Below are 57,671 nucleotides of genomic sequence, written 5' to 3' on the forward strand. Positions count from 1 at the left end.
CTTCACATATTGTAATACCAATTCACGGTCAATTTCTTCAATAGTGCTAAAACGCCATTGTCGCAGACCTTTTGTCTTGCCTTCTTGAGCATTTATTAATTTCTTTTGATCGTCTTGCAAAAAAACTCCGTTGTAGAACCAAATACCTACATACGATTTAAAGGCCCCCATCCCTACTACATTCTTATTATTTAAGGTATACACGGGCATCCCCCATTTTACTGTTTCTTCTAATTCTGTTGTTAAGAGGATAGATCTCAGCAATTCCAATTCTTTTTTCCAGGAATCTTTTTTTGAGATAAATTCCTCTACTGATTTATTTTTTTCCATGACTTGCGAGCTCTTTTGGATTATAGTTATTTAAAATTCCCCTAAAATGTCCTTAGCATACATCATCTAACCAATATAAATAAAATGTACGGGTTTTTAAACTGGGGGGTTTCAAATATACCGACAAAGTCAATTCAAAAGACAAAACTGAATACTAGAGAGCCACTTTCAAACTTTTAGAGGTTGAAGAATCCCATTGTACATCAACACTTAATGTTTTATCCTCACTATTCCATTCACCCGTTATTGAAGTACCATCCAAAGTTATAGATTTTGGATTCGAAGCTATATTATGAAGTATCACATGAATACTTCTTTCACTTGAAGTATATCCAGTTCCCTTTTCTGCTTTAAAATCAATACCTAGGTTATTTCCAGAATAGGAACTTTCGAATTTCAAAAGTTCATACTTCCCGTTCTCAAAAGCATTAGGAGTTACTCCGTCATCGTCATAAAGTTTGCCTTCTGCATTATTCACCAAATCATCATGATAATAATGCAAAATTAGATTTTTGGTGCTGTATTGCTCTGTAGTCTGAACAGGCTTAACCATAGGGATAAATGCACCCGCTTTTACAAAAACAGGAATATGGTCTTCTACTACTTCTGCTGTTTTATAGCTACCTCCTTCATACTTTTTACCTGTAAAAAAGTCATACCAGTTCGTTCCCTTGGGAAAAGGAACATCCATCGCTGCAATACCAGGTTTGATTACCGGGGAAACCAAAAAGTTATCTCCCCACATATAGGTGAAACTCAATTCACTAAATTCTTTGTTATCATCCTCAAAAAACAAAGGACGCATCAATGGGATTCCAGTCTGATTATTATCAAAAGCTATGGTATAGTTGTAAGGTAGCAAACTATAGCGTAGTTCTACACTCTTTTTTGCCAAAGCTTTGGTTTTCTTATCATGAAAAACAGGCTCGGGTGCAATATGCTCTTGCGCATGGGGTCTAAAAATAGGTTGAAACACACCATACTGTAACCAACGGGTATATAATTCTGGATCGAAGACTTCTCCTCCAGCAAACCCTCCTAGGTCGGAATGCATATACCCTAATCCTTGCATACCCATCGACAAAGCTATTTCGGTTTGCGGTTGCAATCCTCCCCAGCTTCGGTTTACATCTCCAGACCAAGGAATCATCCCAAAACGTTGAGATCCCGAATACCCAGCACGCATAAGAATAAACGGTCTTTGATCCGCAAAATCTTTTTGATATCCTTCCTGTATCAAACGTGCCCAATCGTGTCCATATATATTATGAACTTCATCGGCACTTCCTGCAGCATGTTGAAGATCTGAAGGATGTACTTCTGGTTCACCTAAATCTCCCCACCATCCGGCAATACCATATTCTTTAGTATACTCTTTATAGATATTCCAGAACCATTCTTTTCCTTTAGGATCATAGATATCTACAATTCCTGTATTTCCGAAGTAAAAATCATATCGATAAGGATTCCCTATAGAATCTTTCCCCAAAACTCCTTCTTTTACAGCTTCTTCCCACTTTTTTGAGGTGGATAATATAAAAGGCTCTGTGATCAAAACAGTTTTTACTCCTTTTGATCTAAAATCATTAATCATTTGTTTAGGATTTGGGAATGAATCTTTTAAAAATTCCAAATTCCCCATATGCCCTTTGATCTCTTTTCCAAACCAATAAATATCCAAAATGACTGCATCCAAAGGAATACTATCCTTTTTAAATCTATCCACTGTGGTAATCGTTTCTTTTTCGGAGTGATATCCAAAACGGCTAGCAAAATTACCAAACGCCCATCTTGGTGGTAGTGGTTGCTTACCTGTCAAATCTGTGTATGCATGCATCATATCTTTCCAATCTTCACCCGCGATTACCTGATATGTCTTTCTTCCACTTATAGTTTCGTATTGTAACGTATTGTCTTTTTTACTGTCAATATCCAAAAACCCTATAGGTGCATTATCAAAATGTACCGCATATACTTTTGAGGACTGTACTAAAGGCATATTAAAATTCATTAACTCTGAATAGTTTTCATATCCATAATGTGCCCTATTATATAACTGCAAACGCTTCCCTCTTCTATTCATTCCCACTGCACGAGACCCTGTTCCATAAATCACTTCATCTTTATCTAATGTAAAATCCAGAATTTCTGTAGAATCTGTTTGTATATATCCTTTCCCTTCTGCGATTAGTGGTTTTCCTTTATATGAATACGAAATTTTAAAAGGTTCTTTAGTAATTTCGACCACTAAACCAGCCGTAGCATACGTAATATTCTCGTTGGTTTCTTTAATGTTCGCTTTGATATTAGGAGCTAAGACTACAGCATGAGACTCCTTATTAATCGACTCTCCTTTGGGAATAAAAGAAGTCTCTACAATCTTGTTTGAATAAGGAGTAATGATGTATTTACCATTATCTTTATACACCTCTATATAGGTCCCTTTATCTTTAAAACCTTGATAAGGACCGTCATATGTCTTTTTACAAGAGGTTAGTACTGCGCCAAAAGATAGGGCCAATAGTAGAGAAAAATGCGAAAGCTTCATTATAGATATATTTCTTGAATCGAATAGAAATCAAATATAACCGAATCCAGCAACAATCAAACTTCTCTTAACTATAAGGGCCGAAATTTATTGAATCTTCAGTCTTTTTCTAATAACGCCTAAAAAATCACAAAAGATCACTACAACGTTTGCGTAAGAATTTTAGGTAAAATGTAAGTCTTACGAAATGGTAAAATTGCTAACCTTCTCCTAAACATTTCTTTAAATACTTAAAACATTTCGGTAATACGATCCATGTAATTTTAGGTTGTTTTTAACCAATATAACTAAAACGTATTACACATCATGAAACGTTATTACCAAATCATCGTTACCGCTAAACGTATGGTACTTGCGAGTACTATATGCCTGGGATGCACTCAATCATTAGTGGCCCAAGAGCAGCCCCCTATCTCCTCTCCAGAAAAGGAAGAGAAATCAACTTTTAATATCCCTCTAGATAATTTTTATAGTAAGAAAATTTACCCAAAAGGAACTGGTAGGTCCTTTTTCAACTTTGGAGACATTTTGGTAGCCAGGGCTGTACTACCAGCTGCTAGTTTTTCTGAAGGCCCCACCTCAGGACAGTACATCGGTTCAGGATTAATCAATCAACAACCAGTTCCTTTTTTGAATAAACAACCCATTCAAGGTTTCTCTTCTGTATTAAACAATTATGACGGTACTTTCACAGCGCTATCCGATAATGGATTTGGAAGTATCGAAAACTCTGCTGATTATAATCTTCGTCTATATCAAATCCAGCCTAACTTTAGGGCTTTTGTAGGAGGTGGAAAAGGTACCGTAGATATTGTAGACTTTATTGAACTGAAGGACCCCAATGGTCTTATTCCTTTTGCTATCGTCAACCATTTCTCTGATACCAGAGTACTTACTGGAGCAGATTTTGATATCGAATCCATTCAGAGAACCGCTAATGGTGATTATTGGATTGGCGACGAATTTGGTCCTTTCCTACTGCACTTCGATCGCAACGGGGTGTTATTAGATCCTCCTTTTGCGCTTCCTGATTTTGATAATCCGGGAAAAGAACTTCGCGCACCACAGACTCCTTTTAATGAAGAATTTAGTGCTCTTAGAGTGATGAATGCCATGCGATCACATGCGCTAGCATACGGAAGCAAAGCGCCGATAATGTCTCCTTGGTTTGTTATGCTTGATGATCAAAATACGAACACGGTAGTAGGAAGCAGAGCAAATCCTCCTTTAGGATTGCAACAGGCGTCTAGCGAATTGTTCAATGTTTCTTCTTTAAACAGAGCCGGTCATGATGTAGTGGTGTATACCGTGAATGATTTAGAGAACATGAATCTACTTTTGGAACTGGGTGTACAGGGAATCATCTCTGATCGACCCGATTTACTTTTGGAAGCTGTACAAAGCTTTGATAAAGACAATGACGGAAAAGCCGATTTCATGGATGAAGATGGACTCATCGACGTAACTCTATTCGACGCACAAGGTCATAGAGGTGCGAGAAACCTAAGGCCAGAAAACACAATCCCTTCAATGGAAGCGGCGCTAGACTATTTGATGCCAACTTTAGAAACAGATTGCGGGATTACGCTTGATGGTGTACCAGTGTTGGACCACGATCCACATATTGAAGCTGCGAAAACCAGAAAGGCAGATGGAACACCTTATGAATTTGAAGACGAAGTATTGGTAAAAGACCTTACCTTGAATGAAATCCAGACCACTTTTATCGCTGATAAAATTCTATCAGGAAGACCAGCGCAAACCAACGATCTTGCACTTTCTCCTGTATCGGTTGCCTTTGCGGATCAAAACGGTTTTATCGATCCTTATATCATGCCTTCTCTTCAACAAATGTTTGATTTTGTTGAGTTTTATATCGAATACTATAAGAACGGACCCGGAGCATCAGATCCCGAAGCAGAGCAACGTTGGAAGAACGCTTCTAAGGTTCGTTTTAACATAGAAACCAAAATTAATCCAAGAACCGATACTGATGATCGTGGAGATGTATTCGCAGAAAGAACTGTAGATCCTGAAACCTTCACCAAAGCGGTTGCCGACGTGATCGTAGCTAACAATCTTGAAGATCGTGCAGATATCCAGAGCTTTGATTTTAGAACCTTATTGATTTCACACAAATTGTATCCAGAAATACGTACAGTGTGTTTGCTAGGGGATTTCCCAAAAGTAGGTACCGCTGGAGACGGTACAAATTTACAAGATCAAAACGGACAAAATACCCCTTGGTTGGCAGGTCTATACTGGCCATACAGAAGCACACAACTTACTAATCCCATCCGTGTTAAAGGTAGCGGTGGTTTTGAAGGAATGGCTTTAACCACAGATGGTCAAAAGTTATTACCATTATTAGAAAAAACCCTAGTTGGATCAGAAAACAACAACTTATTAATCCATGAATTTGATTTAAGTAGTAAAACTTATACTGGTAAACAATTTCAGTATCCACTAGATGAAAGAGCTTCTGCAATTGGAGATTTTGTTATGTTTAGCAACAACAGAGGGCTTATTATCGAAAGAGACGGTTCTCAAGGTGATCTTAATGGATTCAAAGCCATTTATGAAGTACAAATTGACCAAGATGAAGAGTTGGCACAAAAAAGACTTAATGTAAATCTATTAGACATTAATGATATTCGTAGATTATCACTACCTGGTCTTGAAGGAGATGTTGGTATCGGAAGAGATTTCGCTTTCCCTTTTGTAACTATCGAAAGTGTAGTAGTATTTAATCCTTTCCTGATTGGAGTCCTTAATGATAATAATTACCCATTTAGTATAGGTCGTCATGTAGGGACAGGATTACCAGATGATAACGAGTTTATATTAGTATGGTTGGATCAGCCTCTGGGAAGACCTTGGCGCTCTTCTCGACCTGATAAGGTAACTCAAAATACTATAAAGGTGTATCCAAATACATTTGATAACTTGGTTACTTTTGCAAATGTAGCTAACGAAAACAGTACTGTGACTATCAAAGTATATGATATCTCCGGAAACTTGGTCAAAACTGTTGCTGATCATCAAAATAGTCAAGAAAACTCAGATTTTATCTGGAACGGAAGATCAGAAAATGGTGCCGAACTATCCAGAGGGTTTTATATAGCTATAATCGAGGTAGATGGTAATCTGTTCAAAAAGAAATTATTAAAGAGATAAATTAACCAATACTTAAAACCATATTAACCACAAAAAGCTGCCTAGAAAGGCAGCTTTTCTTATTCTATTTTGATCTATTTTATTGTAATTGTTGTGTCAACAACTCAGCAACCAATTCTGCGGATGCAGGATTTTGACCAGTAATCAACAAACCATCTTCCAAAGCATATGGACTCCAATCTGCTACTTTAGAATAAATCCCTCCGTTTTCTTTAAGCATATCTTCTACCAAAAATGGAACTACTTCGGTTAATTCTACCGCTGCCTCTTCAGTATTCGTAAAACCTGTTACTTTCTTTCCTTTCACCAAAGGCTCTCCTTCTGCATTCTTTGTGTTTTTAAATACTGCCGGAGCATGACAAACTGCAGCAACAGGTTTGTTATTTGCATAAAACGCTTCGATCAACTTGATCGAGTTTTGGTCTTCAGACAGATCCCATAAAGGACCATGACCACCAGGATAAAATATCGCGTCGAAATCGTTCTGGTTCATTTCACTTAACACCAAGGTGCTAGCCAACAGTTTTTTGGCATCCTCATCAGTACTAAAACGCTTTGTAGAAGCCGTTTGAAAATCCGGAAGTTCACTTTTAGGATCTATAGGAGGTTGTCCTCCTTTTGGAGAAGCAAGAGTAATGTCATACCCTTTATCTTTTAAAATATAATACGGGGTCGCAAATTCTTCTACCCAAAATCCAGTTTTTACACCAGTATCTCCAAGTTCTGAGTGGCTGGTAAGTACAAATAGAATTTTCTTTGGGGCTTCAGTAGTATTCTTCTCTTCTGTAGCTTCTTCAGTTTTATCTGTTGTTTTTTTGGTTCCATTTTCATTTCCACAAGAAGAAAATGCAACTATGGTAAGCACTAGGGCTAATTTTTTCATGATTTTTTATCTTTTGATTATCATTTGCAAAATTAAACCAGCACCAAACGAAAAAAATTGATCTATGGTAATTTTTCTCGATTTAAAATTTCTTAAGACTTGTTATTCTCGAAAGAAAAATAGGCTAATAGTCCTATTAGCTTCTTGGGTACAGAAAAGACTTTTGCACTTCAAAATCCACTACTCCATCTTCTCTAACATCGTAGATAATAAACAACTGTCCCCAATATACTCCATCTGTAAAATCAGCGATGATCCATTTGTGATTTAGTAATCGAACTTTGTTGATTGCCATTTTACCTTCCATCCCTACAAAAGGAACTATTGGATTATCCTTATCAGCTTTGTTCTGACCTATAATTTGATCGATTATGGTCAGTTCTAATTTTTTTGCATCATATCCTTGTTCTTCAAAGTAAGCAATCGCCTCTTCATCACTATCCAAACGGAAATACGTCAAATCCAGATTCGCATCTACCAAAGAGTCAATAACCGCCGTTTTCTCCGTCTTCTGTGTTTGTAACTCTTCTTCCAGATTTGCAATCTTTGCATCATAGGATTCTTTGGCTTTCTTAGCATTCATAAACTGAAAGAGAACAAACAAAGCGGTAAAAATGAACAAATACATAAATATTTTACTCTTCATATCAAATGGTAATTTTTAAATTATCGTAGGCTAAAAATATATTTTCTGGTAATTGTTGTTGCACTTCTTCATGAAATCCTAACAGATGACTAATGTGAGTCAGATATGCTTTTTCGGGTTGTATATCTTCAATAAATGCTATCGCTTCTTCTAGGTTAAAATGAGAAGGATGAGGCTCAATACGCAGTGCATTTACTACAAGCACCTTTACCCCTTTTAATTTTTCGCGTTCTTCTTGTTCTACGGTCTTTACATCAGTAAGATAAGCAAAGTCTTTGAATCTAAAACCGAATACCTGCAAACGATTATGCATCAAATTAATAGGAACCACCTGTAGACTATTCAGGTGAAAAGGTTCGTTTACCAATTCATTTTCAATAACGCTTGGAGCTCCAGGATATTTATTTTCTGAAGTAAAAATGTAATCAAACCGCTTTTTTAATGAGGACATCACTCTTTGATGTGCGTAAATAGGGATATCCCCTTGTCGAAAGAAAAAAGGTCGAATATCATCTAATCCCATAGTGTGATCAGCATGCTCGTGGGTAAAAAGAATACCATCAATATGCGAAACATTATTAGTCAACATTTGTTGTCTAAAATCCGGGCCACAGTCAATTACATAAGTATAAGAATCCCATGAAATCAAAACCGAAACACGAAGACGTTTATCCTTTGGGTCATTACTTAAACAGACGGGATGTGTGCTTCCTATTATTGGAATTCCCTGTGAAGTGCCAGTACCAAGAAAAGTGATCTCCATAGTGCCAATTATAAGAGCAAATGTAATTATATTTTTTGGTCAAAAACGGACCTAATTGGCTAATTATATTTCAACCCGACTCTAAAGTGCAGAAATTTTGGTTATAGTTTTTTTAATATTGAAGGGATTGTTACCTTTACATTAAACAAAAAAAGCCCTTTTTACTATGCCTATCACGATCATGGGAGACAAAGAGTTCGAATCTGTCCCCTCTATAAAGAGCAAAGCGTTACGTATCAATTTGAACCAGAATATCTACGGTACTTTTGCTGAAATTGGTGCAGGACAAGAAACTGTAAGGAATTTTTTTAGAGCTGGTGGAGCGTCTGGAACGATAGCCAAAGCTATGAGTGCTTATGACAAGGATTTTAGTGATGCTATCTACGGTATTGAAAATGACAAACGCTACGTAACCGAAGCCAGGCTAAAGAAAATGCTTAAGCACGAGGTAAAACTTATAGAACAAAGAATAACTAGAGAAAAACATCCGAATAAGTTATTTTTTAGTTACGCCAATACGGTTGCCACTATCGACTTTGCAAAAAAGTATAAGGGCCACGGATGGGTTGGTATTAGATATCAAACCAAACCGGACGAAGATTATAATGAGATCATTTTACACATTCGTTTTCATGAAAACGATGCTAGATTGCAACAGATTACCTTAGGTATTCTTGGTGTAAACCTGATTTATGGTGCCTACTATAAGTATGACAATCCAAAAAAATTATTACGATACCTATATGATCACTTAGATAAAGATCAAATAGAAATAGATACTATCAATTTTTCGGGACCACGATTTACCAAAGTAGATAATCGCTTGATGAGTTTGCAACTGGTTAAAAATGGAATGACAGAAGCCGTAATGTTTGGCCCTGATGGGAACAATGTACTACCAGCAGCTATTCTATACAAGAAAAATATTCTTGCCCTTCGAGGAAGTTTTAGACCTGTGACCAAAGTAAATATGGATATTTACAAGACGTCATTAAATATGTTTCTGAATGAAAACAAGGTGAATAAGGACAAGACAGTTGTTATTTTTGAAATAACACTCTCTAACTTAAGAGCAGAAGGAGAAATCGATGAAGAAGACTTTATGGCTAGAGCGAGGTTACTCTGTTCTTTGGGACAAACCGTAATGATTTCTAATTTCAAAGAGTATTATAAAGTAGTTGAATATTTCTCTAACTACACCAAAGAGCGTATGGCACTTGCTATGGGAGTCAACAACCTTGTGGACATTTTTGACGAGAAATATTATCGCCATCTTAGTGGAGGTATTTTGGAAGCCTTTGGTAAATTATTCTTTAAGGATCTAAAAGTGTACCTGTACCCATTGCATAATCAAAAGACTGATGATTTCACCACTAGTGATAATCTAAAAGTGCATCCGCGAATGAAAGAACTATACAAGTTCTTTAAGTATAACGGTAAGCTACAAGACATTACGGATTACGATCCGGATATTATGGATATTTTCTCTAGAGAAGTATTACAAAAAATACAAGATGGAGAAACCGGCTGGGAAGATCAATTACCAGATCTAATTCCTGAAATGATCAAAGCGAATAACTTCTTTGGTTATAAAAATATTGAAGAAACCATAGAGTAATGCTGAAGAAACAATAAAAGAAAAGCACCATTTCTATGGTGCTTTTTTATTTAAAGGATTTGCGCTGCATGATCCTTTGTTTTTACTTTCTGGATAACTTCTGATATGACTCCATTCTCATCGATAACAAAAGTAGTACGATGAATACCGTCATACTCTTTACCCATAAATTTCTTAGGTCCCCAGACTTCAAAGGCTTCGATAACTTGCTTATCCTCGTCTGCTAGAAGTGGATAAGGTAACTCGTACTTGTTTTTAAAGTTTTGCTGACGTTTAGCACTATCAGCGCTTACTCCCAAAATATCATAGCCTTGAGCCTGGAAAGTCTGGTAATTATCTTTTAAGTTACAAGCCTCTGCAGTACAACCTGGAGTACTTGCTTTAGGATAGAAAAAAACTACTAGTTTTTTCCCTTTATAATCTCCCAAAGAAATGGTGTTCCCATCCTGATCTAGGGCCGAAAAATTTGGGGCCTTATCCCCTGCTTTAAGTGTTGTCATAGTAGATGATATCTTATGATTTGTATTTTGTTTAAACTTTCTGAGTAAAAATATAACAAAAATGACTTTTTTCTATGTTTTTATCAAAACTTTAATTCCAAAGAACCGTATAACTCCTTTTATAATTTAATATTTTAGCTTCAAAATTATGAGATAATGACAAAACAGGAAAAGGTAGATTTTACCATCAAAACATTACAAGAGTTATATCCCAAAATACCTATTCCTTTAGATCATAAAGATCCTTATACTTTGTTGATCGCAGTTTTAATGAGCGCACAAAGTACCGATGTTCGAGTTAATCAAATCACACCTTTGCTTTTTGATCGAGCCGATAATCCATTTGCTATGGTGCGCCTTTCTGTGGATGAAATTCGTGAAATCATCAAACCCGTTGGGCTTAGTCCCATGAAATCAAAAGGAATCCACGGTTTATCCCAGATTTTGATTGACAAATACAACGGAGAGGTCCCTCAAAGTTTTGAAGCCCTGGAAGAACTTCCAGCCGTTGGGCACAAAACTGCTAGTGTGGTCATGTCACAAGCATTTGGAGTTCCAGCTTTTCCTGTAGATACTCATATTCACCGTTTGATGTATCGATGGGGCTTTACCAATGGTAAAAATGTGGTGCAAACCGAAAAGGACGCCAAACGTCTATTTCCAAAAGAATTGTGGAATGATCTTCATCTACAAATCATATGGTACGGTCGTGAATACTCTCCCGCAAGAGGTTGGGATCTGGAAAAAGATATTATCACCAAGACTATCGGTCGAAAAACCGTTTTACAAGAATACTATAAAAGTAAAAAGCCTGTCAAATGACAGGCTTTTCTTGTTTTAATTTAAAATCGTTTCAAATTTGAAGTTGTTATATTCTACAACTTTCAATGATTTCGAGTAATTCAGAAGAAAATCTATTGTTCTTCTTGATGGTACTAAATGTTTTTCCTCTTTGTGTGAAGACTTAAAGTAAAATTTCGCCATATTTTATAATCTTAAATTAGGGTTATTTAAAATTATAACGGCGTAACTTATACTTTATTATATGAAAGAGTTACTAATTTGTTAAAACTATGTTATTTTTCTCGATTACCTTTCTAAGGTTAATCAACGCGTATCTCATTCTTCCCAAGGCAGTATTGATACTCACACCAGTTTTATCAGATATTTCTTTAAAACTCATATCCCTGTACATACGCATGATCAATACTTCTTTTTGATCATCTGGTAATTCCTGGATCAAGTTACGTAAGTCTTCTTCTACTTGATCTTTAATGATTCTTCTTTCAGCATTTAAATCTCCATCACTAATCACAGAAAAAATGCTAAACTCACCATTATCTTCAAATTTTGGCATTCGATTTCCTTTTCTAAAGTGATCGATCACCAAATTGTGAGCAATACGCATTACCCAAGGAAGAAATTTTCCTTCCTCGTTATATTTTCCATTTTTTAAGGTACGTATTACTTTAATAAAAGTATCCTGAAAAATATCTTCAGAAACATCTCTATCAAATACCTTAGAATAGATAAAACTATAAATTCTTTGCTTATGACGTTCGATTAGAATCGAGAGAGCGCTTTCATCACCTTTGATGTAGTTGTTCACCAAAACTGCGTCTGTCAGGGTGTAATCCTTCATACCGTTTACTTTATTTTAGTACCAACAAGCTTGGGGCTCGGGCTATGTTAAACTTAAAAAGTAAAGGTTTGCTATAGGCAGTTTTGTTTTAAATTAGGTGTTATTACGAGGGCTAAGATAATAACTCTCAGCGAAAATCAAACTATTTTCTGTTAATTTTTTTAACTAAACTTTCATTATCAATTGGTTATTGTACTTCTTAAGTAATCATTATCTTTGCGCTCTTACCGCATATTTGCTATGATTCAAGACATTACAACCTTAGATCCTAAAGAGAATATTATCATTAAAGGGGCTAAGCTCCACAACCTAAAAGATTTAGATGCGATCATCCCTAGAAACAAGTTAGTGGTGATTACAGGACTATCGGGTTCTGGTAAATCTAGTCTCGCTTTTGACACCCTCTATGCTGAAGGACAAAGACGTTATGTCGAGAGTTTGTCTTCGTATGCAAGACAGTTCTTAGGGCGATTAAACAAACCCAAAGTAGAATATATAAAAGGTATAGCTCCTGCAATAGCCATAGAACAAAAAGTAAACTCAACCAATCCCAGATCAACGGTGGGAACCACCACTGAGATTTATGATTATCTTAAATTACTTTTTGCAAGAATCGGTAAGACCTACTCTCCTATTTCTGGAAATGAAGTTAAAAAGGACAATGTCACCGATGTCATAGAGTATGTAAAATCGTTTGAAGAAGGTGAAAAATTATTACTCCTTGCACCTATCGCAGTAGAAAATGGAAGGACATTAGAAGGTAAACTAAAAGTGCTGCAACAACAAGGGTATGCTCGTATCAAAGTAAATGACAAAGTACTTCGAATAGATGAAGCCTCTGTTAAGGATTCTGACACTATCTATTTGGTAGTAGACAGAATTGTAAAAAGAGATGAAGAGGATTTTTTTAATCGCTTGGCTGATGCGGTAGACTCTGCTTTTTTTGAAGGTAAAGGCTCCTGTTATATCGAAAGATTAGCGGATAACCAACAACGCCAGTTTAGTAATAAGTTCGAATTGGACGGAATGACTTTCTTGGAACCAAACGTGCATCTTTTTAGCTTCAATAATCCATATGGAGCTTGTCCAGATTGTGAAGGTTATGGAGATGTAATTGGTATCGATGAAGATCTGGTGATTCCTAATACAGCATTGAGTGTATATGAAGGTGCGGTTTTCCCATGGAAAGGTGATAGCATGAGTTGGTATAAAGATCGGTTGGTCAATAGTGCCTATAAATTTGATTTCCCAATTCATAAACCCTATTTCGAATTGTCTCAAGAGCAAAAAGAACTATTGTGGAATGGTAATGAATATTTTGAAGGTATTCATAGTTTTTTTAGCGAGTTAGAGTCTAAAGCTTACAAAATTCAAAACCGTGTAATGCTATCCCGATATCGCGGTAAAACTAAATGTAATACCTGTAAAGGTCGACGTTTGCGTAAAGAAGCAGGTTATGTAAAAGTAGGAGGAGTTACCATTACCGATTTGGTAGAAATGCCTTTAAATGAGCTTGCTGATTTTTTTAAGACCTTGACACTAAATGAATACGATTCAAAAATTGCAAAACGATTATTAAAAGAGATTAATAGTCGCTTGTCTTTTTTACAGAATGTTGGGCTTGAATACCTTACGCTAAATCGTAAATCCAATACCCTTTCTGGTGGAGAATCTCAACGTATCAATTTGGCAACCTCTTTGGGTAGTAGTCTGGTAGGATCGATGTATATTTTGGATGAACCCAGCATTGGATTACATCCAAAAGATACCGAAAAGTTAATTAAGGTATTGCAATCCTTACGAGATTTGGGAAATACTGTTATCGTGGTAGAACACGACGAGGATATCATGAAGGCAGCCGACGAAATTATTGATATCGGTCCTGAGGCAGGAACTTTTGGAGGAAATGTGGTAGCTACAGGCACATATGATCAAATTTTGAAAGCAGATTCGCTAACCGCAAAATACCTCAATGGAGGTCTGGAAATTGAAGTTCCGGAGCAACGAAGAACATCAAAATACTATGTAGAAATTATTGGAGCCAGAGAAAATAATTTGAAAAACATTGATGTTAAAGTACCTTTAGGAGTATTTACAGCAATTACAGGAGTTTCAGGAAGTGGAAAAAGCACATTGGTCAAAAAGATCATCTATCCATCTGTATTAAAGCAGCTAGGAGGTTATGGAGAAAAAGCCGGAGAGTTTACTGAGATCAAAGGAAATTTCAGCAATATCAAACATGTAGAATTTGTTGATCAAAACCCTATTGGAAGATCATCTCGTTCTAATCCGGTAACTTACATCAAAGCATACGATGATATAAGGGCTTTATTTGCCGATCAAAAGTTATCAAAAATTCGGAATTATAAATCGAAACACTTTTCATTTAATGTAGATGGTGGTCGTTGCGAAACCTGTAAAGGTGAAGGCGTAGTAACTATTGAAATGCAGTTTATGGCCGATGTTCATCTAGAATGTGAGACTTGCGGCGGAAAAAGATTTAAAAAAGATGTTTTGGAAGTTACTTTTCACGATAAAAACATCCATGATATCTTATCGATGACTATAGACAATGCGATCGATTTCTTTACAGAACACAACCAAACCAAAATACAAAGAAAACTACAACCTCTACAAGATGTAGGATTAGGGTATGTACAACTGGGACAGAGTTCTTCTACCCTATCTGGTGGAGAAGCACAACGTATAAAACTGGCCTCTTTTCTGGTAAAAGGAAATACAAAAGATAAAGCACTCTTTATTTTTGATGAGCCGACTACGGGGTTGCACTTCCATGATATCAAAAAATTATTAAAATCTTTTAATGAACTTATCGCAAAAGGGCATTCAATATTGGTTATAGAGCATAATTTGGACTTGGTAAAATGTGCGGATCACGTAATCGATTTAGGTCTGGACGGTGGTAAAAATGGAGGAACTATAATCGCTCAAGGTACCCCTGAAGAAGTGGCAAAAGACAAAGATTCATACACTGCTACGTATCTCAAAGAAAAACTGTAAGCAAATACACTTTATGAAAATAACCACATGTACCCGTGATGAAGCACGGCAGATTGTTGATGGCATTAATCAATACAACCTTAATCATGTTCCGGCGGTCCTACAGGAAAATTGGATTCCAATAGACTATGTTTTAAAAAACAAAGAGAATCAAGTTATTGGAGGAATTTTGGCCGGTATTGGATACTGGGCAGGCTTAGAAATCAAAATTCTATGGGTACATGAGGATTACAGACAACAAGGGCTGGGAACCAAACTATTACAAAAAGCAGAACAAGAAGCAATCATACAGGGAGCTACGCTCTCTTCTCTTGATACTTTTGATTTTCAGGCAGAACAATTTTATCTCAAAAATGGATATCAGGAATTTGGAAGATTAGCAAATTTTCCCGAAGGTCATCAACGAATTTATCTTTCAAAAAAATTGTCTAAATAGTCCTTCATTTCTTGTAATGTCCTACTGAAAATTTCGGCTAAGTGATTTTAAACTGATAAACAAAAATTTATGTCACTTACCACACAACTCAAAGAACGTGCAGATCAATCGGCACAAAAATATCCAGAAACTACACATACTATCATGAATAATGGCATCCAGATCTTAAGAGATGCTAATCTAGTAGACAGTGCTTTAAAAACCGGAAATAAAATACCGGAAATCACATTACCTAATGCAGCCAACAAAAATGTTTCGGTACAAGAAGTATTATTGAACAAAAAAGTGGTGCTTTCCTTCTATCGAGGAGGTTGGTGTCCATATTGTAATCTAGAACTTCAAGCATTGCAACAGTCCCTTTCAGAATTCGAAAAATATGGCGCTACCCTTGTAGCGATTAGTCCAGAAACTCCTGACAATTCTCTGACAACTTCAGAAAAAAACAATTTGAGTTTTGAAGTCTTATCTGATACAGATAATGAAATCGCTAAAAAATTCAATTTAGCCTTTACACTTCCCGAAGATCTTATCGACATCTACAATGGTTTTGGAATCGATTTGGTAAAAAGCAATGGAAACACAAATCAACAGTTGCCGATATCTGCAACCTATGTCATTGATCAGGATGGAACTATCATTTATGATTTTATTAAAGAAGATTACAAAGAAAGAGCTGATCCAGAAGAAATAATTAACTTTTTGAAAAACAATTAATTAGACCTCTGTTTTCATAACTTATCATTTTTTGGCACGCCATTTGAAATACAACTAAGCAAATAGCGGAAGCCGAAATGCTAATGAGTAGGCATAAACCCAAAAACAATTTAAGTTATGAAAAAAATGGTACTTTTTATGGCAGCTTTGTTACTAGTAGGAACAACTGCTGAAGCGACTGAAAACCAACTGTCGGATCACCATGTGAATGGGGTTGCAAAACGCTATAACCGCGCACAACCTATCACCTTTGTTGAAGGTGGTGTAAAGTTCTTTGTCTATCCGGAAGGAGAAATCGAATTCAAAATCTTAAGGAATAGAAACAGAACACGTCAGACGAATTGGGGATGGAACAATAATATCCAAAGTGCACCTGGTTCACAAAGATACCACAATACGTATAGAAGACCTGTGCGATACGATTATTACGGTAGACTAAAAAGAGTTGGTTCAAACCACATTTTCTATGATCGATATAATCGAGTGCGTAGCGTAGGAACTGTACAAATGAGATATAACAGAAGAGGTCTGTTACATCAGGTAGGAGGACTACATATTTTCTATACCAAACGCGGTAGAATTAAATATTTTGATGGAACTGTACACTATACGAATTGTGCTGCTCCCCCATCTCCATACTTCGAGCAAAATAGAACAAATAGACATCACAATGATGATCATATCTATAAAAACAGAAAACGTAAAAAAAGGTATGATGATGACGATGATGATTAAAATATAGATTAGTTGTTGGTTAGTTGTTGAAAATCCCGTCACCATATTCTTCAGGTAGCGGGATTTTCTATTGATGTAAGTTTTGAAGTCTATCAAAATTAAATTTAGAATACAACAAAAGCTCTGCAAAACGCGGAGCTTTTGTCGTTTTTGACTAAAACTCAGTTTAACAACAAAAATCCTATTATAAAAACATCTCCTTTTAACGTTGATAATACTAGTGCTATCTACTCTTCTTTATCGGCTTCTGAAAAAAAGTTGATCTCCCATGGTACTATTTTCAAAATAGAGGAACGCTACTATAAATAACCATTCACTCTTCAATATCAATAGTATTATTATGAAAAAAACAGCATTTATCTTTTTCGCACTTCTTGCTACATCTTTTGTACATGCTCAATCAATACCAATCACCGGAGATGGATATCACCTTTATGGCCCAAATACAACTTGGGGAGAATATCTGAAGGTTGGCGGTAACGGTCGAGGTACTACGAAAGCCTCTGTGGTAGCTACCAATGGAAATCTGCATCTAGATTCGAAGGATGGTAACGCTACCTACTTAAACCACTACAGTAAAGGAAATACATTTTTGAACCTAAATGGCGGAAATGTGGGTATCGGTACTTCTGCACCTGCGGGTAAGCTACATGTAAAAGGGGAAACCTATGTCGATGGAGGATGGTTACGAGTGAAAGGATCAAAAGGAATTTTCTTTCAAGATTTTGGAGGAGGTTTTGTCATGACCGATAATTCCTGGATTCGAACTTATGGAAACAAAAACTTTTACCACAACACTGGTGCTATGCGAACCGATGGAACGCTACAAGTAGGACCTTCAGGGAATCGATTTGTCGTAAACACCGCTGGAAAAGTAGGAATACGCACCACATCACCAGATGAAACCCTACATGTAAACGGAACCACCACGATTACTGCCGATATAGGTGTTCCTACTTCAAATCACTGGCAAACGGGTAGCCATACTTTAGAGTTACAAAATAGTGATCAGGGAGAAGTGGTGTTGTCATTTCACAGAGCTGGTTATAGCAACGCTGCTATCAAACATCCTGCAAGTGGCGGAATCGCATTCTCAGCCAATGGAGCTTACAACCAAACTCATATGCTTCTAAAAAGTAATGGGTATTTGGGGATAGGTACAACCAATCCTGATGCTAAACTAGCTGTAAACGGGAATATTCATACCAAAGAAGTAAAAGTAGATTTGGTTGGATGGCCTGATTATGTCTTCGAAGACGAGTACCAACTCCCTACTCTATCCCAAGTCGAACAACACATCAAAGAAAATGGACATTTACAAAACATTCCATCTGCCAAAGAAATTGAAAAAAACGGTGTGAAGCTAGGAGAGATGAACAAACTTCTTTTGGAAAAAATTGAAGAGTTGACCCTATACACTATCGATCAGGAAAAGGAAATTAAAGCCTTACATCAAAAGATCAACACTTTGGAACAGCAAAACTCAAAAATTCAAAGATTAGAGGAAACACTAAAAATACTACAACAACAAATCAACAACTAAAATGAAAAAAACACTCACTCTCGCATTTTTTGGGGCACTATTGAGTTTCGGGATGCAAGCACAGGAATACGTTCAAACTACCACAAATAGAGCTTATGAAAACAAAAGCTTTAGAACATCGGGTAAATTCTCTATAGGGCCTTCTGACACTCAAGTGGTCGGAGGTTCACCGCTTAACATTCAAACAAACTGGGGAAACTGGATGGCACTAGTAGATGGGTATAAAAAAGATGTATATGCTTTTCATAACCCTAATAACGGTGGTCGAATGGAACTATTTATCCATGATGGGGTAACCAATGCAAATAATTTTGGGGTATTCACCATTAGAAGAGATGGAAATATTGGGATAGGAACGGGAGCCCCAGCAGAAAAACTTCATGTTAATGGTGCCATACGAGGTAATATCTCCGGAGGTGCTTTACGAATTAAATCTGCTCACGGGTATATAGAAGTTGGGCCACGAAATACTTCTTGGGCTCATATCTATACAGATCGTCCTAAAATCATTTTTAATAAAGATGTGTATACTACAAGTAATGCTTTCTCTTCATACGATAATGATCTTATCCTCAAAACCAAAGGTACAGAACGCCTGCGCATAGATGACACCAACGGAAATATAGGAGTCGGAACTAACGCTCCAAAATCTAAGCTACATGTAAACGGAGATATGTTTATGAATGCCGGAGAAGGGTTTAGAGTTTATGGGGACAGTAACTACTTTGGACAATACCTTGATGGAATCATTTTCGAAATGCAAGATACCAATGCTACCAATGGAAATACAGATGGTGGTTTTGTGTTTAAAGGACATACCCCAACGGATGGCGTATCCAAAGACTGGATGGTGATTAAAACCGGAGGGCTTGTTGGTATAGGTACCAATACCCCTGATGCTAAATTGGCGGTAAATGGAAACATTCATACCAAAGAGGTAAAAGTAGATCTCGTAGGTTGGGCGGATTATGTATTTAAAGCAGATTACCAATTACCATCACTTCAACAGGTAGAAGATCATATCAAAACCAAAGGACACCTTATCAATATTCCTTCTGAAGCAGAAGTAGTAAAAAATGGGATTCAACTGGGAGAAATGAATGCTAAACTTCTGGAAAAAATTGAAGAACTCACCCTTTATACCATTTCCCAGCAAAAAGAAATAGATCGATTAAAAATGGTTGAAGATCAAAACCAAAAGTTAGCACAAAGACTAGCTAAAATCGAAACACTATTAGAAAATATAAATACCAATGATGCTCATGGACAAGAAAAATAATCTCACCAAAAAAACAATACTCCTCTTGGGGCTATTTTTGATCGCTTTTATTGTGCGATCCCAAGAGGTTAAGGACTATGATCCATTTTATGTAAACGAACACATCCCATCTAGTCCTGAAACAGGGAACCTGGGAGAGTATGGCAACTACGCGGCTAGCCCTTATAATGGAACTGCCAATGTTAATGTGCCTATTTACACTATAGCATGGGAAGGGTTGCAAATCCCCATTCAAATTAATTATGATACAGGAGGTGTAAAAGTAGCTTCAGAAGCAAGTTGGGTTGGACTCAACTGGAGTCTTTCTACTTCATTCGGTATTCACCGCAGAGTATACGGACAAGATGACTTTAGCGAAAAGATTGCTGGAGACTATACCGGTGCTCCAAAGAGCGGATATATTTTTAATGATTTAGATTTGGAATGGCCCAACGGAACGGCAAGACCATTTTTAGATCATAATGAAATTCTTAATGCGCATCATAGTTTTGGTTTACAAACTAACGAGGGTCGCGCATCCCGTTATCTCGATACACAACCGGATATTTTTACTGTTAATCTATTTGGGCAGAACTATAAATTCATGTTGAATAAAAAAGGATCTCATGAGTTTATTAATGCTATAGTTTTTAACAATAAGAATGTAAGAATCACTTTCAATCTTACAGCTAAGACATTTACCCTATTAGACGAACATGGATTTACGTACTATTTCAATACCAAAGAAATTAATACGACATTCAATACCATTCAAGGCAGTAACCCAAACAATTCCAGCTCTTATCAAAGTGCCATTAGTAATATTTTTGCATTAACCAATAGAATTGATACTGCACTGATCACCAATTGGTCTTTGGATCGGGTGGTTTCTCCCAGAGGAAGAGAGCTAAATTTTGAATATCAAAAAGGATTACATTTTACTTTTCCAAATTATTCTATAATTGGTGATGGTCGAGACAAAGAAGGTAGATTAAACTGGCCTCAAGAACAGTATGAAACTTCCATCTATAAGAAAATCCATAGTGTTACCACTACAGTTATTGAAAACAACTATTTAACTTCTATACAAGGAGACTTTGGAGAGGTGAATTTTGCTTTAGGAGCTAGACAAGATCTTAGTACGGGTAGTACCATCAATACACTTTCCAACAACTCCTTTGGAAGTTATGTATTGTATACTTCACAAAGTCAAATACGTTCTTGTCATGGTGCATCCAATTCTTGTGGAACAAGCACCTCTCTCCTACCTAAAAAGTTGAACAGTATTGAAGTAGTAAACTCCAATGGAAAAAAAGTTATCGATGCGCAGTTTCATCACAGTTATTTTAACAGTAATAGAAGCACCGATGCTGTAAAAGAAAGATACCTGCGTCTAAAACTGGATGGTATCACTGTTAATGATCGCACACATGAATTCAACTATCTACAAGAAAACAGTCTTGCTCCAAAAGATAGTAATGGTGTTGATTTCTGGGGATATGATAATGGAGTATTTACGAATGACACCAAAATTCCACGTATTGGTCGTTTCATCACCTCAAGAGTAAACATGCCAGGGAACAAAGTGGAGATTGGACAATCCTTTATAAAATATAATGGAGCTATACGCAAAAGTAATTTTGCATTTGGAAAACGAGGGGCATTAACCGAAGTCATATTTCCTACCAAAGGAAAAACTATTTTCGAGTACGAACCTCATGAAGTCGTAATGGAAGCTCCTGCTCCTTTTACTGTAACCGATTATTTTCCTGCCCCAAATCAAAATAGGTTAAGATGGACAGATATGCGAGATGAATCCAAATTCAAACTCACTTATCAATATCTAAAGTATGCCAAAGACTCTAGGTACAATTATTTTGAAAAAGAAGCTCCAGTTATTCAAGGAGATGCTATTCAAATCGACGTATCAATAGGAGCAGTTTTTGATGTTGATTTTCCTTCAGTAATCAATATAGAAGGTTACATGAAAACTCATACAGGATGGGATGGTTTAAGCTATTATGCTAATCAACCTATTTTGGTAGTAGAAAATGTAGATACTGGTCAAGAGAGAGTGGTATTTACCTATGCAAACGCACCAAATAGTTATGGAAACTCTTCTGCGGTAAATAATGTTTCTAAAGTTCTTAACTTATCTCCTGGAAAATACAAAGTCGCCAGAAGATCAGCTTCCATACCATCAGGAGGAAACTATAATGACTACCCCCCTATTCCCGCTGTAGAATACCAAAGCACCAGTATGATTTTGAATACGTATGAAAGCCTTTCAGATCAAGATGTATCTGATTTTATTGAAGCTTTTGAAATTGGTGGACTTAGAGTTAAAAAAATCATCCATAAAGATTCAGATAACAGCTTCCTGAAAGCAACGGCATATGACTATAACCGTCCAAACGAATTAGATGGTCTTGCTTCTTCAGGAGTATTAATGGATGATTTGATTTTCCATTCAAAGGCTTCGGGATTCCACTCGTATAACCCAAGGGAATATAGTGATTTTAATCTCACCGAAACCAATATGGTCGGAGGCAATACCAGTGCTCAAGGATCACATATCGGATACTCTTTGGTAAGAGAGTATAATGTTGACGAAGCAGGAAATACCTTGGGATGGATTGAACGTAAATATCACAATCAAAAAAATGAATATTTTACAGATAGTTTTAATCTTCCTTATTCTTATGATAGTAGAATTGGTAATGGCGATCCATATATCAGTATCTTAGGAACAAGAATTAAATGGACCTGCAGTGGTCTGGATTTTGGAAACAATTGCAGGGGAACTTCAAAGATTTCCTCAAGTAAGGGATATGCCGAAATCTCAAACACTGTTTTGTTAGGATTACCATTACGACTTAGCTTTGCTCATGCCAATGGTAATGTGTTGGAGGAGCGTATTTTTTCCAAGGATGAAACACTAATCGAGAAAACAGAAAATACCTATCAGTACCTTAGCGGTAATGTACCCAATCAACATTTTGCTAGTTTTCTAAGTGTTGGACTTAGAATATTAGGTTCTAGCCAGGGGAGTGTATCATCTCAACTATACGACACTTGGGAAGAAGGTCCATGGGGCGCAAACCATCATACTTATTTTCCTTACCTATTCCCTATCCATCACGGGCAAGTTTCAAGACTATTAAACTCAACAAACTACAAAATATTTGATGGTAAGGAGTTAGTTACACAACAGATCAATACCTACAATGAAGATACTCATCATGTAAAAGAGCAAAAGTCGATTCTAGATCAACAAAAAGAACAAATTACCAAGCTCTTTTACCCATACGATACCGAGGTCTATAATAATGCAAACATGAATTTACTGCGTCAGGAAAATCGAGTAGCTACGGTCATCCAAAGTGAAAGCTATAAAAACAATCGAAAGCTTGGCACCATGGTATATGAGTATGCCAACAATGGGAATACTGGAGGTACCACATTGGTGCACAAAATTGCAGTAGGTAAAGCAGCACACCCAGTAGATGAAAGAACCGTTTTTGAACTATACGATAACTATGGTAATGTATTGCAGAAAAAACTAACCGATGGTATAAGAACCACTTATATCTGGGGGTATGATAAACAATATCCCGTAGCCAAGATCGAAAATGCTACGAGAGCACAGATTGAAGCCTTATCAGGTTTTGGGGCCAATTTCCATACAGGCGCATCCGGACTGAGTACCTCTCAAGAAAATACTTTGAGAAATGGTTTGGCAAATGCACTCATTACCACATACACTTATGAACCTCTAATTGGGATTACATCAATGACTGATCCTAAAGGGTATACCATGACTTATCATTATGATGCATTCAATCGATTAGAGTTTATCAAAGATCAGCAAGGCAATCTGGTTTCAGAAAATAAGTATAACTACAAAAACTAATAAAAATGATACAACATATTTCTAAATATATTCTGGTTGCATTGCTTTTTGTAGTTGTTACACTTCAAGGGCAAACACAAACCAACATTGTAAAAGATGGAAACTACACCATTACAGGGAGCGAAACCCTGACTGCTACACAAAGTATTACCTTAAAACCCAATAGCTGGATCAAGTCAGGAAGTACTTTTTCAGCTATAGTATCTGCAGATGCTTATAGCGATGTCGCTTTTGATACTAATGAAAATTATGTGTTTACAAGAGCGTATCAAAGAGCCATGTCATCGAGTGCTGGTATTAGCAATAATAGCGATGTAATTGAAAGCATCACCTATTTTGATGGATTAGGAAGACCCAAACAACAAATAGGGATCAAAGCCACTCCAGATAAAGGTGACCTAGTAAATCATATTGGGTATGATCAATATGGAAGACAAGCTAAACAGTATTTGCCTTTTGAGGTCATAGGGAATGTTGGGAATTATACCGCTGTAGATATCAATACTAATATCAATAGCTTTTATAAAAACAAGTATCCTGAAGATTTCACAGGAGTATCTACAGCCAACGTAAATGCTTACTCTGAAAGCATCTTTGAGGATTCTCCTTTAAGTCGTGTCTTAGAACAAGGAGCACCAGGAAAAGACTGGAAAGCCAATCCTAATAGTGACGCTGATCATACTATTAAATTCGACTGGCAAACCAACACCGCAAATGAGGTATTCTACTTTTGGGTGAATTTCCATATGGATAATACCGAGGTACCGATTCTGGTTAAAGATGGATACTATGGCGCTAATGAACTTTTGGTAAACACTACCAAAGATGAAAACTGGCAACCCAACCAACAACATCCCAACGATCATATCGTCAAAGAATACAAGGACAAATTGGGCCGTGTGATTCTAAAAAGAACCTATAACAACAACGTTGCTCATGACACCTATTATGTATATGATGATTTTGGAAATCTGACCTATGTAATTCCACCAAAGGTAACACTAAGTGCCACCGATGGCGTATCGGCTACTGAGCTTTCCGAACTGTGTTACCAATACATCTATGACTACCGTAATAGAATGGTAGAAAAAAAGATTCCGGGCAAGGATCGGGAGTATGTGATCTATAACAAACTGGATCAACCCGTAATGACTCAGGATGGGATACAACGTCCTAAAAAAGAATGGCTCTTCACCAAATATGACGCCTTTGGAAGAGTGGCGTATACCGGATTACATGAGCATTCCTTTGTGACCACTAGAGCTGGATTGCAACAAAATGCGTTTAACAACAGTAACCTGGTACAATATGAAACCAAACAAAACTCGGCTTCGAGTATTGCTGGTACAACCATTTACTATTCGGATAATGCATATCCAGACACCAAGTTGATCTATACCATCAACTATTATGACAATTACACCTTTGATCATAACGTATCTAATCCTGGTACCGTTATGGGGCAAACAGTACATACCGATGTAGAAGGATTAGCTACTGGTACCAAAGTACGGGTATTAGGAACCAATGATTGGATTACAACAGTAACCTATTATGATGCGAAAGGGAGGCCAATCTATGTACATAGTACCAATACCTACCTCAATACGGTAGATATCGTAGAGACCAAATTGGATTTTGCCGGTAAGATGTTGGAAACTAAAACCACACACACCAAAGATAGTAATGCTGCTATAGTAACGGTTGACACGTTTAGCTACGACCATATGGGAAGGCTGCTTACACAAAACCAAACCATCAACAACCAGGCAGAAGAACAAATCGTAAGCAATACCTATGATGAGCTGGGACAACTAGAAAACAAAGATGTTGGTGGTGGTCTGCAGGCTGTGGATTATAATTATAATATTAGAGGTTGGTTAACAGGAATTAATGATGTCAATACTTTGGTTAATAAACTTTTTAGTTTCAAGATCAATTACAATCAGATAGAAGGATTGCACAATGTAGACAAACTATATAATGGTAACATTGCGCAAACCATTTGGAGAACAGCAAATGATAATACCAAAAGATCGTATGCTTATGAGTTTGATGCCTTAAATAGAATTACCAGAGCAAACAGCAATAAAGGTAATACCCTTATGACTGGGGATTCGTTTAGTATCTGGGGAATCGCTTATGACAAGAATGGAAATATTGGTCGAATCACAAGAAACGGTAATCCAACCGGAGCTGCTACTCAAAAAATCGATGAGCTCTATTATTCCTATTCTAATAATAAATTAACCGACGTAAGAGAAGCAGTAACTTCTAGTTATAAGAACGAAGGTTTTAAAGATGGCACCAATACCAACGATGATTTTGAGTATGATATCAATGGAAACATGACTCTAGATCAAAACAAAGGGATTACCGGCATTACCTATAATCATTTGAACTTACCCACCCAAATTACTTTTGGCAGTAGAAATGGGCCAACCAACACGATTAGTTATGTATATGATGCTACAGGAGTGAAGTTAAGTAAAACGGTAAATCAGTATCCAAGTCTTATCACAACCAACTATGCAGGCAACTATATCTACAAAAGTAGCTATAGCCAGGCCTTACCCCCAGGACCTAACAATACAGAAGTATTCAATTTAGAATTCTTCAATCATACAGAAGGATATATAGAACCACTAAATGATGGAAGTTTTGCCTATATTTATCAATACAAAGATCATTTGGGTAATATCAGACTATCCTATAGTGACCAGAACAACGATGGACAATTGACACAATCAGAGATCAAAGAAGAGAAAAACTATTACCCTTTTGGACTTGAACATAAGGGGTATAATAATACCACTACTGGCAGGGAGCATCCTTATGGATATAATGGACAAGAATTCGCAGAAGAGTTAGGGGTAAATGTTTCTGAAATGACATTTAGACAATACAATCCTGCAATAGGTAGATTTAATATCATTGATCCAGCAGCAGAATTAGCACAAAATTGGACACCATATCGTTTTGGATTTAACAATCCTGTCTTGTTTAGTGATCCATCTGGTTTATGGGAAATGAAAGATGGGAATTGGTATACAGATGACACAAAAGATATTGAACGTTTTATTAATATGCTTGGTTTTGAGGAAGCTAATAATGGTGAAGGTGCATCAATGGCTCAAATAGATCAATTTATTGGTGAAGAAGCAAGAGGTTCAGGAGGTCGATTAAGTGATGGAAGCTTACTTCTTGATAGTGAGACTATAGCTGCAGATAGTAATGGTAACTCGTCAGGATTTAGCGATAGGCAGACAGCCCATATATCTGATCAACATGATAAGTATGGAAGTGATTGGCGTAATGAAGCTTCTATAAATTACCATAGAGATTGGTGGATACCTCAAATATATTCTTATAGTTATTTTAGAGAAAGAGACTGGGCTCTAAACGATGGTTCTTTTCCTGGGGTCAAACTTGGTTTTTTTGCTTCTAAATATGCTCAAAACCTATTATATAATCCTGGGAGTTGGTGGTTTTCAGTAAAGACGAAAAAGTTTTATGATTGGTCTTGGGGAGGTAATGGTACTACAGGAGGTAGAGATAAACATATAGGTAATATCGCTAAAAGGTGGAGTAAATATGCAGGTAATGCAGGAAAAGCATTTGGTGCATATAGCCTTTATAATACTGCAGGACAGTATAAGAACGGAACTTTAACAGGTTTTGGAGCCTCCTATATAGGCGGTGTAGATGGCTCTGCTTTAGCTAGTAAAAATTTATATATATCAGGGTGGTCATTAGGCACAGGTATAGGTAAGTCTATTGTTGAAAGTAGTTGGTATTATCAGGCTGTCCACGGAAATGCAGATTATTAATTATTGTTATCTATGTATTATTATTTTTTCTATTTCTTATATTCTTATTATAATACCACAAAAAAATGGGAAGATGTTAAATCTCCTTATTTATCAAGTATCTTTGTAATATCAGTATTGCAAATGTTTAATTACTCCTTTCTTAGAGATTTAATCTTGTATCATTTTAAAGGAATTAAATATGAGTATTTCCAATTAGAAGGTTTTATAGTACCAACTATATTTATAGCTTTTAATTACTGGTTTTTCAAGAGACAAGGGCTTTATGAAAGGATAATAGCAAAATTTATAGATACTAAAAACCAAACTTTTTGGTATTTAAGTTGGGCGTATATAATTTTTACAGTGATTTCTTCTGTCAGTATGATATATTCCGTACGTAATAATATAAAGTGGTTTTAATCTAAATCATTCTTAACAAATATAGGCCATAGACAAATCTATGGCTTATGTTTTTGTAGATAAACCCGATGCATATAGCATTATAAGAAATTTTTCAAAATCCCCGCCGGGCTATAGTATATGTTGCGCTAGTTCGAGTTTGCAACTCGGACTTCGATACATGTGAGAAAACAAATATCAAAATACCAAGATCCCTCGGATGTATAATCCAAGGGATCTTTTTTTATTCAACACAAAATCCAAAAAAAAGTTAACATGTTAATTTTAAGCGATTTAAGTTTTTGGCACGCTGCTTGATACTATAAAAGTGAGCATCAAAACACAAATCATTGATACTCGTTTAAAATCAAACATTATGAAAAAATTTGTTTTACTTTTTACAGGTCTTTTGCTAGCCACATTTACTGCTAGCGCATCAGAAACGAATACTAATGCATCCGCACGTTACTATAACTACGGGAAATCGTTCATCTTTACCGAAGGTGGTGTTGAGTTCTCTGTATATGCAGATGGGCAATTCGACTTTTTCCTTAATGGTCGAAGAGGCGGAGTAAACGTTGGCGTAAATGCCCTTGGAGTAAACATAAGTTTTAATGCTGGATATAATTATGACCCATTTGTACAGTATGATGATTATGGAGCTGTGGTACAGATTGAAGATATTCCGATCTTTTATGATCACTATGGTAGAATTGTACAGGCTGGTGATATCTTTATCAACTATAACCGTTGGGGTCGTGTAGCAAGAGTAGGTGGATTATATGTACACTACAATAGCTATGGTAACTTCTTAAACTGTACTGGTTTTATCAACCGTTTTAACAGACACTATGTATACAGACCTTTCCACGCGTACTTTACCGTGCCTGTAGTAAACAGATGTATCGTTTGGGATCGTCCTTATAGAAGATTTTATTCTCCATACAGGTATTCATACACCGTATATAGAAACAACTATTATAACGGATACTATAGCAGACCATACAGAAGTCGTAACTATTACAGACCAAATAGTAGAGTAAGAAGCTATAATCGAGGATATAGAGTATCTAATGCAAGAAATGTAGGATACAGATCTAGAGATAGCAGAACGGCAATGTATAAGAGAAACGATCGTAACTATACGAATAGAAGTAGATCTAGAGCAGTAAATAATGGAAACAGAAATATAACTAGAAGTAGATCTTATGACAACAACTCTAGAAATGTGACAAGAAGTAGATCTTATGACAATAACTCTAGAAGTGTAACCAGAAGCAGATCGTATGATAATGGTTCAAGAAATGTAACTAGATCACGTACTGTGACTAGAAATACACAAAATGCAACTAGAGCAAGATCTGGCAACAGCACACCTTCTAGAAACAGAGTTCAAACTGCGGATAGAACTAGAAAAGCTGTAGCAGGTAGATCATATAGTAATAAACCAAAATACAACAGATCTACGAGAACGACACAAACGCAGAAACCAAAGAGTTATTCAAGAAATCGCTCTGGTAATGTAACAAAAAGATCTCAAAACAGTCAATATAAGAGTAGAGCGACAACGTCGAGATCAAACACAAAAACAAGTAGAAGCAATACGAATAGCAGATCAAGAGGAAACTCAGCACCAAGATCAAGATCCGCTAGAAGTAGAAGCTAGAAAAACATAAATGAATTTTATTTTTTTGGTTGGTTAGTTGGAAAATCCCTCTGAGATGAATGCCTAGGCACCTCGAGGGATTTTCTTTATCAAGTCGTTAATATCTGGTGATATTTTTAATCCCAAAACCACTAGCCCATACCCTACTCCTATCAATATACTTTTGAGTACAATATTCAAAACCGGGTGAAACGAAAAATTCCAGAAATAAAATACAAATACAAATACCAAAATCAGCACTAATGCCGTGAGCGTATTTTTGGAAAATGGATGCATTCCAAATTTTTGATATACCACCCATAGCTTTGCTACATTGTAGCAAAATACGGCCGAAAACGTAGCCATGGCAGCTCCGGTAACTTTGTAAATTGGAATCAACCACAGATTAAAACCAAAAGAAAGTATAGCCATGCCTACCCCAATGTACAATACCAATCTATAGTAATCAGAGTTGTACAATATCGAATTATTGTTTCCTAAAAGGTTATCAAACAACTTCACACTTCCTATCAGGATCACTATCCATATGAACAGCTCGTACTGATCGGGTATCATCTCAAAAAGTTCATGTACATTGCAGATGATCAATACCAAAAGTAATCCACTTGCGATCAAAAGATTTAGTGAACTCTTTTTATATAAAACTTGTAGTCGATCCATTGCTTTCTCATTAATCAGTTTTGCGGTTAATGGATACGTAATTTGATGCATCGCCCTGGATGGGATGATAATGACACTAGCGATATAAGCACAAATCCCATATTTGGCAACATTCTCGATTGGCAAGTATCGCTCAATCATCGTTTTGTCAAGATCGATCAATAAAGTAGCTACCGATCCTGCAATCAAAATCAAAAATGAGTATTTAAAAACACTTTTGTAATTCGCAGGTAAGGATATTGTAAATTTTATAGGATGCAATTGGAATGCATAAACCATCATGATTCCTGTTCTAAGGATATATACCGCTACCAGCGCATATATAAATTGTTGTACAGAAAGTATTTCGTAATACACCAATACCAACAACAAACAAATACAAATTCGCAAAAAGAGTTCTTTCATCCCATTTCCAAAAACACTTTTCAATTTGACTTTGGACCATGCAAAAAAGACTTCGAAATACGCCAAAGCATAGGCTAAGGCAAAAATCGTCCAGATATAGGGTTGTACAATGGCATTTCCTTCAGAGAAGTATCCTAATAACAAATCATAAAACAGTACTCCTATCCCTCCTAGCACTACAGCAATCGCCAGTGGCATTACCAACATAATGCTCAAAAAACGATCTTGTTCTTTTTGATTGCTATAGGAGGAAAAAAACTTGACCAAAGTGTTGTGCGTACCAAAAGCCATTAACGGCCATATCAAATTGGATACTGAAATGAGATAGGAAACCAAACCATAGTAAGTGTCTTCCATAAAATTGGTAAACAAAAACAACGTATTTACCGCACCGATACCAAAACCAAGACAGGTAATGATTACATTTTTTATGGATTGATTTACTACTACTCCCATGTATTTGTATCGTACTTAAATTTAGGGTTTAGCAATCAGCTATTGACTAGTTATTGCTTATTTTTTTCTTTTGATCAGTTTTGCCATCTCCTGGGTTAACGCTTTTCTACTATATTTTTCGAGATCTTCGGGCTGAGCCACTAAAGTTCCATTCTGATATGCTTTAAAATAGGAAGCAATTGTAGACTTGATATCGGTATACTCGTCATACTCAAAAAAATGCCCTGCTTGAGTGTCATTAATGATCTTTGCAATATCTGCTCCCTTTGGGCCGATAGCCACTATAGGTCGCTTTGAAATCATATACTCAAACAATTTACCAGGTATGATACACCTTGTAGCCTCACTATCAATTTCAATAAGCAATAATACTTGCGATTGTCGTTGTAAACGAACCGCCTCGGTATGCGAAACATATCCCATTACATGTATGAATGGGGTTAATCCAGCGTCTTTAATTGTAGAAAGAACGTCATCACTCACCGCACCTATCAAACGTAACTCAAATTGCTTAGCAAATTCTTGATCTTCCTCGGATAACTCCTTCAATGCTTTCCATAAAAGTAATGGATTTCTACCTGACAATAGTGATCCTATATGAGCAATAGTAAATTTAGTATCCAATGATCCCTCTTCCACTTTTTCTTCATCGTAACCATTGGTTACTACAGCAATTGGTTTTTGGGTGATGCCAGAAAATTCATCTCTAGTGGTAAAACTAGTTACCGTAATTTGATCTGCTGTTGTTAGTACTTCTTTTTCAAGCACTTTATGCTTCTGAATGGATTTCTTTGTAAGCTTCAATTTATCATGATATCCAATGGTTGTCCATGGATCTCTAAAATCTGCTATCCAACGCACATTCAATCGTTCTTTAAGCGTCTTCCCTATCAAATGCACACTATGCGGTGGCCCGGTAGTAATAATCGTGTCTATATCATGTTCTTCCAGATAACCACTAAGATAACTTACAGAAGGACGCACCCAATATTTACGGGCATCGGGGATAAAGAAGTTTCCACGTACATACAGCAATAATTGCTGCACGAAGCTTTGTTTATTTGTTCCTGCAATGATTCCTCGACTAATCGTTTTTGTGTCTTTTTTTGAAAATAGTTGTGCAAAACGATAGGGTTCAAAAATCGGACATCTCAATACAGTAATATCCTCTGGTATTTCTGAAATCAATGTTTCGTCTAGTAAAGGATAGGTAGGATTACTTGGCGTATACACTATAGGTTCGATCCCAAACTCTCCAAAATATTTGACAAACTTCAGCCAGCGTTGTACTCCGGGTCCTCCGGCTGGTGGCCAATAATATGTTATGATCAGAACTTTCAAAATCAGGATTACTTATCTTCTGTGCTTAAAGATAATAAACTACCACTTTTCTTATATTGATAAAACAAACCTCCAAGAATCAACAGTATAAAAATAATCGTACTCGTTAATGTAATTGTACTTCCGGTTTGCACCACCTGTGGTTCGAATTTGAATTCGATTTTGTGCTTTCCAGCAGGAACTTTAAGTCCTCTTAACATATAATCCACTGGGTAAATAGGTTGCAACTCATCATCGATATAGGCATTCCAACCTTTTTCGTAATATGCCTCAGAAAATACCATAAAACCAGGTTTTGCTGCATACATATTATACGCCAGATGATCGGGCTCGGTTTTGGAAATAGAAACGGTAGATACACTATCTTTTACCGGAGTAAATCCTTCAAAATCTGACTTAAAATCATTTCTGATCACGGCCACTTTTTTGGTATCAGTTGATCCCAATGCTTCGAACTCTGCCTTATATCCATCAACAAACTTTAACTCTTCGACAAACCAGGCAGGTCCGTTGATTGAAGGGTTTTGCTGAGCGTCCAAACCTTTTTCACCATTTTGTATGATATACTTAACATTCAGCATGTTTAAGATCTCCAAATTACCTTTTGCCAATTGCCCGTAGTAGATGTCATCCATTTTTCTGGGTCTTACCGCAGAATATCCGTTAATGGTATTAAAAAAGTAATTGGTATGCGAATTGTTAAATCCTCTTGCCTGATCTAACACACGATAATAGGAATCATCTTTCAGAATCTGTTGATCCACATCTGTAGCCTGAAAAAAGGATTTGTATTCTCTCTTCGATATAAAATTATCTTCGTTTAGGCTTCTTCGATCTACGGATACCAAATCAACAAGGATCAACACAGCGATTCCTACTAAAGCTATATTTTCTGAAAATTTCTTTTTCAACAACAGCCAAAGTACTCCCGCAGTTAATAGTATAAAGATTAATGAGCGTAAGCTATCACTTTTCAATAAACTGATTCGATCCTCTACAATAGCATCAAAGATATCGGGTTGCTCTATGGCAAAACGGGTTTCTGAAACCGATTTGAAACTAAATAAACTCCCTCCAAACAACCAGAAGATCAAACACAAACCTCCTAAAAACCCAAGGGAGATTAAGAATTTTTTCTGTTTTTCTTCTAAGGAAACCTTATCATTAAACCATCTATGCAATCCAAATACAGCAGCAATAGGAATCAGTAATTCTAAGATCACTTGTATACTGGATACTGCTCTAAATTTATTATACAAAGGAACATAGTCTACAAAAAAGCGGGTAACAAACTCCAAATTCTTACCCCAACTTAGTGCTAGTGATAAAATCATGCCTCCTAACAACCACCATCTCAATCTTCCTTTAACCATCAAAATACCCAGCAGCGCCAAGAAAACAACAGTTACCCCAAGATACGGAGGAGCTTCTACAAAAGGTTGATCTCCCCAATACAAACGAGTACCGCTAGCATAATAATTTGCTTGATCCCTGGGTTGCCCAAGGGATATTAACTTTTGATAAAATGCAGAATCAGATCCCAGATCCGCTGCAGTACCTAATCCCATAAGCTTTGGCACAAATAAATTCAGGGATTCTAATTTTCCGTAACTATATTCTGTAATATATTCAAAATCAAGCCCATCTTTCTGAGAAGCATTAGCTGCGGTTGGATCTACAAGCAAATTCTTCCCACGTATACTTGTTTTTGCATATTCTGAAGTTGACAATAAGGTGGTTGCATTGGTAGCAAGACCAAGTGCCACTGCCAGTACTAAAACACCAATAGACTTAAAAAAATGCGGTACTTCTTTCTTTTTAAAAGCATCAATTAAATACGCTACTCCTAAGACCCCTACCAACAAACCGAGGTAATAAGTCATTTGATAATGATTCGCTTGTATTTCTAATCCCATTGCCAAAGCAGTGAGTATAGCCCCCCATAAATATCGTTTTTGAAATACCAATAATATTCCGGCCAACACTAAGGGAAAATATGCAATAGCATGAGCTTTAGAATTATGTCCTACCCCTATGATAATAATTAGATATGTCGAAAAGCCAAAGGCTAAAGCTCCAACAATAGCGAGTTTCCATGGGATTCGCATCACCAGCATTAACACATAAAAACTCAATAGGTATAGAAAAAGGTAATCGGCAGGTCTTGGTAAAAAACGAATTAATCGATCCAACTTATCCATGTAATCATGAGGAAACTTTGCTCCCATTTGATAGGTTGGCATTCCCCCATAGGCAGAGTTTGTCCAATAGGTTTCTTCGCCTGTTTTGGTTCTATGGTCATTTTGTTGTTTGGCCATACTCTCATAAAGTTTAATATCATTTTGATACAAAACCTTACCACTCATTACAGGGCTGAAATACAATAAGGAAATAACTACAAAACCAAGGATTACAAAAATATGAGGTAAGAATCTTTTTACTAAAGACATGATTTGTGTTTGTTTACTAAATGAAGCGCCAAATTAATCAATTTCCTCATAATCGATGTATTCTCCAACATCTTTGTTTGAAGATTTTGCTTTGGGCTTTTTATCTATAGTAACCTCTCCGTCTGCAGATTGTTGTGCGTGTTGATATTGGTTAAATTGCTGTTGAAATTTTTCTCCAGCTTTCTTTGTTACATATCTAAGCAATAGAGGACCAAATATTCGCGTTAATACCTTTAGGCCATAATATATAAGTAAAATAATGAGGATAACCTTTAATACTCCTACTAATGACGCTTGCTGCATATCATTTTTTTTCAAAAATAGGGAACTCTCTATACAAATACAGTCCTTCAATCCTAAAAAAATGATAAAATCTGCTATATTTGAAGCAAATCTAATGAATATGAGCCCTAGATCTATTCTGTTATTCTTTACCCTCTTGCTGTATGGGCTAACGGCTTCTGCCCAATATACAGATAAAATTAACTCCAATCGTCCTGGTACCTCGCAGGGTGCTTTTTCTGTTGGTAATAACGTACTACAATTGGAAGGAGGTTTTGGTTTTGGCAAAGAAAAACACGAAATTCTGGATACAAAATCAAACATTTTCAGATTTGATTACTCGGCGCGGTATGGGTTACTCATAGAACAATTAGAGATACGATTAAATGGTACATATCGATCAGATGGAATTACCCAAACGGTTGGTGCGAACCGCCAGAAAATAAATCAAAGTAATTTTGAAATCAATACTATTGGGGCCAAATACCTAATTTACGACCCCTATAAGCCAAAACCGGGTAAAAAAGATACGGTACCCGCGAATTATGATAGTTTAAAAAGCTGGAAAGAGCGATATCGTTTTAAATGGAAAACTTTGATCCCTGCAGTTTCTGCTTATGCAGGAGCAAATTTTGTGGCCAAAGATAACCCCTTTACTTTTCCGGGAGATGCTTCTATTAGTCCTAGATTTGTGGTTGCTACCCAAAACAATTGGACCACCACTTATGGAGGGGATTGGGCATTCGTGACAAATTTGATCGTTGACAAAATTACTACAGAAAGTCCCACCATTGGATGGATACTTACTGCAACACATACGGTTAATAACAAATGGGCAGGTTTTATAGAGTTTCAAGGACAGAAAAGTGACTTCTATAGTGATAACCTCCTGCGGCTTGGTGGTGCCTATCTATTTGATCAGGATTTGCAGTTTGATGCAAATATTGCCTTTAATTTTAAAGACACCCCCTCTGTTTTCACTTGTAGTTTTGGAGCATCTTATCGATTTGACTGGCATAACAAGGATGAAATTATAGAACAACCGGGATTAGAGAAAGGAGTAAAAGAAGACGAATCTGAAGAAGATGAAGAAGGAGAAGATGAAGAAGGTCTAGATGGAGATCTTGATGAAATCGAAGGCACAGAAAACGATAGTTTGAAACTCGACAGAACTCCGTTTATTAATGACTTTGAAGATGATAGTTTTAGAGAAGCTATTGAAAAAGATCTGGACGAGCGCCGAACCGAAGAGCGTTTGGAACGTGAGCGTATCGAAAACGAAAAAATTGCCAAAAAAGAAGGTAAAAAGCTTAGAAAGGAAGAAGCCCGTCGTTTAAAACGAGAAGCAAAAGCTGCCAGAGAAGCAGAAAAAGCAGCTATTAAGGCCGAAAAAGAAAAGCAAAAGATGATTGATGATATCGATGCAGAATTGGATAAAATGGAACAGGAACAAGGTGTCGATGATGAATTGGACGATATAGAAAAACAACTCCAGGAATTGGAGAAGATGGAAAAAGAGTTTGATGAAGAAGAAAAGAAAGAGCAAAAAGAAGAGGTTAAACCGAAGAAACCTGAAAAAGAAGAAGTAGAAGATGATATTGATGTAGATGCCGAATACGAAAAGTATCAGCGGGAACAGGAAAAAGCTCGAAAAGAAGAAGAGAAACGAAGAAAAAAAGAGGAAAAACGCAGACAAAAAGAAGAAAAGAAGCGTAAAAAAGAAGAAGAAAAGAACAAAAAAGATGAAAATAACGATGATCCCGAAGAGTAAAATAGCTCTTCTATGCTGAGAGAATATTCCGTGCTTGTCTAGCCTAAAGCTAGAAACCGAAAAATACTCCATACGAACTTTATCATGTATTCATGATATTTGATAAAAGGGTTATATATTTGCGAAGAATTTGAGATGACATATGATCTATGATTACCATTAAAGAAGCTACCTCAAAAGGAGATTTAACAACCTTTGTTAAGTTTCCTTTTGAATTATATAAAGATTCCCCCTACTACGTTCCCTCTATCATTAAAGAGGAGTTGGATGTAATGAATCCTAATAAAAACCCTGTTTTCAAAAATGCAGATGCTAAATATTTTCTTGCTTTCAGAGGAGAGCAGATTGTAGGTAGAATTGCAGCTATCATCAACTGGATTGAGGTCAATGAACAAAAAAAGCCTAAAGTTCGTTTTGGTTGGTTTGATGTAATCGATGATATCGAAGTAACCAAAGCCTTAATAAATAAGGTTAAGGAATTTGGAGCTCAACACTCCCTAGAATATATGGAAGGCCCTGTCGGCTTTTCTAATATGGATAAGGCAGGAATTCTTATTAAAGGATATGAAGAATTAAATACGATGATCACTTGGTATAATTATCCTTATTATGCTGATCATATGACGGAGTTAGGTTTTGAACAAGCTGCAACCTGGGTCGAATACAAAATAAAAGTTCCAAAAGAAACCAAAGAAAAGGTAGTCAAATTTGCAGAGGTAATTAAGAAACGCTATCAGCTTAAACTTTTAAAATTTAAGAAAAGTAAAGAAATACTAGCATACGCTGATGACATGTTTGACCTACTGAACAAAACATACAGTAGTCTGCAAACTTTTGTTCCTATACAGCAGTATCAAATAGACATGTATAAGAAAAAGTACCTCCCCTATTTGAATCCCGATTACATTACCTGCATTGCAGACAAAACAGGAAAACTTATCGCTTTTGCTATTGTTATGCCTTCTTTTTCTAAAGCCTTGAAGAAAATGAATGGTAAAATTTATCCTTTACGATTTTTGCATATCTTAAGAGCGCAACGCAGAAATGACACTGCTGCATTTTATTTGATAGGAGTTGATCCTGAATATCAAAACAAAGGGGTTACTGCTTTGATTTTTAAGGAGATGAATGAAACCTTTATTCGTAACGGAATAGAAACCGTAGAAACCAACCCCGAACTAGAAGAAAACAAAGCGGTTCAGGCCCTATGGAATGGATATGAGCACGAGCAACACAAAATGAGAAGAACATTTAGAAAAGCATTATAAATATAAAATTAACCTCATAAAAAAATCCACTTATAAAAAGTGGATTTTTTATTTGTATATATTTTTGGATCTACTATTCTCCCATAGCTGCAGCTACCTCAGCAGATACTCTTTTGTAAGTTCCATTTTCTAGTTGTTCTCTAATAGCAGAAAACGCATTCAAGGTTTCCTCGATATCTTCCATAGTATGCGAAGCTGTAGGGATCAATCTCAGTAAAATTAATCCTTTAGGTATCACCGGATACACTACTATAGAACAGAAAATTCCATGATTCTCTCTTAAATCTTTAACCAGAGCCATCGCCTCAGGAATGCTTCCTTTTAAGTATACCGGAGTTACACAACTTTGGGTGGTACCAAGATCAAAACCTCGAGACCTTAATCCGTTTTGAAGTGCATTTACATTCTCCCATAATTTTGCTTTAAGCTCAGGCATAGTTCTAAGCATATCCAAACGTTTTAGTGCACCAATCACTAACTGCATTTGTAGTGATTTCGCAAACATTTGTGATCTTAAATTGTATTTTAAGTAATCAATGATTTCCTGATCCGCAGCGATAAAAGCACCGGTACTTGCCATTGATTTTGCAAAAGTTGCAAAGTACACATCTATTTGATCCTGAACCCCTTGCTCCTCACCTGTTCCTGCACCAGTCGCACCCAGTGTTCCAAAACCATGAGCATCATCTACAAAAAGTCTGAAATTATACTTTTCTTTTAAGGCTACAATTTCCCTTAATTTACCTTGCTCGCCACGCATACCGAAAACACCTTCAGAAATCAACAAGATACCTCCTCCGGTTTTTTCTGCCATTTTGGTAGCACGCATTAAGTTTTTCTCAATACTTTCAATATCGTTATGACGGTACGTATATCTCTTACCCTGGTGCAAACGAACACCATCAATAATACACGCATGAGCATCTACATCGTAAACAATAATATCGTCTTTGTTCACAAGAGCATCCACGGTGGATACCATTCCTTGATATCCAAAATTCAATAAATATGCCGCTTCTTTACCTACAAATTCTGCTAGTTCCTCTTGTAGTTGTTCGTGAAGATCAGTATGACCACTCATCATTCTGGCCCCCATAGGATAAGCAGAACCGTACATAGCGGCAGCCTCTGCATCTACCTTACGTATTTCTTCTCTATTGGCAAGCCCCAAATAATCATTAATACTCCAAGTAATTACCTCTCTTCCCTGAAACTTCATTCTATTTGATATAGGACCTTCCAACTTTGGAAAAACAAAATATCCTTCTGCCTGATCTGCCCATTTTCCTAACGGTCCTTTGTCTTTATAAATCTTATCAAATAAATCTCTCATCTATCAAAAATTTGTTTCTTTTAAGTCTGCGAAAATACGGAAAATTGATTTTATGACATAATAATATTCCAATTCCCTTACACAATATGCTATTTTCTCAATTTCTCTCAATCTAATGGTCTAAAATAACTGTTTTTCAGCGAATTTTAACCTAATTTTTCCTACAATATAAAAAATTAAGTATTGTCTAACTTTTTATTCAACTAGGGTAAATCGCACAAAAAAAGCATCCAACATAATAATTAGATGCCATTTTTATTATTTTATCTTTTACTATTTGACGAATTGCACCTTGATCGCATCAGCTTCATTCTTACTATCAAAAAAGCCTTGTTCAGTCATCCAATCGTCACTAAAAACTTTACTCATATATCTTGAACCATGATCTGGAAGAATAACAATCACATTGCTATCTTCATCAAATTCTCCTTGTTCTGCTAATTGTTTTAATCCCTGAATGGCTGCTCCACTAGTATATCCAAGAAACATCCCTTCTGTTCTGGCCAATTCCCTAGCAGTATGCGCACTATCTTCGTCATTTACTTTTTCAAACTTATCTATGGCTTCAAAATCTGTAGCCGTGGGAATTAAGTTTTTTCCTAGTCCTTCAATACGGTAAGGATAAATCTCATTCTGATCGAATTCTTTGGTTTCATGATACTTCTTTAACACCGATCCATAAGCATCTATCCCCAAAACACGAATATCCTGGTTTTGTTCTTTTAAATATCGTGCTGTACCAGAAATTGTTCCCCCTGTACCACAGCATGCTACAAAATGTGTTAACTGCCCGCTTGTTTGTTCCCAAATCTCCGGACCTGTAGAGTTATAATGTGCATCAATATTCGACTCATTAAAATATTGATTGATATATACTGAACCTTTAATTTCTTCGTGTAATCTCTTGGCTACCTGATAATAAGATCTTGGATCATCTGCACTTACATGAGCCGGGCATACATATACTTTAGCCCCCATGTTTTTAAGCATTGCAATTTTATCTTTAGAAGACTTAGAGCTTACTGCCAGAATACACTCATACCCTTTCACAATACTTACCATTGCCAAACTAAACCCAGTGTTCCCACTGGTGGTCTCAATGATAGTATCTCCTGGTTTAAGTATACCTTTTCTTTCTGCTTCTTCTATGATATATAATGCAATTCTATCTTTGGTAGAGTGTCCAGGGTTAAACGATTCTATTTTGGCATAGAAATTACCCGGATAACCTTGCATGATTTTATTCAGTTTTACAAGAGGGGTTTTACCTATAAGTTCTAAAACATTATTGTAAGCCTGTATCTTTTCTCTCATATAGTTGTATTTAACAGGTTGATGGAAATGGGGTTCCATGTACTGTTATAAAAACGGTACGAAGGTACATTAAATTTTTCAATTAATCTTTTATACCTTCTAAATCTAATAAAAATGCATATTCTTCGGCTACTTCCTTTAGTGCCTCAAATCTACCTGAAGCACCGCCATGACCAGCTTCCATATTGGTATGCAATAACAATAAATTATTATCAGTCTTTAGCTCTCTAAGCTTTGCGACCCATTTTGCAGGTTCCCAATACTGTACCTGAGAATCGTGCAGTCCTGTTGTTACCAGCATGTTTGGATACTCTTGCGCAATAACATTATCATATGGTGAATACGATTTCATATAGAGATAATACTTTTTCTCATTAGGATTTCCCCATTCATCATATTCTCCTGTAGTAAGAGGAATACTTTCGTCGAGCATTGTTGTTACCACATCTACAAAAGGCACTGCTGCCACTACTCCATTATAAAGATGTGGCGCCATATTTACCACTGCTCCCATTAGTAATCCACCAGCTGATCCTCCCATAGCATACAAATGATCTTTTGAAGTGTAACCGTCTTTGATTAAAAACTTGGAACAATCTATAAAATCTGTGAAGGTATTTTTTTTCTCAAATAGCTTACCGCTTTCGTACCAATTACGACCTAGATATTCTCCTCCTCGCACATGAGCAATAGCAAAAATAAACCCTCTATCCAGAAGACTCAATCTCACAGTAGAAAAGTAAGGATCTACAGTAGAACCATAAGAACCATAAGCATATAATAATAAAGGATTACTACCGTCTTTCTTTATGCCTTTTCTATACACCATAGAAATAGGAACCTTGGTTCCATCTGATGCTGTGGCCCAAACTCGTTCTGAAACATAATTGTTTTTATCAAATTTTCCTCCAAGCACTTCTTGTTCTTTCTTAACATCTTTTTCCTTGGTTTCCATATCAAAATCGATAACAGAATTAGGAGTGGTTAAAGAGTTATAAGAATACCTTAAAATTTGAGTGTCAAAATCAGGATTTGTGCTTACATAAGCTGTGTAGGTTTCATTGTCAAAAGGGAGATAATAATCAACGTTTCCATCCCAACGTTTGATATTAATTTTATTCAAACCATTATTACGTTCACTAATTACGTAATAATCCTTAAAAATTTCAATATCCTCCAGCAAGACATCTTCCCTATGTGGTATTACCTCTTTCCAATTATCTTTTCCGGTATCACCTTCTTCGACCTTCATTAATTTGAAGTTCTTAGCATTATCTGCATTGGTTAATACATAAAAATGATCATCATAATGAGCTATTCCGTACTCCAAACCTCTTACTCTAGGCTGAAACACCTTAAATTCTCCCATAGGATCATCTGCCTTAAGAATTCGATACTCTGATGTTAAGGTGCTACTAGAACCTATTACTAAATATTTTTTTGATTTTGTTTTGTACACAAAAGTGTAAAAGGTATCGTCTTCTTCGTGGAATACTTCTGCGTCTTCCGATACCGGAGTACCCAAAATATGTCGGTAGATTTTATCAGACCTTAGAGTCTCATCATCCTTCTTAGTATAAAACAGTGTTTTACTATCAGCTGCCCAAGTGCTACCACCAGTTGTAGTTTCTATAATCTCTGGGTATACTTCTCCTGTTTCCAGGTTTTTGATTCTAATATTGTATTTTCTTCGGCTTACCGTATCTACTCCAAAAGCGATTAATTTATTGTCTGGGCTTACATTAAGACCGCTCATTTTGAAATAGGGATGCCCCTCTGCCTCTTTGTTACAGTCAAATAGAATTTCCTCTGGTGCTTCTAACGAATCCTTCTTTCTAGCATAAATCGGATAATCCTTACCTTTCTCAAATCTCGTGATATACCAATACCCATTCAGTTTGTAAGGAACAGATGCATCATCCTCCTTAATACGGCCTTTCATTTCGGCAAAAAGATCTTTTTGAAAATCTTTTGTATGAGCCGTCATCTTATCATTATAGTCATTCTCTCTCTCTAAATAATCAATAACCTCTGGATTTTCTCTTTCATTTAACCAAAAGTAATTATCGATTCTCACATCTCCGTGCTTTTCAAGATGTGTTTCTATTTTTTCGGCTGTTGGATATTGCGTCTTTGTTTCCAATACGGTATTTGTATTTTTTTTACATGAAGTTGCAAAAATAATCGAAAGTAAGCAGATAACACTCAGACTTTTCATCTATTTCTAATATTTATGAGGAGATAATTACAAATTAGAAGACAAGAATCTATAATTATTCATTTGGTCATTATCTCTTGGTTTATTAACCGCCAAAGTACTAATTTTGTTTTTATAATTTTTAAAAATATACGATATGTTTGGAGATATGATGGGAATGATGGGCAAGTTAAAAGAAGCTCAAAAAAAAATTGAAGAAACCAAAAAGCGCTTGGATACTGTGATGGTCGATGAAAGTAGCTCAGACAACTTACTTAAAGTTACACTTACTGCCAACAGAGAGTTGAAAAGTATTAACATAGCAGATGAGTTATTAAAAGATAAAGAACAACTAGAAGATTATCTTATTCTTACCTTAAATAAAGCAATCCAAAAGGCTACAGAAGTAAATGAGAGTGAACTTGGAGCTGCTGCCAGAGAAGGCATGCCAAATATCCCGGGGCTTTAATTTTTTACGGAATAATTTTTGTTACTTAGCAATTGCAAATAAAATTGTTATGGGATCAAAATGCTTGTGTATATGTCTTTTTTTAGTAACACTTCTATCTTTTGGGCAAAACAGCAAAAGCGATACATTTTGGGTGTACAACCTTGAAGAAGCTAAAGAAATTTCAAAAAAAGAAAATAAGAATATTGTTTTATATTTTGGAGGAAGCGACTGGTGTAGACCATGTATGATGTTACAAGAAGATTTCTTTGATGACTATAAGTTTACCCCATATAAAAAATCCTTTGTTTTTTTATATGTTGACATTCCAAGAAACCGAAATCTATTAACTACAGAACAAAAAGAAGAAAATTATAAACTTTTGGAAGCGTATAACAAGAAAAAGACTTTCCCATTAGTTAGTATTCTAAATACCAAAGGGAAAGTTCTTGAACAGCTGTCTGGATATAGTTCGCTACGAGATCCGAAATATCATTTTGAACTATTAGAAAAATATAATTAGAAAAAGCCTGGTAAAGATACCAGGCTTTTTTTATTAGCATACTGCCCCCTTAGACTTACTGAATCAATCTAAATTCGGTTCTTCTATTCGCAGCATGTTCTCTTTCTGTACAGCTAACTCCATCTGCACATCTGTTTTTTAATCTTGTTTCTCCATATCCGTTAGCAACCAAACGACTTGCGTTTACTCCTTTTCCAATTAAATACGTAACTACAGACTGTGCTCTTCTTTCAGAAAGCTCTCTATTGCTAGACTTTGAACCTCTAGCATCTGTATGTGATGCGATTTCCATTTTTGCACCAGGGTTATTAGCCAGAACAGGCATTAAACGTGTATCAATGATATTTTTTGCCTGAGTGGTTAACGTAGCACTTCCCAGGTTCCAATTAATTGGCAGTGCAGAATACTCCACCAAAGAACACTCTACTTCTCTCCAGGTGGTCAACCCTCCTTTTTGAGTTAAAACTTCTTTGGTTACTTCTTCATAAGTAGCAGGAACAATTACCTCTTCGGAATAAGCATCCTTAACCAATACCGTCTTTTTGATCGTTCCATATTCTGCAGGAATCTCTACTTCTACCACTCTTGCCGGCTCTACCAAAACTCTTTTGGTATAGGTACCACTTTGTTCTGCAATAGCAGAGCTCGTAGTACTCGCATCTGAAGCTAATGTTTTGGTTGGAATTGTAGTATATTCTGCCGGATATCCTTTATAACACCAATAACGACAATCGTCTGGGTTACTAGATGCGCAATCAGGCGCTGGAGCTCCTAGTTCCCATTGAGCATAAGCAGGTTTAATTTCGACAGTTTCAGAATCATTCCCTAATTTTGCAGGAATAATTCTCAACGTATTAGCTCCTTGTTTCTTTATAAAGGTTACTGTTCTTGTTTCATACTTTGCAGGAACAACTGTAAGTTTTTTGGAAGCTTCCTTAATTACCACTCTTTCTGTTACCGTTTCGTAAGTAGCCGGAAATGTTTTCAATTTTTTGTACTCCGGTGTTATTTGAACTTTTACTGTTTGATTTTCATATACATCTGGAGTGGTACAGCGTACATAACACTTACCCGGTTCTGGGTTTTGAGGTAAATCTTGTTGAGCTTGTATTAAACTCACTGAAAAAATAAAGCATACCCCTAAAATAATTTTTCTCATAGTTGATGGAATTTAAATTTATTTAGTTAAAAACTTTAACAAACTTAAGAGCAGGGCGAAGCTTTATCTTTTTTTGATATTTTAATAAAACCATGGATTTCGACAAGTTGTATTTTTTATCGATAAAATGTTAATTAAAAATCTCTGCTTCCTCAATTTTATATTTTTCTTTCTCCATTTTATTATATAATTTTAACGAAAGCTTAAAAATTAACTAAAAAACTGACAGTATGTTTGAACTCAAAAATAAGGAAGGGGCTTCATATCATTTTACCTTAAAAGCTAAGAATGGGCAAGTTATCTTAAGTAGTGAAGTATATAACAGCAAAGCCGCGGCTGAAAACGGAATCGCTTCTGTACAGAAAAATGCATCTGATGATGGTCGTTATGAGCGTAAAACCGCTAAGGATGGTAGATTTTTCTTCAACCTTAAAGCGGGAAATGGTCAAGTAATCGGAAGCAGCCAAATGTATTCTTCTGAATCTGGAATGGAAAATGGAATTAATTCTGTAAAAGAAAATGCTCCCGGAGCTGACACAAAGGAAGCATAATTTTTTAAGTGTTTTTTAAATAACAATTCATTAGAAAAAGCTGTTCATTATTGTTGAACAGCTTTTTTTATGTGATGATTAGCTAGTAATTCCAAAAAATATTCGTGCTGCTGTTGGGTATAGTCCAAATGGGTTACAAAACGTAATTTCCCTTGCCCCATGCCATAAAAATAGACTCCTTTTGTCTCCATTTTAGAAACAAATTCATTCTCATCGCCATCTATTGTAAAAATAATGATATTAGTATCAATAGGCTCTACTTGCTTTACAAAAGGAAGTGTTTGAAGCACCTCTCCTATTTCTTTAGCTTTTTTATGATCTTCTGAAAGACGGTCCAAATGATTATCTATGGCATATAAACCTGCTGCTGCCAGATACCCTAACTGTCGCATCCCGCCACCAAGAATCTTTCTCACCCGTATTGCATTATCCATGTATTTTGCGTCCCCAACCAAAACCGATCCAACTGGAGCACCCAAACCTTTACTTAAGCAAACCGAAATAGTTTCAAAAACCTCACCATATTGAAGTGGAGATTCATTCTTTGCGATCAACGCATTCCATAATCGAGCTCCATCCAAATGGTATCCAAGATTATTCTGAGCACATACCTCTTTTATTTTTCTGATTTCTTCAAAATCGTAACAAGCACCACCTCCTTTGTTCGTTGTATTCTCGATACAAACCAAACTTGTTAATGGGCTATGATAAAAATCTGGTGGGTTAATAGAAGCTTGTACTTGATCTGCATTGATCATCCCTCTATGTCCATCAATAAGTTTACAAGATACTCCACTATTAAATGAGACCCCTCCTCCTTCATAGTTATAAACATGCGCATATTTGTCGGCGATAAGTTGTTCTCCTGGTTGTGTATGTAATTTAATCGCTGCTTGATTAGCCATACTCCCCGAAGGAAAGAACAATGCCTTTTCTTTACCAAACATCATGGCTATTCTTTCTTCAAGTTGGTTAACCGTAGGATCTTCTTTGTATACATCATCTCCTACTTCTGCATTCATCATCGCATCGAGCATACCTGCAGTTGGCTTGGTCACAGTATCACTTCTAAGGTCTATTTTCATATTTATGCTTTAGAAAAGTATATTTGAACTCAAATTTTGCGATTAAAAATAATGCTATTTTTGTAAAACAATATTAAAGACCATCTTAAATAATTTCTTCGTAAAGAAAATCATGCAAAAACTTCTTAAATGTCTACTTTTTCTCACGCTGATACTATTTTCTTTTAAAGGAAGTTCACAAAATGCAGTGGATAGTTTACAACAAAAAACATATGAAGAACTAAGAGCAATTTTCTCAGATCTCAGAAGTGACACCTTAAAATCTGCATATATAGCCAGCTACTACTTAACAAAAGCCAAAAGAGAAAGCAATATCCCTAAAATTGCTAAAGGATATCATTTACTTTATTATAGTTTTTCTGATCATACGATAAAACAAAAATATGTTGATAGTATCATCGAGATTACAAGATATAATCAGAGTAGAGAATTCCCCGCTCTTGCATATCTTCATAAAGCACAATTTCATCTATATCAAAATAGAGAAATCACAAAAACAATTAACAATCTCAACGCAGCAAGAAAATACGCCAATCAAAATGACAATATAGATCTCATATATAGAGTAGATTATATGATCGGTATTATTAAGAGTGAGCACTTAGATGAAAAAGAAGAAGCTCTTACTATTTATAAGAAATGTGCCAAATTTTACCAAACTAAAAAACAAGATATCTATAAATCCCGATACATTAATACGTTGCATGCTATTGCAGAAACATATATCGCCTTAAAAGAACATGATTCTTCATCCTACTATAATGAATTAGGGTACCAGGAAGCCGTGAACCATGAAAATGTTTTTTTGCAAAGACAAAAGGTATACTTTACGTTATGCGAAGGAATAAATCACTACTCTAAAAACAACTTTCGTAGAGCAATTGATAGTATTCACAAAGCATTACCCGAAATGATATCTATAAATGATGTTTCCAACACATTAGATTGCTATTACTACCTGGGGAAGAGTTATTTTGACTTAGGACAAAACAAAAAGGCTTTACCATATTTAATTAAAACAGATTCTATTTTAGAATCTTTAAATTCTATACCTCAATACAAACACGTAAAGATTTATCAGTATCTAAAAAATTACTACAAAAATATTAATGATCTAGAAAATCAAAATAAATATCTTGATAAATTAAACAAGATTCTTGCGAATTATCTAAGTGATCAAATTCATATAAGTAAAAAGGTTAAGGAGGATTATGATATCGCTCTTTTGATAGAAGAGCAAGAGTCTGTGGTAAAAAAGTTAAATCGTAATACCGATGCATACAAATCCGGTGTTTTGCTATTGATTCTACTTTTATTGATTTCTAGTAGCGTTTTGTTATATCAATACAGAAAAAAACAAGTCTATAGAAAGCGTTTTCAAGAGATTCTTACAAAGCAAAAGACTTCTATTTCCAAAGAAGACAAAGAGTTCATAAAAAATAAAGTTTCTGAAAGTGATATAAAAGTTCCTCAGAAGCATGTTGACTATATTTTGGAACGGCTTGATCAGTTTGAAAAGGAAAAAAAATATCTTGCAACTGGAATAAGCTCTCAATCATTAGCTGACGATTTTGATACGAATGTAAAATATCTTTCAAGAGTTATTAATCATTTCAAAAACAAAAGCTTTACCAATTATTTGAATGAACTCAGAATCTCATTCGCTATAGAAGAATTAAAAACAAATACTACTCTTCGTAAATTCACCATAAAAGCTATTGCAAATGAAATGGGGTACAACAGTGCAGAAACGTTCTCGAATGCATTTTATAAACAAACAAAAATAAAGCCTTCTTACTACATCAAAAACCTAAACAAACAATAACTAAATTTTTGATAATCAAATAATTAAATTTAATAAATGACACGAAATTCCAGAATTTCGTGTGCTTTTTATAGAAAACAATATATCCGTATGTCTATTTTATATAATTTGGCAATGAAATTTTTATAAAAAGTAAACCATGAAAAAGTCAACGAGCAAAAGAAAGTTGAACCTAGACAAAATCCGAGTATCAAGAATTTCCGATTTATCCAAAATAAACGGAGGGTATGATGATGGGACTCACTCTGGAGTCGTAACCGATTGTAGTCTAATAATAAGTTGTGACGCAAGCACAAACTCTGATATTTGATTTTTCAATTTTATGTTAAATAATTGGAGTACATACATCATCAAATTTAAGATCATGAAAAATAAACATCAAACATCACGTAAAATCCCTTTTGCAAAACTCAAAGTCTCTATTTTGAATAATAAAAAACGTATAGTTGGAGGAGACTATATAAAAATAGATGATGGTACGCACTCTTATTACAATTGTTATACAGATAGTTGTGTTAATTGCGGCGATGATAATGGCGAAATAGGAGAAGGGTAATTATTTGCAGTTTTAATAATAATGTAGAGATCCTTAATGTTTAAAATGGACTATTAAGGAAGTTACTTTGGTACTTACATCTATACGTTTTCATAAAAAACGCATTGCAAATCCCTTATCCATTAGCATTTTTAGGTTTTAAAAGAGGGAATTTAAAATTGCTGATGCTCCATCTATTCAACAAATTCATCTGACAATCTTATTCTTGAAAAACAGCACTTTTTCTGTATTTTTTGTAAAGGTTTTCAAAATCTATGAAGTAAATATCGGTTTGCGTGCTTTTAAGACTATCACTACTCGAATAGTAAAGCGTATTGGTATCTTCTACTAATTCTGGATAAAGATCGCTTCCTGTGGTATTAATTTCTTGGATATTCTGCGGTACAGACCATTTGTTATTTTTCTTAAAGCTTATATAAAGATCCCCGTAAGAGGACAAGTTTTCTTTGTGTTGAGATGCTTCAAAAAGAATAAGATCACCCTTTTGGCTGATTTCTAAATTCCATTCACCAAATTCAGTATTCAAAGAATTGCCCAAATTTATTGGTGAAGCGTATTGATCATTTGTTTTCTTCACCATATACAAATCCCCTTGTCCATACCCACCCTTGCGGTCAGATGCAAAATACAAGTTTCCGTAGGTATCAGTTCGTAAACAATACTCATTAGCTGATGAATTAATGGGTTCGTCTAAACGCATAGGAGCTCCCCATTCCCCACTATCACTTCTTTCAACTTTCCAAATATCCATAGAAACTTCTTCAATCCCTTCAGAAGGTCTTTTGGAAATAAAGTATAAGGTTTTTCCATGGTTTGTTATATAAGGAGCACTATCATCATATTCCCCAGAGAAAGAAGCTAACTTCGGTTTAGACCATGTTCCGTTTTTGTAAACTGAGTAGTAGATATAACTGACAACATCTCCCTGCCCCCATTGGTCATTACTTTTGGAAAAGTAGATTTCAGATCCCGAAGAAGAAAAAGTAAGCCCATATTCTATGGATGCTGTCGAAATATTCCCTGGTTCAAAAAGGGTTGATTGATGCTCTTTTAATTCTTTATTACAACCAATCGTAAAAAGCACCAACATACTATAGATCAGTACTGCCAATATATCAAGTGTAGCCTTTGATTTCTTCATAGTATTCATCTTTTAGACTTGGTACTGCCTGTGGTAAAAAGTTTTACTTCATTTTTTACTATATAACAGCCAATAGTCTATTTCAGAGGTCCTTCAAAAAAGAACAGCAAAGATCAAAAACTGCACTGGAAACTTCCTATTGGGGATCCATCCGGAATTTTAGGTGATGGTAATGCTTTAAAACTCTCTGGCTTCTTCAAAAATTGATTTATACTATTTACCTGATAAGCATTATAAGCTGTAATCGACTCATCTCCTTTTTGCGTTTTCAGAAAAGCTGCCAATTCAACAAGCTTATGCTGGGCAATAGCATTTACCTGTTGATAAGTGTTTTCATTTTTACTCAGGTTCATCAAATGTTTCAATACATTAGCTTTAACCGATTGCATGATCTCTTTCTGATAGCTATTGTTTATTTTTGTCTTGAAAGTAAGATTGATTAATTGATCCAAAACTTCTTCAAAGCCCAATTGTTTATTATCCAAACTCTTTTGTTGTATTAGTCTAGAGGCTCTTTCTGGATGCAATAATAACCCCAAAGTCATATCACTTGCCGTGGCTGCCACACTAATAGCATCAAAACCTACCCCTGTTTTTCCTTGAAATGATTCTCGGGTCCTCCCATATCCAAATGCTCTAGGCGGAAACAGTTGTAATTTATCTTCAGGTATCGCCAAATGCTCTGGGGATATAGTGAGTAACAATTGTTTCATCGCTGCTCGTTGTTTGGACGAAGTAACAGCTTCAACTATTACTTGCCCATCATCCTTGGTAGCATAATTATAGTTTAATCCACCAATAAGCTTAACCGCCGCTTCTGTTTGGTAGCGATGAAAGAAATATATGGGTACAAATACATCTTCTAAAACGGAATAAGGTTCGCCACTTTTAATGTTGTCCTTAGAAAAGTTTTTGATCGCCACTCTTCTTACGTTAAGAACATTATCCAACTCTTCTACAGCACTTTTACCATTATCCCATAAATGTGCCAACTCGTGAGCACCGCCTTGAGGTCTCGCATCACTATCGGAGATAAACCTTAATCCAGATGCATAAGCGGTATCCAATATATTATCCAACACTTTCTTTTCATCTTTATCCTCTGCCACTTCACTATAACTATAAGCTACGGTTACTTTATCCCAATCCCCTATTTTGGTATCATAAGCATTAGAAAGATCAATTTTCCCATTTTTTAAGGTCACCGTAGGATGTGGGTAATCCATTACAGACGCCCGCCCATTGGTACTAGCCGCAAAATTATGGGCAAACCCAATCGTATGTCCCACTTCGTGAGCAGACAGTTGTCGGATTCTTGCCAATGCCATCTCCAACATGGGTTGGTAGTTATCATCTCTTTCTGAAAATGGTTGATTAAGTAGTGCCTGAGCAATCAAAAAGTCTTGTCTAATCCTTAAACTTCCTAAACTTACATGTCCTTTTAATATTTCTCCTGTTCTGGGATCAATAACACTAGCTCCATAACTCCAACCCCTGGTTGATCGATGCACCCATTGTATTACGTTATACCTCAAATCCATCGGGTCCGCGTCTGCCGGTAACATTTTTACTTGAAACGCGTTCTTAAATCCTATAGCTTCAAAAGCTTGATCCCACCATCGTGCTCCATCTAATAATGCCGAACGAACTGGTTCTGGAGTACCAGGGTCCAAATAGTAAACGATAGGTTCTTTAGCCTCACTAATTGTTTGATCTGGATTTTTCTTTTCCAAACGATGACGTCGTATATATCGTTTTGTGATTGATTCTTGAATGGGAGTCGCATAATCCTGATACGAAATAAACATGGCACCACTTCTGGGATCAAATACTCTTTTTTTGTATCCATTATCTGGTAGCTCAACAAACGATTGATGCTGAGTAACGGTAAGAAACTGCGTGTTAGGCGCCACAGTTTGTAAATGTTGTCCAGTCGGTTCTCCTTTATAGGTAAGCAATGCTTCAAATTCAATATTTTTTGGAAATGCTTTCGTTCTTTCCAAACTTAGTGCGCTTCTGCTTTTATCAACAGTATAATTCCCTTCTTTTTGAGCTTTAAGTCTGTTGATTACCCCATGAGTGTCTTGCATCAAGAAAGGAGTAACATCAATAATAAATTTTCCTTCTTTAGATGCTTTGATCGGAAAACCGAACAATACCGATTTTGCGAAAGCTTGCTGTACACTTTTTTTCTCCAAAACATTATCAGTTATTGCCCTATATTGCTGATTTGGTTGCACCAACAATAACTTATTTCCTGCTTTTACAAATTTTACTACTACTCCATTACCTATTTGCCCTCTATCCAAACCGATATCATTAGAACCTAATCCCGTAGTTAAGGAATGTACATACAAAAATTCCTCATCCAATTTATCGACTTCCAGGTAAATTTCATCTTTATCCTCATTGTAGTGGAAATCAAAATAACCATTGTAATTTTTGAGGTTTTTGTGCTTTTCCAAAAATTGTGCTGTAATAGAGCAACTAAAACATAAGGTAAGAAACAAGAAAAATGACTTCATGAAATGAGTTTTGTGTGAAAGGTTCTGTCAAATTTTTAAAGCTATAAAATAATCGAAAAAATATTTCTTACTGAAGTGTTAAATCCTATTTTTGTCTAAAATTAGAAAAAGTAATGATTAATACAGAGACTTTACAGGATCTTAGAAAGCGCCTGGTTGCGTTAAGGAGGTATCTTTGACGTTGATGCCAAACTTATTGAAATAGCAAATGAAGAGGAGAAAACTTTCGCTCCTGATTTTTGGAACAATGCCCAAGAAGCCGAAAAACACATGAAAGCACTCAATGCCCAAAAAAAATGGGTATCCGATTATGAAAAGAGTGAGGCTTTGGTTGATGATCTCGAAGTATTATTCGAATTCTTCAAAGAGGGTGACGCCAGTGAAGATGAGGTGAGCCAAAAACATGTAGAGGCTATGGATCTTATTGAAGATCTCGAATTCAAAAATATGCTTAGTGACGAAGGGGATAGCATGAGTGCTGTATTACAAATTACTGCTGGTGCTGGTGGTACCGAAAGCTGTGATTGGGCAAGCATGTTGATGCGTATGTATTTGATGTGGGCCGAAAAAAGAGGCTATAAAATAAAAGAACTCAACTATCAGGAAGGTGATGTTGCTGGTATTAAAACGGTAACTTTAGAAATTGATGGAGAGTTTGCTTTTGGTTGGCTGAAAGGAGAAAACGGAGTACATCGATTGGTACGTATCTCCCCTTTTGACAGCAATGCCAAAAGGCACACTTCCTTTGCTTCTATTTATGTATACCCTCTTGCAGATGATAGTATAGAAATTGAAATCAATCCTTCTGATTATGAAATCATCACTTCAAGATCTAGTGGTGCCGGTGGTCAAAATGTAAATAAGGTTGAGACCAAGGTACAGTTAACCCACTTCCCTACCGGGATACAAATCTCCTGTTCTGATTCAAGATCGCAGCACGACAATCGAGAGAAAGCGTTACAAATGCTTAAATCTCAGTTGTTTGAATTAGAATTAAAAAAGCAACAAGCCCAACGTGATGAAATTGAAGCCTCCAAAATGAAAATCGAATGGGGCTCTCAAATCAGGAATTATGTAATGCATCCTTACAAATTGGTAAAAGATGTAAGAACTGCTGAAGAAACTGGAAATGTAGATGCGGTTATGGATGGAAATATCGATAAATTCCTAAAAGCATACCTGATGATGATGGGACAAAGAAATGACGATTAAACAAAAACGAATGAAAACAATAATTTATCATAACCCTAGATGCAGAAAATCCCGAGAAACACTTGCTATTCTTGAGGAAAAGCAAGAAGAAATCGAAATTGTAAAGTACCTAGAGACTCCACCAAACAAAGAGCAACTTACAGAAATTCTGGCCACACTAGGGATATCACCTATTGAACTCGTAAGGAGAAATGAAGCTATTTGGAAAGAAAATTTTAAAGGTAAAGAACTAAGCGATCAAGAAGTCGTTGATATTCTTATCGAACATCCAAAGTTAATAGAACGACCTATTGTTATAAAAAATGGTAAAGCTGTTATAGGAAGACCTCCGGAAAAAGTAATCGAAATACTTTAGTCTTTTTTTAACAACTTCTGATTAAACCTTTTTATCTTTTTGAAGTCTTAACCTTCTTAATCCCTTTGCACATAAGGGCTAACGAATCTTAACATATTTATAATTAACAAATCATTAACCGTTTTACTAGGCTGCTTTGATACTTTTGAGACGCATTTAAAAAACGATTCATGATAAAGAACCTTTGGATATACTTATTAATATTCTCTACACACATTTTTGCTCAACAACGAGGAGATTTTTCTAATACACCTATCACCGTTTCTGGTACTGTAGTTGATCAGGACACCAATCAACCTCTAGAATATGCAACGGTTTCTTTTTATAGCCCCAAGCTTAAAAAAATTGTAACAGGTGGAATAACGAATCAAAATGGAGCCTTTTCTATAGAGGTCAATCGAGGAGTATACACTATAAATGTGGAATACATCTCTTTTCAAACCAAAACAATTTCGCAAAAAAAGGTATTCAAAAATACGGATTTAGGGGTCATTCCGCTTGGACTTGATACTGAAACCTTGGACGATGTCGTAGTTATAGCAGAAAAAACAACTGTAGAGATCAAACTTGATAAAAAAATCTATAATGTTGGTAAAGATCTAACAGTAAGCGGAGGCACAGTGAGTGATGTTCTAGACAATGTTCCTTCTGTATCTGTTGATGTTGAAGGTAATGTAGCTTTGAGAGGAAATGATAATGTACAAATTCTAATCAATGGTAAACCTTCTGGACTGGTAGGACTCAATAGTACCGACGCATTGAGGCAGCTTCCTGCAGAATCTATTGAAAGAGTTGAGGTGATTACCTCCCCTTCTGCTCGTTATGATGCTGAAGGTACTGCCGGAATTTTAAACATTATCCTACGCAGAAGTAAGTTGCAAGGTATGAATGGTGCCATTACTATTAATGCAGGATTTCCTTGGCAAGCAGGGATCTCTGGTAATTTGAATTACAGAGTTGGGGATCTCAATTTTTTCACCACATCAGGATATCGATATAGAGAAGTTCCGGGGAATTCATTAAATGAGACCAGGTTTTTTGGAGGAGATGGAGTAATTTCTCTAGATGACACCTTTCTTACAGAAGATCGTGATTTTGATAGAATCAGAAAAGGAATAAATACAAATGTAGGAGTAGAATGGTATATCAACAAGACTTCATCGGTTACCGCTTCTTATTTATATAGATCTGGTGATAATGAAAGTAATACCACCAATATTATTACCAAACCCGATCTTAATGGTAGTATTATAAGTCAAAATATTCGTTTTGATCCAGAAATAGAAGACGATCAAACTAAACAATACGCGATAAACTTTAGCAAGGACTTTAATGATAGTGGTCATAAACTAACAGCAGATTTTCAGATAGAAAATAGTACAGAAACAGAAAACTCTAGAATTACTCAAGATAATTCTACAAGAATCGAATTAGTAAATACCGACGAAGCTCAAGAACGTATATTATTACAGGCAGATTATGTTTTACCAATAGGTAAAAACAGCCAATTTGAACTCGGGTATCGAGGAAACTTTAATGAACTCAATACCGAATTTTTGGTACAAAACGATGACAATGGTCTAGTGGTAACAGACACAGATCTATCCAACAATTTGATTTTTACAGAAAGAATCAATGCCGCGTACTCACAATATGGGAGTAAAATAGACAACTTCTCTTTTTTACTAGGGCTTAGAATGGAAGACACTAGAATAATCATTGATCAACAAACCAGTGGGGACTTTGATAGAAAAAAATACACAGATCTTTTTCCCACGGTGAATTTATCCTATGAAATTTCTAAAAAACAAAATATAACTTTAGGATATAATCGAAGAATAAGACGACCTCGTTCACGATTTATCAATCCCTTCCCTTCCAGATCAAGTGCTACCAATTTATTTCAGGGGAACCCAGATTTGGATCCAAGCTATACCAATGCGTTCGACTTAGGTTATCTCAATCGTATTGGAAAACTAACTATAAACAGTTCTATATACTACAATCGATCCACTCAAAATTTTACTTTTATTTCAGAAGATACAGGAAATACAGTGGTTATAGGTATAAGCGACGAGAATCCGCAAGGAACCGAGGTTCCTGTAATACGACGAACCCCTATTAATTTGGCCAGTTCTGATCGATATGGTTTTGAGTTTACCTTGATTTATAACCCTAGCAAAAAATGGAGAGTCAATGGGAATTTTAATGCATTTCAAAATACCGTACGCGGTACTGATCCTAACGGAGAAAGTCTTGATGCAGAAAACTTCAGTTGGTTTGCCCGTATCAACAACAAAATAACATTACCTTCAAAAATTGATTGGCAAACGAGTATGTTCTATAGAGGACCTACAGAAAATGCACAAACCAAAAGTGATGGAATATTAAGTGTAAACTTAGCCTTCAGTAAAGATCTTTTTAAAGAGAAAGCGTCAATGACTTTTAATATTAGTGATGTATTCAACTCCAGAAAACGGATCAGCACCTCTGCCACTCCTACCTTTATTTCAGACAGTGAATTTCAATGGAGAGAGCGAAGCTTCAATTTTGCTTTTACGTATCGATTTAATCAAAAGAAGAAAAGACAACGATCCAGAAGAGATTTTAATTCTGATGATGAAGAATTTGGAGGATAGCCTAGGTTCTGTGATTATAAAGCATAAAAAAAAGGAAGCCAATTGGCTTCCTTTTTGTTGATATCGTAATACGTTATGCTTCTTTTGCTTGACGCTTAGCTTCTCTTCTCAACTTGAAGTTTTCGATATTAGCTCCGATTATCCAGTAAGGAATTACGAAAGTTAATAAAAAGATCATTAACCAAAATCCTATAGTAAGAATGGTTAAGAAAGCTAAAAATCCAAGGTACTGATCGAATTCAAACATAACGATAATCTAATTTTCAAATTTGTGCCAAAGATAATAACTCTTATTTATTTGTCATAGCAGAAATACGATTTATTTTAAAAACTATTTTTATCATCTGCAGGTCACCAAAAAATAGCCCCTTTATTCAGAAAAAGTGAGGCAAATGCTTAAATTTGCACTCTTAAAAAAACAAATCATCGTACCTATGGAATATAGAATAGAAAAAGATACAATGGGAGAGGTAAAAGTTCCTTCGGATAAACTTTGGGGAGCTCAAACCGAAAGATCCAGAAATAACTTCAAAATAGGTGCTCCGGCATCCATGCCTTTAGAAATCGTATA

At 35.9% G+C, this 57,671-nt stretch carries 42 protein-coding genes (2 of these 42 only partly in view); 24 read left to right on the forward strand and 18 right to left on the reverse strand.

Features of this window, described 5'->3' with window-relative positions; genetic code table 11:
• Nucleotides 1–330 carry the 5' portion of a YdeI/OmpD-associated family protein gene (locus ACXAGJ_RS03120; RefSeq protein ID WP_474837021.1) on the reverse strand. The gene continues 261 nt to the left of window position 1, outside the view, so the window shows 330 of its 591 coding nt (coding positions 1–330); the start codon lies at nt 328–330; the stop codon falls past the left edge of the window.
• Nucleotides 331–484: 154 nt separating this feature from the next.
• Nucleotides 485–2,878, reverse strand: a complete 2,394-nt coding sequence (locus ACXAGJ_RS03125; protein ID WP_474837023.1) for a glycoside hydrolase family 31 protein — start codon at nt 2,876–2,878, stop codon at nt 485–487.
• Nucleotides 2,879–3,184: 306 nt separating this feature from the next.
• On the opposite strand from ACXAGJ_RS03125, the gene ACXAGJ_RS03130 reads away from it, so the two are divergent.
• Nucleotides 3,185–6,055 carry an esterase-like activity of phytase family protein gene (locus ACXAGJ_RS03130; protein WP_474837025.1) on the forward strand — a complete coding sequence of 957 codons (2,871 nt, stop codon included), beginning with the start codon at nt 3,185–3,187 and terminating at the stop codon, nt 6,053–6,055.
• 79 nt (nt 6,056–6,134) lie between these two features.
• Here the strand turns inward: ACXAGJ_RS03130 and ACXAGJ_RS03135 are convergent, their stop codons facing one another.
• The 3 genes from ACXAGJ_RS03135 to ACXAGJ_RS03145 all read right to left on the reverse strand — a co-directional run bounded on the left by ACXAGJ_RS03135 (nt 6,135) and on the right by ACXAGJ_RS03145 (nt 8,347).
• A complete protein-coding gene (locus ACXAGJ_RS03135) occupies nt 6,135–6,938 on the reverse strand; it encodes a type 1 glutamine amidotransferase domain-containing protein (protein WP_474837027.1) in 804 nt (267 codons plus the stop codon).
• 136 nt (nt 6,939–7,074) lie between these two features.
• The gene (locus ACXAGJ_RS03140) at nt 7,075–7,584 is read right to left on the reverse strand and encodes a hypothetical protein (protein ID WP_474837029.1); all 510 of its coding nucleotides are present in this window, start codon (nt 7,582–7,584) and stop codon (nt 7,075–7,077) included.
• A 1-nt stretch (nt 7,585) separates the two neighbouring features.
• A complete protein-coding gene (locus ACXAGJ_RS03145; protein WP_474837031.1) occupies nt 7,586–8,347 on the reverse strand; it encodes an MBL fold metallo-hydrolase in 762 nt (253 codons plus the stop codon).
• 166 nt (nt 8,348–8,513) lie between these two features.
• On the opposite strand from ACXAGJ_RS03145, the gene ACXAGJ_RS03150 reads away from it, so the two are divergent.
• A complete protein-coding gene (locus tag ACXAGJ_RS03150; RefSeq protein ID WP_474837033.1) occupies nt 8,514–9,965 on the forward strand; it encodes a TonB-dependent receptor in 1,452 nt (483 codons plus the stop codon).
• Nucleotides 9,966–10,015: 50 nt separating this feature from the next.
• Here the strand turns inward: ACXAGJ_RS03150 and bcp are convergent, their stop codons facing one another.
• On the reverse strand, nt 10,016–10,465 hold the full coding sequence (gene bcp / locus ACXAGJ_RS03155) for a thioredoxin-dependent thiol peroxidase (protein WP_073314121.1): 450 nt from the start codon (nt 10,463–10,465) through the stop codon (nt 10,016–10,018).
• 156 nt (nt 10,466–10,621) lie between these two features.
• On the opposite strand from bcp, the gene ACXAGJ_RS03160 reads away from it, so the two are divergent.
• Nucleotides 10,622–11,287 carry an endonuclease III domain-containing protein gene (locus ACXAGJ_RS03160; protein ID WP_474837035.1) on the forward strand — a complete coding sequence of 222 codons (666 nt, stop codon included), beginning with the start codon at nt 10,622–10,624 and terminating at the stop codon, nt 11,285–11,287.
• Between the two features lie 235 nt (nt 11,288–11,522).
• Here the strand turns inward: ACXAGJ_RS03160 and ACXAGJ_RS03165 are convergent, their stop codons facing one another.
• Nucleotides 11,523–12,107, reverse strand: a complete 585-nt coding sequence (locus ACXAGJ_RS03165; RefSeq protein ID WP_073314125.1) for an RNA polymerase sigma factor — start codon at nt 12,105–12,107, stop codon at nt 11,523–11,525.
• Between the two features lie 240 nt (nt 12,108–12,347).
• On the opposite strand from ACXAGJ_RS03165, the gene uvrA reads away from it, so the two are divergent.
• From uvrA to ACXAGJ_RS03210, 9 genes are all read left to right on the forward strand, one after another.
• Nucleotides 12,348–15,128, forward strand: a complete 2,781-nt coding sequence (gene uvrA, locus ACXAGJ_RS03170) for an excinuclease ABC subunit UvrA (RefSeq protein WP_474837038.1) — start codon at nt 12,348–12,350, stop codon at nt 15,126–15,128.
• A 13-nt stretch (nt 15,129–15,141) separates the two neighbouring features.
• Nucleotides 15,142–15,564 carry a GNAT family N-acetyltransferase gene (locus tag ACXAGJ_RS03175; RefSeq protein ID WP_474837040.1) on the forward strand — a complete coding sequence of 141 codons (423 nt, stop codon included), beginning with the start codon at nt 15,142–15,144 and terminating at the stop codon, nt 15,562–15,564.
• Between the two features lie 69 nt (nt 15,565–15,633).
• A complete protein-coding gene (locus ACXAGJ_RS03180) occupies nt 15,634–16,278 on the forward strand; it encodes a peroxiredoxin-like family protein (protein WP_474837042.1) in 645 nt (214 codons plus the stop codon).
• A gap of 117 nt (nt 16,279–16,395) precedes the next feature.
• Nucleotides 16,396–17,013 carry a hypothetical protein gene (locus ACXAGJ_RS03185; RefSeq protein WP_474837044.1) on the forward strand — a complete coding sequence of 206 codons (618 nt, stop codon included), beginning with the start codon at nt 16,396–16,398 and terminating at the stop codon, nt 17,011–17,013.
• Between the two features lie 340 nt (nt 17,014–17,353).
• Nucleotides 17,354–18,556 carry a shufflon system plasmid conjugative transfer pilus tip adhesin PilV gene (gene pilV / locus ACXAGJ_RS03190; RefSeq protein WP_474837046.1) on the forward strand — a complete coding sequence of 401 codons (1,203 nt, stop codon included), beginning with the start codon at nt 17,354–17,356 and terminating at the stop codon, nt 18,554–18,556.
• A 1-nt stretch (nt 18,557) separates the two neighbouring features.
• Entirely contained in the window at nt 18,558–19,835 is a 1,278-nt protein-coding gene (locus tag ACXAGJ_RS03195; RefSeq protein WP_474837048.1) for a hypothetical protein, read from the forward strand.
• Nucleotides 19,819–23,727: an RHS repeat domain-containing protein gene (locus tag ACXAGJ_RS03200; protein WP_474837050.1), complete on the forward strand. Its 3,909-nt coding sequence runs from the start codon at nt 19,819–19,821 to the stop codon at nt 23,725–23,727. Before ACXAGJ_RS03195 ends, ACXAGJ_RS03200 begins: the two co-directional genes overlap by 17 nt.
• 5 nt (nt 23,728–23,732) lie before the next feature.
• A complete protein-coding gene (locus ACXAGJ_RS03205) occupies nt 23,733–27,557 on the forward strand; it encodes a DUF6443 domain-containing protein (RefSeq protein ID WP_474837052.1) in 3,825 nt (1,274 codons plus the stop codon).
• 757 nt (nt 27,558–28,314) lie between these two features.
• The gene (locus ACXAGJ_RS03210; protein WP_474837054.1) at nt 28,315–29,604 is read left to right on the forward strand and encodes a hypothetical protein; all 1,290 of its coding nucleotides are present in this window, start codon (nt 28,315–28,317) and stop codon (nt 29,602–29,604) included.
• Between the two features lie 63 nt (nt 29,605–29,667).
• Here ACXAGJ_RS03210 and ACXAGJ_RS03215 read toward each other — a convergent pair whose 3' ends face one another.
• From ACXAGJ_RS03215 to ACXAGJ_RS03230, 4 genes are read right to left on the reverse strand one after another with little or no spacing between them, the layout of a single operon-like run.
• Nucleotides 29,668–31,125: an oligosaccharide flippase family protein gene (locus tag ACXAGJ_RS03215; protein ID WP_474837056.1), complete on the reverse strand. Its 1,458-nt coding sequence runs from the start codon at nt 31,123–31,125 to the stop codon at nt 29,668–29,670.
• 57 nt (nt 31,126–31,182) lie between these two features.
• Nucleotides 31,183–32,466 carry a glycosyltransferase family 4 protein gene (locus tag ACXAGJ_RS03220; RefSeq protein ID WP_474837058.1) on the reverse strand — a complete coding sequence of 428 codons (1,284 nt, stop codon included), beginning with the start codon at nt 32,464–32,466 and terminating at the stop codon, nt 31,183–31,185.
• Nucleotides 32,467–32,474: 8 nt separating this feature from the next.
• Nucleotides 32,475–34,916, reverse strand: coding sequence for a YfhO family protein (locus ACXAGJ_RS03225; RefSeq protein ID WP_474837060.1), 2,442 nt, complete (start codon nt 34,914–34,916; stop codon nt 32,475–32,477).
• 33 nt (nt 34,917–34,949) lie between these two features.
• Entirely contained in the window at nt 34,950–35,219 is a 270-nt protein-coding gene (locus ACXAGJ_RS03230) for a DUF4834 family protein (RefSeq protein WP_474837062.1), read from the reverse strand.
• Between the two features lie 100 nt (nt 35,220–35,319).
• On the opposite strand from ACXAGJ_RS03230, the gene ACXAGJ_RS03235 reads away from it, so the two are divergent.
• Together ACXAGJ_RS03235 and ACXAGJ_RS03240 are read left to right on the forward strand one after the other, a co-directional pair.
• Entirely contained in the window at nt 35,320–36,969 is a 1,650-nt protein-coding gene (locus ACXAGJ_RS03235) for a transporter (RefSeq protein WP_474837064.1), read from the forward strand.
• 149 nt (nt 36,970–37,118) lie between these two features.
• Nucleotides 37,119–38,237, forward strand: coding sequence for a GNAT family N-acetyltransferase (locus ACXAGJ_RS03240; protein WP_474837066.1), 1,119 nt, complete (start codon nt 37,119–37,121; stop codon nt 38,235–38,237).
• Between the two features lie 73 nt (nt 38,238–38,310).
• Here the strand turns inward: ACXAGJ_RS03240 and capB are convergent, their stop codons facing one another.
• The 3 genes from capB to ACXAGJ_RS03255 form a co-directional block, all read right to left on the reverse strand.
• A complete protein-coding gene (gene capB / locus ACXAGJ_RS03245; protein ID WP_073314155.1) occupies nt 38,311–39,570 on the reverse strand; it encodes a cysteate-C-fatty acyltransferase in 1,260 nt (419 codons plus the stop codon).
• A gap of 273 nt (nt 39,571–39,843) precedes the next feature.
• Nucleotides 39,844–40,884, reverse strand: coding sequence for a cysteate synthase (gene capA / locus ACXAGJ_RS03250; RefSeq protein WP_474837069.1), 1,041 nt, complete (start codon nt 40,882–40,884; stop codon nt 39,844–39,846).
• Nucleotides 40,885–40,966: 82 nt separating this feature from the next.
• A complete protein-coding gene (locus ACXAGJ_RS03255; protein ID WP_474837071.1) occupies nt 40,967–43,102 on the reverse strand; it encodes a S9 family peptidase in 2,136 nt (711 codons plus the stop codon).
• Nucleotides 43,103–43,238: 136 nt separating this feature from the next.
• Here ACXAGJ_RS03255 and ACXAGJ_RS03260 point away from each other — a divergent pair, with 136 nt between their 5' ends.
• Together ACXAGJ_RS03260 and ACXAGJ_RS03265 are read left to right on the forward strand one after the other, a co-directional pair.
• Nucleotides 43,239–43,550, forward strand: a complete 312-nt coding sequence (locus ACXAGJ_RS03260; protein WP_474837073.1) for a YbaB/EbfC family nucleoid-associated protein — start codon at nt 43,239–43,241, stop codon at nt 43,548–43,550.
• Between the two features lie 49 nt (nt 43,551–43,599).
• A complete protein-coding gene (locus ACXAGJ_RS03265) occupies nt 43,600–44,052 on the forward strand; it encodes a thioredoxin family protein (RefSeq protein ID WP_474837075.1) in 453 nt (150 codons plus the stop codon).
• Nucleotides 44,053–44,107: 55 nt separating this feature from the next.
• Here the strand turns inward: ACXAGJ_RS03265 and ACXAGJ_RS03270 are convergent, their stop codons facing one another.
• Nucleotides 44,108–45,211 (reverse strand): OmpA family protein, encoded by a 1,104-nt coding sequence (locus ACXAGJ_RS03270; protein WP_474837078.1) that lies wholly within the window; start codon nt 45,209–45,211, stop codon nt 44,108–44,110.
• Nucleotides 45,212–45,441: 230 nt separating this feature from the next.
• Between ACXAGJ_RS03270 and ACXAGJ_RS03275 the strand changes: the two genes are divergently transcribed.
• Complete coding sequence (locus ACXAGJ_RS03275) at nt 45,442–45,762, forward strand: YegP family protein (RefSeq protein WP_073314167.1); 321 nt, start codon at nt 45,442–45,444, stop codon at nt 45,760–45,762.
• Between the two features lie 47 nt (nt 45,763–45,809).
• On the opposite strand, the gene ACXAGJ_RS03280 is transcribed toward ACXAGJ_RS03275, so the two are convergent.
• Entirely contained in the window at nt 45,810–46,847 is a 1,038-nt protein-coding gene (locus ACXAGJ_RS03280) for a threonine aldolase family protein (protein WP_474837080.1), read from the reverse strand.
• A gap of 112 nt (nt 46,848–46,959) precedes the next feature.
• Here ACXAGJ_RS03280 and ACXAGJ_RS03285 point away from each other — a divergent pair, with 112 nt between their 5' ends.
• The 3 genes from ACXAGJ_RS03285 to ACXAGJ_RS03295 all read left to right on the forward strand — a co-directional run bounded on the left by ACXAGJ_RS03285 (nt 46,960) and on the right by ACXAGJ_RS03295 (nt 49,228).
• A complete protein-coding gene (locus tag ACXAGJ_RS03285; RefSeq protein ID WP_474837082.1) occupies nt 46,960–48,672 on the forward strand; it encodes a helix-turn-helix domain-containing protein in 1,713 nt (570 codons plus the stop codon).
• A gap of 139 nt (nt 48,673–48,811) precedes the next feature.
• Entirely contained in the window at nt 48,812–48,982 is a 171-nt protein-coding gene (locus ACXAGJ_RS03290) for a hypothetical protein (RefSeq protein ID WP_474837084.1), read from the forward strand.
• A 54-nt stretch (nt 48,983–49,036) separates the two neighbouring features.
• Complete coding sequence (locus tag ACXAGJ_RS03295) at nt 49,037–49,228, forward strand: hypothetical protein (protein WP_474837086.1); 192 nt, start codon at nt 49,037–49,039, stop codon at nt 49,226–49,228.
• A 199-nt stretch (nt 49,229–49,427) separates the two neighbouring features.
• Here the strand turns inward: ACXAGJ_RS03295 and ACXAGJ_RS03300 are convergent, their stop codons facing one another.
• Both ACXAGJ_RS03300 and ACXAGJ_RS03305 read right to left on the reverse strand, forming a co-directional pair.
• On the reverse strand, nt 49,428–50,369 hold the full coding sequence (locus tag ACXAGJ_RS03300; protein WP_474837088.1) for a TolB-like translocation protein: 942 nt from the start codon (nt 50,367–50,369) through the stop codon (nt 49,428–49,430).
• Between the two features lie 113 nt (nt 50,370–50,482).
• Nucleotides 50,483–52,894: a zinc-dependent metalloprotease gene (locus ACXAGJ_RS03305; protein ID WP_474837090.1), complete on the reverse strand. Its 2,412-nt coding sequence runs from the start codon at nt 52,892–52,894 to the stop codon at nt 50,483–50,485.
• A gap of 113 nt (nt 52,895–53,007) precedes the next feature.
• Here ACXAGJ_RS03305 and prfB point away from each other — a divergent pair.
• The 4 genes from prfB to fumC form a co-directional block, all read left to right on the forward strand.
• Nucleotides 53,008–54,106, forward strand: a protein-coding gene (gene prfB / locus ACXAGJ_RS03310; protein WP_139241909.1) for a peptide chain release factor 2 whose coding sequence is annotated in 2 segments (ribosomal slippage) — nt 53,008–53,070 and nt 53,072–54,106 — 1,098 coding nt in all. Because the reading frame shifts where the segments join, the coding sequence is not laid out codon by codon here.
• A 10-nt stretch (nt 54,107–54,116) separates the two neighbouring features.
• On the forward strand, nt 54,117–54,461 hold the full coding sequence (gene arsC, locus ACXAGJ_RS03315) for an arsenate reductase (glutaredoxin) (RefSeq protein WP_474837092.1): 345 nt from the start codon (nt 54,117–54,119) through the stop codon (nt 54,459–54,461).
• A gap of 170 nt (nt 54,462–54,631) precedes the next feature.
• On the forward strand, nt 54,632–57,100 hold the full coding sequence (locus ACXAGJ_RS03320) for a TonB-dependent receptor (RefSeq protein ID WP_474837094.1): 2,469 nt from the start codon (nt 54,632–54,634) through the stop codon (nt 57,098–57,100).
• A gap of 434 nt (nt 57,101–57,534) precedes the next feature.
• On the forward strand, nt 57,535–57,671 hold the beginning of the coding sequence (gene fumC / locus ACXAGJ_RS03325) for a class II fumarate hydratase (protein ID WP_073314183.1). 1,261 nt of this gene lie beyond the right edge of the window; 137 of the gene's 1,398 nt are visible here — the first part of the coding sequence; its start codon is at nt 57,535–57,537; the stop codon falls past the right edge of the window.

Source organism: Aquimarina sp. AWH4_224 (assembly GCF_056160245.1).

Coding starts and splice junctions, on each gene's coding strand:
- ACXAGJ_RS03195 (WP_474837048.1), top strand. CDS start 18,558: ATGAAAAAAACACTCACTCTCGCATTTTTTGGGGCACTATTGAGTTTC.
- ACXAGJ_RS03295 (WP_474837086.1), top strand. CDS start 49,037: ATGAAAAATAAACATCAAACATCACGTAAAATCCCTTTTGCAAAACTC.
- ACXAGJ_RS03175 (WP_474837040.1), top strand. CDS start 15,142: ATGAAAATAACCACATGTACCCGTGATGAAGCACGGCAGATTGTTGAT.
- ACXAGJ_RS03200 (WP_474837050.1), top strand. CDS start 19,819: ATGGACAAGAAAAATAATCTCACCAAAAAAACAATACTCCTCTTGGGG.
- ACXAGJ_RS03235 (WP_474837064.1), top strand. CDS start 35,320: ATGAGCCCTAGATCTATTCTGTTATTCTTTACCCTCTTGCTGTATGGG.
- arsC (WP_474837092.1), top strand. CDS start 54,117: ATGAAAACAATAATTTATCATAACCCTAGATGCAGAAAATCCCGAGAA.
- ACXAGJ_RS03140 (WP_474837029.1), bottom strand. CDS start 7,584: ATGAAGAGTAAAATATTTATGTATTTGTTCATTTTTACCGCTTTGTTT.
- capA (WP_474837069.1), bottom strand. CDS start 40,884: ATGAGAGAAAAGATACAGGCTTACAATAATGTTTTAGAACTTATAGGT.
- ACXAGJ_RS03285 (WP_474837082.1), top strand. CDS start 46,960: ATGCAAAAACTTCTTAAATGTCTACTTTTTCTCACGCTGATACTATTT.
- ACXAGJ_RS03255 (WP_474837071.1), bottom strand. CDS start 43,102: ATGAAAAGTCTGAGTGTTATCTGCTTACTTTCGATTATTTTTGCAACT.
- ACXAGJ_RS03215 (WP_474837056.1), bottom strand. CDS start 31,125: ATGGGAGTAGTAGTAAATCAATCCATAAAAAATGTAATCATTACCTGT.
- ACXAGJ_RS03165 (WP_073314125.1), bottom strand. CDS start 12,107: ATGAAGGATTACACCCTGACAGACGCAGTTTTGGTGAACAACTACATC.
- ACXAGJ_RS03130 (WP_474837025.1), top strand. CDS start 3,185: ATGAAACGTTATTACCAAATCATCGTTACCGCTAAACGTATGGTACTT.
- ACXAGJ_RS03210 (WP_474837054.1), top strand. CDS start 28,315: ATGAAAAAATTTGTTTTACTTTTTACAGGTCTTTTGCTAGCCACATTT.
- ACXAGJ_RS03305 (WP_474837090.1), bottom strand. CDS start 52,894: ATGAAGTCATTTTTCTTGTTTCTTACCTTATGTTTTAGTTGCTCTATT.
- bcp (WP_073314121.1), bottom strand. CDS start 10,465: ATGACAACACTTAAAGCAGGGGATAAGGCCCCAAATTTTTCGGCCCTA.
- ACXAGJ_RS03240 (WP_474837066.1), top strand. CDS start 37,119: ATGATTACCATTAAAGAAGCTACCTCAAAAGGAGATTTAACAACCTTT.
- ACXAGJ_RS03270 (WP_474837078.1), bottom strand. CDS start 45,211: ATGAGAAAAATTATTTTAGGGGTATGCTTTATTTTTTCAGTGAGTTTA.
- ACXAGJ_RS03230 (WP_474837062.1), bottom strand. CDS start 35,219: ATGCAGCAAGCGTCATTAGTAGGAGTATTAAAGGTTATCCTCATTATT.
- ACXAGJ_RS03125 (WP_474837023.1), bottom strand. CDS start 2,878: ATGAAGCTTTCGCATTTTTCTCTACTATTGGCCCTATCTTTTGGCGCA.
- pilV (WP_474837046.1), top strand. CDS start 17,354: ATGAAAAAAACAGCATTTATCTTTTTCGCACTTCTTGCTACATCTTTT.
- ACXAGJ_RS03320 (WP_474837094.1), top strand. CDS start 54,632: ATGATAAAGAACCTTTGGATATACTTATTAATATTCTCTACACACATT.
- ACXAGJ_RS03265 (WP_474837075.1), top strand. CDS start 43,600: ATGGGATCAAAATGCTTGTGTATATGTCTTTTTTTAGTAACACTTCTA.
- uvrA (WP_474837038.1), top strand. CDS start 12,348: ATGATTCAAGACATTACAACCTTAGATCCTAAAGAGAATATTATCATT.
- ACXAGJ_RS03160 (WP_474837035.1), top strand. CDS start 10,622: ATGACAAAACAGGAAAAGGTAGATTTTACCATCAAAACATTACAAGAG.
- ACXAGJ_RS03185 (WP_474837044.1), top strand. CDS start 16,396: ATGAAAAAAATGGTACTTTTTATGGCAGCTTTGTTACTAGTAGGAACA.
- ACXAGJ_RS03260 (WP_474837073.1), top strand. CDS start 43,239: ATGTTTGGAGATATGATGGGAATGATGGGCAAGTTAAAAGAAGCTCAA.
- ACXAGJ_RS03135 (WP_474837027.1), bottom strand. CDS start 6,938: ATGAAAAAATTAGCCCTAGTGCTTACCATAGTTGCATTTTCTTCTTGT.
- ACXAGJ_RS03290 (WP_474837084.1), top strand. CDS start 48,812: ATGAAAAAGTCAACGAGCAAAAGAAAGTTGAACCTAGACAAAATCCGA.
- ACXAGJ_RS03180 (WP_474837042.1), top strand. CDS start 15,634: ATGTCACTTACCACACAACTCAAAGAACGTGCAGATCAATCGGCACAA.
- ACXAGJ_RS03205 (WP_474837052.1), top strand. CDS start 23,733: ATGATACAACATATTTCTAAATATATTCTGGTTGCATTGCTTTTTGTA.
- ACXAGJ_RS03225 (WP_474837060.1), bottom strand. CDS start 34,916: ATGTCTTTAGTAAAAAGATTCTTACCTCATATTTTTGTAATCCTTGGT.
- capB (WP_073314155.1), bottom strand. CDS start 39,570: ATGAGAGATTTATTTGATAAGATTTATAAAGACAAAGGACCGTTAGGA.
- ACXAGJ_RS03300 (WP_474837088.1), bottom strand. CDS start 50,369: ATGAAGAAATCAAAGGCTACACTTGATATATTGGCAGTACTGATCTAT.
- ACXAGJ_RS03150 (WP_474837033.1), top strand. CDS start 8,514: ATGCCTATCACGATCATGGGAGACAAAGAGTTCGAATCTGTCCCCTCT.
- ACXAGJ_RS03280 (WP_474837080.1), bottom strand. CDS start 46,847: ATGAAAATAGACCTTAGAAGTGATACTGTGACCAAGCCAACTGCAGGT.
- ACXAGJ_RS03275 (WP_073314167.1), top strand. CDS start 45,442: ATGTTTGAACTCAAAAATAAGGAAGGGGCTTCATATCATTTTACCTTA.
- ACXAGJ_RS03145 (WP_474837031.1), bottom strand. CDS start 8,347: ATGGAGATCACTTTTCTTGGTACTGGCACTTCACAGGGAATTCCAATA.